General features: G+C 45.2%; 56 protein-coding genes (1 of these 56 running past the window's edge). 36 read left to right on the top strand and 20 right to left on the bottom strand.

What is annotated here, in order from left to right; genetic code table 11:
* A protein-coding gene (locus tag AC5WJX_RS11065; protein WP_494484557.1) for a helix-turn-helix transcriptional regulator crosses the window boundary here: on the top strand, positions 1–73 show its end. Its footprint begins 989 nt before the window's first position; the window shows 73 of its 1062 coding nt (coding positions 990–1062); its start codon lies beyond the left edge, outside the window; it ends in the stop codon at positions 71–73.
* 38 nt (positions 74–111) lie between these two features.
* Positions 112–741, top strand: coding sequence for a metallophosphatase domain-containing protein (locus AC5WJX_RS11060; protein ID WP_494484556.1), 630 nt, complete (start codon positions 112–114; stop codon positions 739–741).
* Between the two features lie 51 nt (positions 742–792).
* On the opposite strand, the gene AC5WJX_RS11055 is transcribed toward AC5WJX_RS11060, so the two are convergent.
* The 4 genes from AC5WJX_RS11055 to AC5WJX_RS11040 form a co-directional block, all read right to left on the bottom strand.
* Positions 793–1200 (bottom strand): hypothetical protein, encoded by a 408-nt coding sequence (locus tag AC5WJX_RS11055; RefSeq protein ID WP_494484555.1) that lies wholly within the window; start codon positions 1198–1200, stop codon positions 793–795.
* 3 nt (positions 1201–1203) lie between these two features.
* Positions 1204–2343 (bottom strand): DEAD/DEAH box helicase, encoded by a 1140-nt coding sequence (locus AC5WJX_RS11050; protein ID WP_494484554.1) that lies wholly within the window; start codon positions 2341–2343, stop codon positions 1204–1206.
* 36 nt (positions 2344–2379) lie between these two features.
* Positions 2380–3678 (bottom strand): branched-chain amino acid transport system II carrier protein, encoded by a 1299-nt coding sequence (gene brnQ, locus AC5WJX_RS11045; protein ID WP_494484553.1) that lies wholly within the window; start codon positions 3676–3678, stop codon positions 2380–2382.
* Between the two features lie 115 nt (positions 3679–3793).
* Complete coding sequence (locus AC5WJX_RS11040; RefSeq protein WP_494484552.1) at positions 3794–6166, bottom strand: ABC transporter permease; 2373 nt, start codon at positions 6164–6166, stop codon at positions 3794–3796.
* A 235-nt stretch (positions 6167–6401) separates the two neighbouring features.
* Between AC5WJX_RS11040 and AC5WJX_RS11035 the strand changes: the two genes are divergently transcribed.
* Positions 6402–6842, top strand: a complete 441-nt coding sequence (locus AC5WJX_RS11035; protein ID WP_494484551.1) for an META domain-containing protein — start codon at positions 6402–6404, stop codon at positions 6840–6842.
* 116 nt (positions 6843–6958) lie between these two features.
* Positions 6959–7702 carry a hypothetical protein gene (locus tag AC5WJX_RS11030; protein ID WP_494484550.1) on the top strand — a complete coding sequence of 248 codons (744 nt, stop codon included), beginning with the start codon at positions 6959–6961 and terminating at the stop codon, positions 7700–7702.
* Between the two features lie 277 nt (positions 7703–7979).
* Here AC5WJX_RS11030 and AC5WJX_RS11025 read toward each other — a convergent pair whose 3' ends face one another.
* Both AC5WJX_RS11025 and AC5WJX_RS11020 read right to left on the bottom strand, forming a co-directional pair.
* The gene (locus tag AC5WJX_RS11025; RefSeq protein WP_494484549.1) at positions 7980–8453 is read right to left on the bottom strand and encodes a DinB family protein; all 474 of its coding nucleotides are present in this window, start codon (positions 8451–8453) and stop codon (positions 7980–7982) included.
* Between the two features lie 64 nt (positions 8454–8517).
* A complete protein-coding gene (locus AC5WJX_RS11020; RefSeq protein ID WP_494484548.1) occupies positions 8518–10872 on the bottom strand; it encodes a mechanosensitive ion channel family protein in 2355 nt (784 codons plus the stop codon).
* Between the two features lie 161 nt (positions 10873–11033).
* Between AC5WJX_RS11020 and AC5WJX_RS11015 the strand changes: the two genes are divergently transcribed.
* The 3 genes from AC5WJX_RS11015 (at position 11034) to AC5WJX_RS11005 (ending at position 15223) form a co-directional block, all read left to right on the top strand.
* Positions 11034–12440, top strand: coding sequence for an MFS transporter (locus AC5WJX_RS11015; protein ID WP_494484547.1), 1407 nt, complete (start codon positions 11034–11036; stop codon positions 12438–12440).
* 254 nt (positions 12441–12694) lie between these two features.
* A complete protein-coding gene (locus tag AC5WJX_RS11010; RefSeq protein WP_494484546.1) occupies positions 12695–13669 on the top strand; it encodes a c-type cytochrome in 975 nt (324 codons plus the stop codon).
* A gap of 117 nt (positions 13670–13786) precedes the next feature.
* Positions 13787–15223 carry an alpha-L-fucosidase gene (locus tag AC5WJX_RS11005; RefSeq protein ID WP_494484545.1) on the top strand — a complete coding sequence of 479 codons (1437 nt, stop codon included), beginning with the start codon at positions 13787–13789 and terminating at the stop codon, positions 15221–15223.
* A gap of 11 nt (positions 15224–15234) precedes the next feature.
* Here the strand turns inward: AC5WJX_RS11005 and AC5WJX_RS11000 are convergent, their stop codons facing one another.
* The gene (locus tag AC5WJX_RS11000) at positions 15235–16932 is read right to left on the bottom strand and encodes a GLPGLI family protein (protein ID WP_494484544.1); all 1698 of its coding nucleotides are present in this window, start codon (positions 16930–16932) and stop codon (positions 15235–15237) included.
* Positions 16933–17018: 86 nt separating this feature from the next.
* On the opposite strand from AC5WJX_RS11000, the gene AC5WJX_RS10995 reads away from it, so the two are divergent.
* Positions 17019–17360, top strand: a complete 342-nt coding sequence (locus tag AC5WJX_RS10995) for a HopJ type III effector protein (RefSeq protein ID WP_494484543.1) — start codon at positions 17019–17021, stop codon at positions 17358–17360.
* A gap of 4 nt (positions 17361–17364) precedes the next feature.
* Here AC5WJX_RS10995 and AC5WJX_RS10990 read toward each other — a convergent pair whose 3' ends face one another.
* Entirely contained in the window at positions 17365–18129 is a 765-nt protein-coding gene (locus AC5WJX_RS10990) for an SDR family NAD(P)-dependent oxidoreductase (protein ID WP_440429066.1), read from the bottom strand.
* A 124-nt stretch (positions 18130–18253) separates the two neighbouring features.
* Here AC5WJX_RS10990 and AC5WJX_RS10985 point away from each other — a divergent pair, with 124 nt between their 5' ends.
* Both AC5WJX_RS10985 and AC5WJX_RS10980 read left to right on the top strand, forming a co-directional pair.
* Positions 18254–18991, top strand: a complete 738-nt coding sequence (locus tag AC5WJX_RS10985) for a hypothetical protein (RefSeq protein WP_494484542.1) — start codon at positions 18254–18256, stop codon at positions 18989–18991.
* A 7-nt stretch (positions 18992–18998) separates the two neighbouring features.
* Positions 18999–19748: a Dph6-related ATP pyrophosphatase gene (locus tag AC5WJX_RS10980; protein WP_494484541.1), complete on the top strand. Its 750-nt coding sequence runs from the start codon at positions 18999–19001 to the stop codon at positions 19746–19748.
* A gap of 44 nt (positions 19749–19792) precedes the next feature.
* On the opposite strand, the gene efp is transcribed toward AC5WJX_RS10980, so the two are convergent.
* Entirely contained in the window at positions 19793–20353 is a 561-nt protein-coding gene (efp, locus tag AC5WJX_RS10975; RefSeq protein ID WP_440429068.1) for an elongation factor P, read from the bottom strand.
* A 220-nt stretch (positions 20354–20573) separates the two neighbouring features.
* Here efp and AC5WJX_RS10970 point away from each other — a divergent pair, with 220 nt between their 5' ends.
* The 6 genes from AC5WJX_RS10970 to AC5WJX_RS10945 are packed head-to-tail and all read left to right on the top strand — an operon-like array spanning position 20574 to position 23906.
* Entirely contained in the window at positions 20574–21026 is a 453-nt protein-coding gene (locus AC5WJX_RS10970; RefSeq protein WP_494484540.1) for an SRPBCC family protein, read from the top strand.
* Positions 21023–21391, top strand: a complete 369-nt coding sequence (locus tag AC5WJX_RS10965) for an iron chaperone (protein ID WP_494484539.1) — start codon at positions 21023–21025, stop codon at positions 21389–21391. The genes AC5WJX_RS10970 and AC5WJX_RS10965 overlap by 4 nt, the downstream gene beginning before the upstream one ends.
* 3 nt (positions 21392–21394) lie before the next feature.
* Entirely contained in the window at positions 21395–22237 is an 843-nt protein-coding gene (locus tag AC5WJX_RS10960) for a VOC family protein (RefSeq protein ID WP_440429071.1), read from the top strand.
* 21 nt (positions 22238–22258) lie between these two features.
* Positions 22259–22975, top strand: coding sequence for a class I SAM-dependent methyltransferase (locus AC5WJX_RS10955; RefSeq protein ID WP_494484538.1), 717 nt, complete (start codon positions 22259–22261; stop codon positions 22973–22975).
* A 59-nt stretch (positions 22976–23034) separates the two neighbouring features.
* A complete protein-coding gene (locus tag AC5WJX_RS10950) occupies positions 23035–23325 on the top strand; it encodes a YciI family protein (protein ID WP_440429073.1) in 291 nt (96 codons plus the stop codon).
* Positions 23326–23336: 11 nt separating this feature from the next.
* A complete protein-coding gene (locus AC5WJX_RS10945) occupies positions 23337–23906 on the top strand; it encodes a cyclodeaminase/cyclohydrolase family protein (protein WP_494484537.1) in 570 nt (189 codons plus the stop codon).
* Here the strand turns inward: AC5WJX_RS10945 and AC5WJX_RS10940 are convergent.
* Positions 23903–25204 (bottom strand): BamA/TamA family outer membrane protein, encoded by a 1302-nt coding sequence (locus AC5WJX_RS10940; RefSeq protein WP_494484536.1) that lies wholly within the window; start codon positions 25202–25204, stop codon positions 23903–23905. The genes AC5WJX_RS10945 and AC5WJX_RS10940 overlap by 4 nt on opposite strands.
* Before the next feature lie 38 nt (positions 25205–25242).
* A complete protein-coding gene (locus AC5WJX_RS10935) occupies positions 25243–27354 on the bottom strand; it encodes a S9 family peptidase (protein ID WP_494484535.1) in 2112 nt (703 codons plus the stop codon).
* Between the two features lie 261 nt (positions 27355–27615).
* On the opposite strand from AC5WJX_RS10935, the gene AC5WJX_RS10930 reads away from it, so the two are divergent.
* From AC5WJX_RS10930 to AC5WJX_RS10920, 3 genes are read left to right on the top strand one after another with little or no spacing between them, the layout of a single operon-like run.
* Complete coding sequence (locus AC5WJX_RS10930; protein WP_494484534.1) at positions 27616–30771, top strand: SusC/RagA family TonB-linked outer membrane protein; 3156 nt, start codon at positions 27616–27618, stop codon at positions 30769–30771.
* 10 nt (positions 30772–30781) lie between these two features.
* Entirely contained in the window at positions 30782–32215 is a 1434-nt protein-coding gene (locus tag AC5WJX_RS10925; protein WP_494484533.1) for a SusD/RagB family nutrient-binding outer membrane lipoprotein, read from the top strand.
* Between the two features lie 41 nt (positions 32216–32256).
* Positions 32257–33117 (top strand): serine hydrolase, encoded by an 861-nt coding sequence (locus AC5WJX_RS10920; RefSeq protein ID WP_494484532.1) that lies wholly within the window; start codon positions 32257–32259, stop codon positions 33115–33117.
* Between the two features lie 3 nt (positions 33118–33120).
* Here AC5WJX_RS10920 and AC5WJX_RS10915 read toward each other — a convergent pair whose 3' ends face one another.
* The 5 genes from AC5WJX_RS10915 to AC5WJX_RS10895 are packed head-to-tail and all read right to left on the bottom strand — an operon-like array spanning position 33121 to position 36541.
* On the bottom strand, positions 33121–34932 hold the full coding sequence (locus tag AC5WJX_RS10915) for a mechanosensitive ion channel family protein (RefSeq protein ID WP_494484531.1): 1812 nt from the start codon (positions 34930–34932) through the stop codon (positions 33121–33123).
* 16 nt (positions 34933–34948) lie between these two features.
* On the bottom strand, positions 34949–35482 hold the full coding sequence (locus AC5WJX_RS10910) for a DUF1003 domain-containing protein (protein WP_494484530.1): 534 nt from the start codon (positions 35480–35482) through the stop codon (positions 34949–34951).
* 47 nt (positions 35483–35529) lie between these two features.
* Positions 35530–35742: a hypothetical protein gene (locus tag AC5WJX_RS10905; RefSeq protein ID WP_494484529.1), complete on the bottom strand. Its 213-nt coding sequence runs from the start codon at positions 35740–35742 to the stop codon at positions 35530–35532.
* Positions 35735–36115, bottom strand: a complete 381-nt coding sequence (locus AC5WJX_RS10900) for a hypothetical protein (RefSeq protein WP_494484528.1) — start codon at positions 36113–36115, stop codon at positions 35735–35737. Before AC5WJX_RS10900 ends, AC5WJX_RS10905 begins: the two co-directional genes overlap by 8 nt.
* A gap of 24 nt (positions 36116–36139) precedes the next feature.
* The gene (locus AC5WJX_RS10895; RefSeq protein ID WP_494484527.1) at positions 36140–36541 is read right to left on the bottom strand and encodes a hypothetical protein; all 402 of its coding nucleotides are present in this window, start codon (positions 36539–36541) and stop codon (positions 36140–36142) included.
* A gap of 128 nt (positions 36542–36669) precedes the next feature.
* Between AC5WJX_RS10895 and AC5WJX_RS10890 the strand changes: the two genes are divergently transcribed.
* The 8 genes from AC5WJX_RS10890 to AC5WJX_RS10855 all read left to right on the top strand — a co-directional run bounded on the left by AC5WJX_RS10890 (position 36670) and on the right by AC5WJX_RS10855 (position 44641).
* Positions 36670–37047: a SpoIIAA family protein gene (locus AC5WJX_RS10890; protein ID WP_494484526.1), complete on the top strand. Its 378-nt coding sequence runs from the start codon at positions 36670–36672 to the stop codon at positions 37045–37047.
* Between the two features lie 105 nt (positions 37048–37152).
* Positions 37153–38787, top strand: a complete 1635-nt coding sequence (locus tag AC5WJX_RS10885) for a catalase (protein ID WP_440429093.1) — start codon at positions 37153–37155, stop codon at positions 38785–38787.
* Between the two features lie 8 nt (positions 38788–38795).
* Complete coding sequence (locus AC5WJX_RS10880; RefSeq protein ID WP_494484525.1) at positions 38796–39281, top strand: ankyrin repeat domain-containing protein; 486 nt, start codon at positions 38796–38798, stop codon at positions 39279–39281.
* Positions 39282–39304: 23 nt separating this feature from the next.
* The gene (locus AC5WJX_RS10875; RefSeq protein WP_494484524.1) at positions 39305–40225 is read left to right on the top strand and encodes a zinc metalloprotease; all 921 of its coding nucleotides are present in this window, start codon (positions 39305–39307) and stop codon (positions 40223–40225) included.
* A 4-nt stretch (positions 40226–40229) separates the two neighbouring features.
* Positions 40230–40541 carry a lipocalin-like domain-containing protein gene (locus AC5WJX_RS10870; RefSeq protein WP_440429099.1) on the top strand — a complete coding sequence of 104 codons (312 nt, stop codon included), beginning with the start codon at positions 40230–40232 and terminating at the stop codon, positions 40539–40541.
* Positions 40542–40559: 18 nt separating this feature from the next.
* Positions 40560–42491 (top strand): endonuclease, encoded by a 1932-nt coding sequence (locus AC5WJX_RS10865; RefSeq protein WP_494484523.1) that lies wholly within the window; start codon positions 40560–40562, stop codon positions 42489–42491.
* 30 nt (positions 42492–42521) lie between these two features.
* Entirely contained in the window at positions 42522–43721 is a 1200-nt protein-coding gene (locus AC5WJX_RS10860; protein WP_494484522.1) for a zinc metalloprotease, read from the top strand.
* Positions 43718–44641 (top strand): hypothetical protein, encoded by a 924-nt coding sequence (locus AC5WJX_RS10855; protein WP_494484521.1) that lies wholly within the window; start codon positions 43718–43720, stop codon positions 44639–44641. The genes AC5WJX_RS10860 and AC5WJX_RS10855 overlap by 4 nt, the downstream gene beginning before the upstream one ends.
* A 31-nt stretch (positions 44642–44672) precedes the next feature.
* Here the strand turns inward: AC5WJX_RS10855 and AC5WJX_RS10850 are convergent, their stop codons facing one another.
* On the bottom strand, positions 44673–45080 hold the full coding sequence (locus tag AC5WJX_RS10850) for a Dabb family protein (protein WP_494484520.1): 408 nt from the start codon (positions 45078–45080) through the stop codon (positions 44673–44675).
* A 78-nt stretch (positions 45081–45158) separates the two neighbouring features.
* Positions 45159–45764 carry a PAS domain-containing protein gene (locus AC5WJX_RS10845; protein WP_494484519.1) on the bottom strand — a complete coding sequence of 202 codons (606 nt, stop codon included), beginning with the start codon at positions 45762–45764 and terminating at the stop codon, positions 45159–45161.
* Between the two features lie 249 nt (positions 45765–46013).
* Between AC5WJX_RS10845 and AC5WJX_RS10840 the strand changes: the two genes are divergently transcribed.
* Positions 46014–47069 (top strand): helix-turn-helix transcriptional regulator, encoded by a 1056-nt coding sequence (locus AC5WJX_RS10840; RefSeq protein WP_494484518.1) that lies wholly within the window; start codon positions 46014–46016, stop codon positions 47067–47069.
* Here AC5WJX_RS10840 and AC5WJX_RS10835 read toward each other — a convergent pair.
* Positions 47066–48976, bottom strand: coding sequence for an AAA domain-containing protein (locus tag AC5WJX_RS10835; protein WP_494484517.1), 1911 nt, complete (start codon positions 48974–48976; stop codon positions 47066–47068). The two genes, AC5WJX_RS10840 and AC5WJX_RS10835, sit on opposite strands and share 4 nt — an antisense overlap.
* A gap of 167 nt (positions 48977–49143) precedes the next feature.
* Here AC5WJX_RS10835 and AC5WJX_RS10830 point away from each other — a divergent pair, with 167 nt between their 5' ends.
* The 6 genes from AC5WJX_RS10830 to AC5WJX_RS10805 all read left to right on the top strand — a co-directional run bounded on the left by AC5WJX_RS10830 (position 49144) and on the right by AC5WJX_RS10805 (position 54189).
* Positions 49144–50250, top strand: a complete 1107-nt coding sequence (locus AC5WJX_RS10830; protein ID WP_494484516.1) for an AI-2E family transporter — start codon at positions 49144–49146, stop codon at positions 50248–50250.
* Between the two features lie 58 nt (positions 50251–50308).
* Positions 50309–50509 carry a hypothetical protein gene (locus tag AC5WJX_RS10825; RefSeq protein WP_494484515.1) on the top strand — a complete coding sequence of 67 codons (201 nt, stop codon included), beginning with the start codon at positions 50309–50311 and terminating at the stop codon, positions 50507–50509.
* Positions 50510–50876: 367 nt separating this feature from the next.
* Positions 50877–51239, top strand: coding sequence for a helix-turn-helix domain-containing protein (locus AC5WJX_RS10820; protein WP_494484514.1), 363 nt, complete (start codon positions 50877–50879; stop codon positions 51237–51239).
* Positions 51240–51345: 106 nt separating this feature from the next.
* Positions 51346–53223 (top strand): PAS domain S-box protein, encoded by a 1878-nt coding sequence (locus AC5WJX_RS10815; protein WP_494484513.1) that lies wholly within the window; start codon positions 51346–51348, stop codon positions 53221–53223.
* 152 nt (positions 53224–53375) lie between these two features.
* Positions 53376–53909 (top strand): DUF4142 domain-containing protein, encoded by a 534-nt coding sequence (locus tag AC5WJX_RS10810; protein ID WP_494484512.1) that lies wholly within the window; start codon positions 53376–53378, stop codon positions 53907–53909.
* A 28-nt stretch (positions 53910–53937) separates the two neighbouring features.
* Entirely contained in the window at positions 53938–54189 is a 252-nt protein-coding gene (locus AC5WJX_RS10805) for a hypothetical protein (protein WP_494484511.1), read from the top strand.
* 13 nt (positions 54190–54202) lie between these two features.
* Here AC5WJX_RS10805 and AC5WJX_RS10800 read toward each other — a convergent pair whose 3' ends face one another.
* Positions 54203–56050, bottom strand: a complete 1848-nt coding sequence (locus AC5WJX_RS10800; protein ID WP_440429127.1) for a glycoside hydrolase family 2 protein — start codon at positions 56048–56050, stop codon at positions 54203–54205.
* Positions 56051–56170: 120 nt separating this feature from the next.
* Between AC5WJX_RS10800 and AC5WJX_RS10795 the strand changes: the two genes are divergently transcribed.
* Complete coding sequence (locus AC5WJX_RS10795; RefSeq protein ID WP_494484510.1) at positions 56171–57214, top strand: NAD(P)-dependent alcohol dehydrogenase; 1044 nt, start codon at positions 56171–56173, stop codon at positions 57212–57214.
* Between the two features lie 192 nt (positions 57215–57406).
* Positions 57407–57671 (top strand): transposase (locus AC5WJX_RS10790; RefSeq protein ID WP_494484509.1); only part of this gene is annotated, 265 nt, incomplete at its 3' end.

The following is a 57671-nucleotide window of genomic DNA, read 5'->3' as shown; positions in this document are numbered from 1 at the left end:
AATTGGGAACAAAGAGGTGCTAAGCAAATTTAAAAGTTGCATCACATCAATAACGAGTTTATACGATTTGTAGAACTTCTAATCGACTTTCATTATATCCCTTTATCGCCTATGAAATTTCTTTGTTTATCAGATACCCACGGTAAGCACCGGCTCTTGAAAAGCCTACCACAAGCTGATGTCATCATTCATGCCGGTGACTTGAGTAAAGATGGAACTGAAAGGTCTTGCATGGATTTTATGAATTGGTATAGCAAACTTGATTATGAGCATAAAATCTTCATTGCTGGTAATCATGACTTTTTCTTTGAAGAAGCTTCAACGCAATACATAAGCAAGGTGCTGCCTGAAAACCTGGTGTATTTAAACGATAGCGGTATAACCATTAACGGTATAAACATCTGGGGATCACCTGTAACCCCAAGATTTTTTGACTGGGCCTTCAATCGCGATAGAGGCAGGGTCATCAATAAACATTGGAAACTTATTCCAGCTACGACAGATATTTTGGTTACCCATGGCCCACCTATGGGAATTCGTGACAGGGTTGGTCTCAATGACCATGTTGGTTGTGCAGATCTTCTAAGGCACGTGAAGCGAATAAAGCCTAAGTTTCACGTTTTTGGCCACATACACGGGTCCTATGGACGATGGAATAGGCCAAATACACAGTACATCAATGCCAGTGTTGTCGATGACAGCTACGATGTTAAGAATGTACCCCTGGGATTTAGCTTGTGATTCAAGTTTGACGCCCTCCAGATTGCACTCGAAAATCTTTCTTTAGAGAGGTTACTTTGCTTCGTTCGTCAAGGCAATGGCACTGTTCAATGCAGCTGAAAGTGCATTTTTAAATTTTATGAAATCATCTTGACGATCTGCTTCTTCACTCAGCTTTAGTGAATTTCTAACCAGTTTCACTTGTGGAAGATCTTTTTCGTAAGCCTCGGTAAAGGTGTCTGGGTTTTTATTTTTAAGTATTCTAATGGTATGAGAATACTGCTCATAAATGTCTGTGATGATTGCCAGACTCTTGTCATCGTAAATTGTTAAAGCATTAACCTTTGTGGATAGCTTTTCCAGCTTTCCTCTTTCTTTTGCGTAACCCATATTCGTCAAAGATACTGTTTCAGCCTCATTTATCCCCTTATTTGATAATTGCTCCGCTCCAAAAGATTGGTCAAGGCGGAATGAGGCCATTGTTTATGAGGTGAGTTTAATTTGCTCCCCATCAATTAGCGCTACCTGCCTGCCCATTTTTTTCTGTATGACGCCAAAATGGTCGAGCTCGTTCGTACTAATCAAGGAAATTGCATCACCCTGTGCCCCTGCACGTCCGGTTCGCCCAATCCGGTGAACATAATCCTTTGGTGAGCGCGGCAATTCATAATTAATGACAAAAGGCAAGGCATCGATGTCAATTCCTCTTGCCATCAAATCGGTTGCCACCAATACACGCAGGTTCCCGGATTTAAATTGTGCAAGTGATTCGGTCCTGGAACCCTGGCTTTTCTTGCTGTGGATTGCTTTTGCGTCGATGTTGTTTTTACGTAACTTATTTACAATGGCATCCACCTGATGTACGGAAGATGCAAATACCAATACCTGTTTCATTTCATGATGCTTGATCAGGTAGCGCAAAAAAGGACCTTTCTTATCGTCTGATATGATATAGGCTACTTGTTTGATCAGGTCAAGTGATTCCTCCTCAGCATCAATTTTAATTGAAATAGGATCTTTTAGCAGTAGCTGCTGAATATTTTGCACCTCCTCGCTCAGCGTGGCAGAAAATAGAACGTTTTGACGTTCTGGAGGGAGCAGACTTATGATCTTATCCATGTCTTCTTTAAACCCTAAATTCAACATCTTATCCGCTTCATCTAAAATCAATGTTTCAACAGCAGAGAGGGAAGTGGCATTTGAACCAAGTAAATCCAGAAGCCTGCCTGGTGTGGCGATCAATACGTTTACGCCTTGAAGCGCCATCATTTGTGGGTTGATGGATACGCCCCCATATACCGCTAGGGTTCTAACGGGTTGCAGAAGATTTTTGCTGAATACCTTAAAAACCTCCTTTACCTGCTCGGCAAGCTCACGGGTAGGTACCAGCACCAGTACATTCGCATGTCGATTCTTAACGAGTAGCCTTTCCTGTAAGTTCATTAGAACTGGCAAAACATAACTTGCCGTTTTTCCCGAGCCTGTTTTGGCTATGCCTAAAACATCCTTTTTACTCAAAATTGCTGGAATCGCTTTTTCCTGGATCGGGGTAGGTTGAGAGAAATGCTGATCAGTCAGGGTTTTTAATAAAACATCCGATAGACCTAAGGAATCAAAAGTCATATTACTTGATTTTTGCGTAAAAGTAGGTAAAATGGTTTAATCAAAAACCTTGCTTCCAGAGCCACCAATTGCCCAGGCACCAAAGAAACAAATCGCAGAAGGAATAACCCAGCCCAACTCGTATTCAAAAAGCGGAATATGGTTCAAAACTTCAATGTTTGCTCCGCTAAGCAGTGAGTAGTGCTTCAGCAGATGAAATACAGCAATTAACGTCGATGCTAACAATGCATAGATATAGGGCTGACGGTTCTTGACAATTGAGCCAAAGAATACGGTGTAAAGTACCAGCGTTATAGCAATTGGATATACGAAACTTAAAATGGGATAAGCAAATGAAATGATGTTATCTACGCCCGTAATGGAAAGTACACAGGAAGCAATACAGCAAACAGTGACTAGTAATTTATAACTCAATTTCCCTTTCGTAAGTGAGGAAAAGAAAGTTCCAAATGCAGCAACTAAAGCGATGGATGTTGTTAAACATGCAAGTGCAATGGAGATGGCAATACCGATCTTTCCATAAGGTCCAAGTATGGTCTGTGAAATGTGCATCAGGAGCTCGGAACGTTTAATTTCCGTTCCTGATATTCCAGAGGTAGCACCTAGATAAATCAGTCCGCCGTAAATGATGAAGAGAAAAATCGATGATAGCGCACCGGCAGTGATCACGACCTGCATTTTGGTTCGGGTAGTCTGATACCCTTTGGTCCGGGCTGCGGTAATGATGATTCCTGCGAAGATCACCGAGGCAAGAACATCGAGTGTTTGATAGCCATCAATAAATCCTAGGGTAAACGATTGTGCTGTGCTGAGTTCTGAAGTACCAAAGCCAGCAATTGGCGAAAGTATGCCAAGCAGGATTAGGCTGATCAGCAAAATCAAGAGCAATGGTGTAAGGATATTACCAATGATGTCGACCACGCGGGATGGTTTTATCGTCAGAAACCAGGTCACGAGGAAAAAGATCAGCGAAGTTTGGATCGGGCTTGTTCCCGGGAACGAAGGTAAAACGCCCACTTCATAAGTCGTCGCTGCGGTTCGCGGAATTGCGATCAGCGGACCAATGCAGAGCATGATTATCGTCCCCAAGATTGGTGAAAGCAGTGGGTGGATTTTAGCACCAAGATCTTCGAATTTGTCCCCGGCATTAACAACAGATAGGATGCCCAAAAAGGGGAGTAGGATCCCGGTTAGCCCGAAAGCTAGAATGGTGATCCATACATGATCGCCGATTTGTATGCCAATAAATGGTGGGAGAAGTAAATTGCCTGCTCCAAAGAACATGGCGAATAAGGCAAAGCCTATGGTAATGATGTCTCTAGTCTTTTTATTCAAATCTCTGATATTAGTTAAAGTTCCGAGCGAAAGAATCTGCAAAGTAGCTATTTCGTGTTATTTAACCGAACGTAGATTGGCAATTCTTTGCAGACTTTAGTGTAAGCCCGGACTTCTATTCGTATTTCAGGGCATCTACAGGATTGGCTTTTGCCACTTTAAAACTCTGCATACTCAGCGTAATAACTGCAATTGCCAGGGAGAGCGCTGCAGCCATCAGGTACGGCCAAACACCAATGCTGACCTTGTAATCGTAGGTTTTTAGCCAGTTCGTCAATAAAACATAGGCAATCGGAATAGCAATTACATTGGCAAGGAGTACGAGTTTTAAGAAGTCCTTATTTAGCAGCAGGAGTATGCTTTTCAGATCTGCACCCAGCACCTTCCGGATACTAATCTCCCGCTTACGTTGCTCCGCCATATACAGTGCTAATCCAAACAGGCCCAGACAGGAAATCAGAATGGCAAAGCTTCCAAAGATCTTAGAAAGTACGCTGAGTAACTGCTCTGCTCTTAGCTTTTGCGCCATGCCCTCATCGATAAAGTTTAACTCCGGCGGATAAGCTGGATTCATTTGTGCGCAAATGGCGCTGATGGCCTTCACCGCAGTATGTAACGGTTTGTCGGGATTTAAACGGAGCAGCAATATCCTGCTGCTTGTTGGGTTATAGTAGAAAATGGTAGCGCCTGGCTTATTTCTTACATTTTGATTATGATGGTTGTTTACAATGCCGATGATCTTCATTTGCTGATCTCCCCAGGTGATGGCCGTACCAACCGGATGCTTCAATGCCATCATCTTTGCCGCCTCCTCATTAAGCAGAACACCACTGGCGGTGTCGGAAGCAAGTTGTCTGGAGAAGTCAGCACCCGCCACCAGTTTTGCCCCAAGGGTGCGGACGAAATCGAAACCGACACTGCGGTAGTCGATGATATAATTATCATTCTGGTTTTTGCCGGGCCAGTTGAAATCGCCGGTGATGGTTCCACCGTTAGCCGTAAAGTCTGCAGCAAACTCCGTTGCAGAAACAATGATGTTCTGTGCCTGCAGCGTGCTTTTGAGGAGCTCAACTTTCTTTGGGTCGGCAAATTCCCCTTCAAGCGCGAGTTGCACCAGGTTGTTCTGATCAAAGCCTAAAGGCTTATTCTTGATAAACTGAATTTGTGCATAAACAATGCTTGCACCCACAATCATAATGACGGACAGGCTAAACTGGAAGACCACCAGCAGCTTTCGGATGGAAACCGAGCCTTTGCCGATTGTTGCGGACCCTTTCAGCACCTTTACCGCCTGGAAAGAAGACAAATAGAAAGCAGGATAACAACCAGCGAGAAAACCCGTGATCAGGATGAGCGTGAACAGTGAACCCAGGAATAAGGGGGATTGATAATCTATCGTGATCACGATCTCCAGCAGTTGGTTGAAATAGGGCAGGCTTAACTCTATTAGTACCAGGGCGAGCAGCGTAGCCAGGAAAGACATCAATATGGATTCCGTTAAAAACTGCATGATCAAGGTTTTCCGGTTTGATCCCAGCGCTTTTCTGACACCGACTTCCCTTGCCCGTTTCTCTGATCTTGCCGTAGAAAGGTTCATGTAATTGATACTGGCAATAACCAGTACGCAGAAGGCTAAAAAAAAGAAAAGTCGTACCTGATCTATTCTGCCGCCTACAAGTTTGCCTTGCTGAAATTCGTCATACAACTGGAACTTGCTGTATGGAAACAGAAAAACCTCCAGCTGCGTTTCAGGATGATGCTTCTTGATGAGCTTCCTTAGCGCAGCATCTGCCGCGCCGAAATTCGCATTTTCCTGTAGTTTGAATACCGTTGAACAGTTGATACTTCCCCAACCATCATTTACTTCATTGGGGTATAGCTCCTGGTAAAAAGCCCAGGTTTGCAGGGCATCGAACTGCATGCTCTGGTTTTTCGGTAAGTCGGCGATTACAGCAGTTACCTGGAGTACTTTTCGATTGTCCCACATCAAACTTTTGCCGATAGGCTCTTCCTCGCCAAACAGTTTTTTGGCTGCACTTTCCGTAAGAATTACTGCATTCGGCTGGCTCAAGGCTGTTGCCGCATCACCCTTCAAAAAGGGATAATCAAATATCTTCAGAAAGCTAGCATCGACACAGTTGTAGGTCAGCTTGATCTTGTTCTGCTTGTAGCTGTACAGCTTGTATTCTTCATCACTGATCCTTGCAGCGAATTGAATCGCCGGGATCTCCTGACTTGCAGCAGGAGCGAGCTTGTTTGGTGTCGCTTCCAGGGTCACCAGATTGGAGCTTAACTTCAGATTTAGTTTTGCAAAGTAGATCCGGTCAATGTCCTTGAACTGTTTATCATAACTCCATTCATAATTGACATACAACAACAGCAGCATGCAGGAAGCAATGCCAATGGCGAGTCCTCCAATATTGATTGCTGTGAAGCCAGGATGTTTGCGAATGTTTCTTAGGGCTATTCTGAAGTTGAGTGCGAGCATATTTTGTTTTTTCCTGGCATGGCGATTAACATGCCAGCTTAAACGGGCTTTGTAAACGCTTGATAATGACGAAAATACACAAAGCTGGAATTTAAGCTGTTCAATAACGGACAACAAATGTTCGACAATGAACAGTGCTGCAGCGATGCTACGAACAGTCTATTACTTCAAAATTCCTATCTTCGTGGTACAAGCATCAGCATAGAGCCGATAAAAGCACTTTATCTTTACCATTATGAAACGTCTACCATTGTCAACCCTCGCATTTTGCACGATAGCCTTCGGTGCATGCAGCATCTTCAAAAAGCCGGCGGCGCAAAGCCAACAAGCCGCTGTGATCACCGACCGTAAATGGAAGCTGGTTGAGCTTGAAGGTAAACCCGTAGCGGATAAGATCAATGGCAAAGAACCATTTCTCCTGCTTCAAACTACAGATAATCGCTATTCAGCTTCTGGTGGTTGCAATGGAATTGGGGGAAATTTCACCCTGGAAGGGCAGGGAAGGATCAGGTTCTCCGCGGGCATGTCGACCAAAATGGCTTGTGAAGACATGTCGATCGAAAATGGGCTAAGTAAAGTCTTTACGGTTGCGGATAATTACAGCATCAGTGGGGATAGCCTATCGTTAAATAAAGCCCGCATGGCACCGCTTGCACGTTTCATCGCGCTTAAATAGGTACGATTTCACATACTTCCACATGATGTCACATTAAACATGGTAACTGCCTCATAGCATTTTGTTTATATATTTGGTTGCGTGCTCAACTCCACTGTAACCAAATCCATAAACATATGAAAACCTTAAGTAAAATCTGGATGAGTGCCTCGATGCTATTCGTCCTAAACCTTTCCTGCACGAAAAATGAACAAGCCGCATCGCCTGAACCTCTTGCCGAGATCAGGAAATACCAGTTGAGTGTGCCTTTGGAAGACGGGAGGAGGTTCATCGAGACAAAGGTTCAGTCCAATACCGTGTTATTGAACACCCGGCAGGCACCAGTTTCCACAGGATATACCCAAATACAAGTGCCTGATGAGGCATACCGCAAGGCTACCACTTTAATGAAGATTAAACATCCGGGGGATTTCAGTATCATCAATTGTATCGCAGATCAATCACTTAAGGTTACTTTCACGGATAGTGTAAGAAGAATGCCTGGCTACCCGAGCGGTTGGACAGCAGTCTGGAACAGCAAGCCTAACGTGGAACACGAAGCGCCAGCAGTGCTATATACCAGACAGCAAAACCGCCTTACCCTGCAGCTATCGAAGTATGTGACCACCTTTGGATTTGAACTTGCACCTAATCTTTATGATGCCTATCCTTTTTCCGTTGGTTACTATGATAGTAGAGAAAATCCTCAGGTAGCTAGTTTAGTGCAGGTTGCTTCAACACCTGCTGGGGCAAAGCTTTTCGCAGTTACTGCTTTGAAACCCTTTAATGTGATTGAAATTGCTTATGCACGTGATGGTGAAAATATAAATAACCCATATGGTTTTGCAATTGCCAACATCAGGTATAAACTGGCAAAATAGTACAATACTGAACAAATATTTACAACTTTTGGCACAATGTCGTTAACACACTTTTGATTGATGTTATTAAAGCTATATTTGTGATGAGAGCGTTAATTAATGATGAGGGCAGCCGAGAGGTCGCCCTTTTCTATTTTATGGTCTTTTAGATTATTTTTATCCTACGAAGTTCAGGCCGGCTGCAATACCGTTTTCCGGAACGCGATGGAGAGCGCTTTTATACCATTTCTACAAAGACCTAGCTGAGCGCATTAATTCTGAAGTCTTCGATTGACCCTTATTTCCATACATCGAGCAGTCGCCTGATGACAACAATTTCTGCAACATGATACGCGGTATGATCTGCGATCTGAAGCGCTTCCCGTAAAAGTGTTTGCCCTTCACCGTGTGGGAACGGGGTGTAGAGATCTCCTTGATGAAGCAATTGTATGAAAGCTTCCTGGTCTTCCAGGATGGACCTTACACTGCGTTCAAAGGCTGCTTTGTCTTTTGGTGCAGCTTCCCTGGGCCAATAGTCCTCTGGCCAGTTCAATGCTTTATAGTCCGGGTTCCTGCAGAAATCTAACATATCAGCCTGTGCAATTCTGATGTGTTCAACCAGCTGCCAGATGCTATAGGGCAAGTTTTCTGGTGTTTGGCCAAGCAGTGCTTCGGGAAGCTCGGCAATAGCATCTTCAAAACCTATATGGGCAGTTCCGCCCCGGAGCAGCTTTTCGAGTTCGGTAATCAAAACTTGATTGTCATTCTTCATCGTAATAGCATTTACCATAGATAACAACCTGTCAGGTATTTAGTTGATGCAATAAACCAGCATATTAGATAATTTCGATTTCCTTTTCTTCCAGCACTTCGAAGATCTGTGCAATCACCAGACTTCTGGTAAGATCGGCTTTCGCAATACTCTTACACCAGAAATAGATCTTGATGTTACTGCTGGATTTGCTTACCGGGCTGATCATGATAACGGGTTCTTTGTTCACAAAAACATTGTCATTTGTGGTAACGATCTCCCGGATCTGGTTAACGACCTCCGTTGAGTTGAAGGGCTTCCTGATGCTGAGTGCAATGTCCACGCGCATTTGGTTATTGCTCAAAGTCCAGTTGATGATGTTATTAGATAAGATGGACCCATTAGGAATGATGATTTCAGCACCTTCATCCGTAAGCAGGGTACTGGCACGGACACCGATCTCCTTTACACGTCCTTTTTTGCTGCTTAGCTCCACAACGTCGCCGATCCGGATAGTTTTATCAAAGATCAGGATGATACCGGAAACAAAATTACTTACGATATTCTGCAAACCCAGACCGATACCCACACCGAGTGCACCCAGGATAACCGTGATTTTGTCTATCGGTAAACCGGATGCTGCTACCGCAATCATAAAGCCGCCGATCAACAGCACCAGTCGCGTCACCAACAGCTTTGATCGTTCGCCTTTGTTGTCTTCAATGCCGTCATCGCCAGTATCGCCGAAGAAATAAGCAATATACTTTTGCAGGAAGTTCGCTGTCCAGATGATACTTAAGAAGAGCAAAATGCCACCAAAGGTAAAGGAGAAATTTCCGATTGTTCGTTGCTCGGTAAGTACCTCCGTTAAAGCGTCATAAAGACTATTGAAGATGTTCAGGTTGGTTGAAAATATAACCAGCCAAAGTACAATGGCCAGAATACCTGTGATTCGTTTTAAGCCCCCGCTGACCGGCTGCCAGTCGAAATACTCGGGGTAGCCTTTACGGATCCTGCTGCTCTTCATCTGGAGTAAGAACGCTTGTACCAGGACTTTCGAAAGAATAGTTAGGGAGATCGAGTTTACTAAGGCATTCACGCCGGTTGAATAGAAGATCTGTGTCAAGGTGAAGCGGCCAAACAGGTTACATATCGTTGCAATGAACGCAAAGCCCGTGTAGATAAAAATGGTTGCCACGATCATCTTGTAACGTCTGGTTTCTTCGCTCATCCTGCGGAGAATGCTGATGCCGAAAATAGTTGAACTAACGCTCAGGAACAGCAGCAACCATCTTTGTGACCAAGCTGGCATGCCCAGCAGGCGCAGCACCACCGGCGCAATCAGCAATACTGCAAAAATGCACCAGCGAATGAACAGCTTCTGCGACAGCTTTTGGCGGAAAAACGCCGTTAGTGCAAGGGCCAGTAAGATCTGTACCATCTCAATATATAGTGCCGGAGCCTTGAGGTCGAAGACCGGTGCCAAGGTAAACAACATGATCATGGTAATCAGAAATGGCCTTTGCTGGAGTAATGTGAAATCTTCAAGTGCCTCCAGGCGGTCATGCTGCTTAACACTGCGAACATTAAAGTATACCCAGATGAAGAAGGTGATGCAGGTAAGCAGCAGGAATGCACGGCTGCTGCGGGTATATACAAAGTAATAGGCCGAGACTTCTTTTTCACCGGAAATGAAGTTTCGAAAGCCCGGGCCTTTAGCTCGTTTTTTTACTGGTTCCCAAAGGTAGCGGCGTTCCTTACTGAAAGCTTTTATGCCGACCGCATCCAGTTGTCGGTCGGTAAGATACATTAGCTCTTTGATGTTGATCAGGTTTGCAGAGGTCCTTGCCTGCAGATCGTTAATGCTGGTGGTTGTGGTTTTAAGGAGGCTGTCCATAACCTGAGCTTTTTGTTTAAGTTCCGCAAATTGGTCTTTGAACATCACGCGCATTTCTGGTAGCGTAAATAGCTTCGTCAACACCGTATCTTCCCGAAGTTTTAGAATTTCCGTCTTTAGTGCTCTCAGTTCCTTTTCATATTCATCCAGATCTGCCAGGCACTCCATGTTGTTGGTTTGAAGTTGTTCGAGCAGTGTTTGGTCCATCTGCAGGTTTTGCAGATTCAGAATTCTTTCACTTTGGGTGAGTCTGCTTTTGAGCAGTGCCAGTGCATCTTCGTCCCGCCTAAGATAATTGTTTATGGGCTTCAGTTTCGTAAAAGAACCTACCGTAGCCGGAACTTTGTTTACGGTTTCGAATACTTTTTGAAGATGCACGAGGTAGTCGCCCTTAGTCAGCGTTGCCGAATCGGAAAGAATTGACATATCCGGGCCCTTGGATGCCGGGGTATTTTGTGCCAGCAGTGGAATGGTTAAGAATATTGCGGTAAGGAACGTGTTGATGAAAAGGAATGTTTGATGGACGTTTTTCTTCGGTCTCATTGCTGTTTGGATACGCTATGTACTGGAGCAGAATGCTTCAGTTGCGCAAAAATACGCATCGCAAACGTGATTTACGCAGTGTATTGGAGAATGGGTATAATCCTTCAAACCAAAGAACCTTTAGGTCGGTTTATATCTTATTTCAGCAATAAACGAACAACATGACGACATTGGCACCTGTGCAAACTCCGGAGATCACGAAAAAACTGCTGCCTATGATTCTAGCGACCGCGATCTTCATGCAGATGCTGGATTCCACCATTTTGAACACTTCTCTGCCAGCAATTGCAAAAGACTTGAAGGAGTCACCCTTGAACATGCAGAATGCAATTATTAGTTACGTACTAACCTTGGCGGTTTTTATGCCGGTCAGCGGTTTTCTCGCGGATAAGTTTGGTACTAAAAAGGTTTTCATCTTTTCGCTGATCCTCTTTAGCCTGGGTTCATTATTTTGTTCGCTTGCCCAGAATTTAACAGAACTGGTTGTTGCCAGGATGATCCAGGGGGTAGGAGGTAGTTTGATGACCCCAGTAGGGAAGCTTGCTTTGATCAGGACTTTCCAAAAACATGAGTTGCTGAAAGCCATGAACTTCGCCATCATTCCTGCTTTAATTGGGCCGGTACTGGGTCCACTAGTCGGTGGTTATATGGTCGATTACCTATCCTGGCACTGGATCTTTCTGATCAATATACCAATTGGGTTACTCGGGATTGCATTAAGTTTGAAATACATGCCGGATTATAAGTCGCCCATTATTGATTTTGACCTTAAAGGTTTTTTGATCTTTGCTGCAGCCTCCCTTTTGCTTTCCGTCGCACTGGAGTTGTTCGGCAATACGGTACATGTTACTCCAGTGCTGGTGGTGCTGTTACTCGGCTTCTTGATGTTGTATTTTTATTATCGCCATGCTTCCAAGGATAACAATCCAATCTTTCCGCTTGATCTCTTCCAGGTTAGAACCTTCAGGGTTGGTATTCTCGGTAACCTTGCTACAAGGCTCGGTATCAGCGCTATTCCACTTCTGTTGCCGATGATGATTCAGATCGCCTATGGCCGGTCGGCAGTTACCTCTGGCTGGATCGTTGCACCTATGGCGATTACAGCGATGTTTGGAAAGTCTGCGGTGATCGGGATATTGGACCGGTTCGGATACCGTGCAACGTTGATGACCAATACTTTCATTATCGGAATTCTGATCTGCAGTATGGCTATCCCGGAGGTAAGTGCCTCCATTTACTGGTATATGCCGATCATCGCTATACTGGGGTTCTTTAACTCCATTCAGTTTACGGCCATGAACACGATCTCCATCGCCGATTTGCGGCAATACCAGACCAGCAGTGGAAACTCGCTCGTATCTGTTAATCAACAGCTGGCAATTGGATTTGGTGTGGCCTTCGGGTTATTAGTGCTCAAGTTTTTCCAAGGGGATGTTAAGTTAATTCATGACGAGATCCATAATGCTTTCAGGTATACCTTTCTGGTTGTGGGTAGTCTGACTATTTTATCTGGTGCAATATTCAGGAGACTGCATTTCAAAGATGGAGATAATATGAAGTCGGAGTAACATCAGGAACTCAGGCATCTCATTTCGGTCTGAGGTTTAAGGATAAAATACCTACGTATAGCGATTTGCAGCAAAGTTCGCCCTTAGTATTTTTATAAAGTGATGCCCTGCGCCAGGATCGCCGCGGGTACATTCCGGTTGTTCAAATTAAGAGCAGCATACGTAACATTTTTCAGGAATTTAAATCAAATTACTGTCAATCAGGATGATATGCTCGTTTTGATTGATGTTGCTTAACCTAAACCCGTTTGAAAATGAAAGTATTGAAGGTGCTTCTTGTGCTCTTTGGAATTGTTGTTATCATGGTTGCTGCTGCAGCTGCCTATCTCAAAATTGCCCTTCCCGATACCGGGAAAGCGCCTGTGATTACGGTATCATCCAGCCCAGAGCGGATTGAAAATGGGCGTTACTTGGCCAATCATGTAACTGTCTGCATGGATTGCCATAGCTCAAGAGATTGGGCCCTTTTCGCAGGTCCAATGAAAAAGGATGGATTTGGTGCCGGAGGAGAGGTGTTTAATGAGGAAATGGGTTTCCCGGGCACTTTTTATGCGCCCAATATCACCCCTTATGCAATGAAGAAATGGACAGATGGGGAAATTCTACATGCCATTACTACCGGGGTAAACAAGGATGGCAAAGCATTATTTCCGCTCATGGCAGCGCATCGTTTTGGAAAGATGGATAGAGAAGATGTCTATGACATTATAGCTTATCTGCGTACCCTGGATCCGGTGCAAAAAGATATTCCAAATTCGCAAGCCGACTTCCCGGTAAACTTTATCATGAACACTATGCCACAAAAAGCAGCTTTCCAGAAAAAACCGCCAGTTCAAGATACCGTCATGTACGGTGCATACCTGGTGAATGCTGCCGGCTGCGTGGATTGCCACAGCCAGACCGATAAAGGTAGTGTGATCAAAGGCACCGAGTTTGGTGGCGGGATGGAGTTCCGAATGCCAACCGGCATTGTACGATCGCCAAACATTACTGCAGATCAAAGTACGGGTATAGGTGCCTGGAGTAAAAGGGCTTTTGTACAGCGGTTTAAGTCTTATGCAGATTCCAATTACCATGCGCCGAAAGTTGTAAAAGGCAGCATGAACACGCCTATGCCCTGGAGTATGTACGCTGGCATGAAAGCACAAGACCTCGAAGCTATATACGCTTATTTGACCAGCATTGAGCCTATGCAGCATCAGGTTGTGAAGTATTCCCCTCAACCATGATGATTTCATAAATTGTCTTTGGAGGGTGCTGGCTCATAACGTTAGTTAGTTTTTTTTGCCTTAGTTCAAGAAATTCCTATTTTACCCGAACCGTAAAACTAAACCACTAGCCTGACCATGAGCGTTAAACAGTTATGCAATCGCGTAATCCTCTCCCTATTGTGCTTCATTCCGCTAAAGACGATTGCTCAATATAAGCATCCATCTGCTGTGACGAAATTAAACTTGCTACAACAGGAATTTGTTGACTTGCGTTTCGGCATGTTCATCCATTACAACATTCCAACCTATGCAGATGCGGACTGGCCTGATCCAGAAGCATCCATGACACTGTTCAATCCTAAAAAATTAGACGCTAACCAGTGGGCGAAAGCGGCTAAATCAGCAAACATGAGTTATGGTTGTCTTACAACAAAGCACCATAGTGGTTTTAGCATCTGGGATACCAAGACCACAGACTATAATGTGATGAACAGTCCTTATGGAAAGGATGTTGTAAAGCAGTTTACCGATGCTTTCCGGGCAAATGGTTTGAAAGTGATGTTGTACTATTCCATACTTGATACGCACCACAAGCTCAGACCCAACCAGATCAGCCCTAAACATATTGAGATGGTTAAGGCACAGATCACCGAACTACTTACAAAATATGGAAAAATTGAGGCGTTAATTATTGATGGCTGGGATGCGCCATGGTCGAGAATCTCTTATGACGATATTCCTTTTGAAGATATCTACCACCTGATTAAGCGCCTCCAACCTGATTGCCTTGTAATGGATTTAAATGGCGCAAAGTATCCAGCTGAAGGATTGTACTACACCGATATTAAAACCTATGAGATGGGTGCCGGGCAGCGGATGGCGAAGGAGAGTAAGCGGATGCCGGCACTAGCTTGTTTACCGATCAATAAAAATTGGTTTTGGAAAACGGACTTCCCCTCTAAACCTGTGCGTGATCCTAAGGAGATTGTAGACAGTTTGATTCGTCCGCTGAATGCGGCAAGCTGTAATTTCATCCTGAATGTCGCGCCAAATCGTGATGGGCTGATTGATGATAATGCAATTGCAGCCTTAAAAGCCGTTGGCAAGTTATGGAGGAACGAGGGGCCTACAGCAAAGCTGCCAGCATTGGACCTGCCAATTATCTCGAGCAACCTTGCAAATCATCAGCCGAGCAACTCCAGTTGGAGTGAGGACATGAACATCATGGACTTTGGCAATGATGATGATTTTGAAACCAGATGGCAATCTTATCGCACCGTGAAAAATCCCTGGTACGAAGTAGACTTCACTAAGGATAAGCAGTTTAATATGATTGTGATCGCTGAACCGGAGGAAAACATTAAGCGCTATACCTTATCCTACTGGAGTGGTACAACCTGGAAGCAGTTTTTCAGCGGTACAAATGTAGATAAGATTAAACTGCATCGTTTCGATCCACTTTGGGGTGGCAAGGTACGCATGGAGATTCTAGAGTCTGCAAAGCCTGCTGAAATTTCCGAGTTCCAGGTGTATCAAGAGCGTGCATTTGAGCAGACCCAGTTTAAAGGTTAAGTCTTGTTCCACTAATCTCCCCCGTTAATTCCGGGTTTTCCGTCGTAGATCAAGCAACCAGACACATTCCAGAAGCTAAAGCTAGTTCCCTCCGGTTTTCCCTGAGGGATCTGCACTTTAATGGTGTGCTGGCCAGCTTTTAAGTCTCCCAGATCAATATAGTTGGGGTTGGTTACAGTGCCTGGACACCAGTTTGAGCGACTTAAATCTGATGAGGATAGCCCATTGGCGAAGTTTCCGGAGACGGGATTGAAGAGGCGGTAGGAACCACAGTCTACACGCCAGGGAACAAATTTGAACGCTACGTTGCCGTCAAGCGAGATGCGGTTCTCCTTCGGCACAAACTCGTCCCCATTACCCCAGCCACCGTGTCCTGTAGTAATGTATCTTAACTTTACGTCTTTAGCATCTTCCGGGAGGGTAAAGCTAACTTCAAGACCTTTTTCCGCGCCGAATAATGTGGCATATTCCTGTCCGCCCATTTCCATCACATTTGTGGTATTGAACACAGACAGCAGCTTTTTTGTAGCGTTATTAGATTCGGCACCTGGATGGATGGTTAATTCAAGACTTACCTTATGGCCACCTTTATCATAGTTCCCGATGTAGGTGCCGATGTACACTTCCTTTCCGGCCATCAAGGGTAGGAATTCAGTAACGTCCTGGCGGTAAATAACACTGTCTTGCCAGCTCTTATTCTTCAAAGTAACGCGGTCATTGAAATGTTTCACGCCAAAAGGTGTGAAGAAGCGCATTAACTCGTACACTGGTGAATAACCTTCGGTTCGTACCATGCCTAAATATTGCTTGTCATTACCGGCATCATATGCAGGTAGTTCCTTCATGCCTTTTTTCATCCCGTCCAAAAAGCTTTGTTTCTGGTCCTCTGCAATCATAAATACCGAACCTGTTCGATCGTAAGCATCCCCGTTTGATTGCTGTACGAGCTGAATGAAAGCCTGCATGCCCTCCTTTGATGCGGGTACTTTTACTTTTTTCAAGATCACTGTTCCGCTTGCAAATCGAAGAACGCTATCTGATTTCACCTGGTCACTGAAGTTGATCAATTCGTTTCTAAAAATTGGCACTTGTGTGAAACGGCTTCTCCAGACCTCATCCTGGTAGGTTAGCGCGTCCACCAGGTTGTCAATTTTCGGTGAAGACACACTTGCTGGCATGGCTTTGATGCGCTCTATTTTTGTTGCAGTGATCTTGGAGTTTCCGTTGCGGTTGTACTCGAGCACTAAACCTAAATGTTGGCCAAGTTCATTTGGTGCGCCTTTTACACCCAGATCAGTGGTGTACCAGAGTTCAATAGCATTGGAATTGATACTTGTAGTTGCTTTTCTACAGTTGTAGCCTAAAATTTTGCGAGTTTCTTCGGTAATTTTCAGAGGATTTTTTTCCAGAATAGCCCAGTCCGCTGTCGCCAGCGTTTTGCTCTTTGAAAAAGTGCTGAGCCGGTAGTATAGCCCGGGTTTTTTTCGATCTATGTAGAACGTTTCACATGGATAAGTTGCTGTCGAATCGAGAACCTTAGCGGATGTGATTGCCGTCTGGTCATTACTTGTGTAAACCAGTAGCGGATCCTGGCCAGGCATAATTTTGTCATTGTAGCTTCGTTCATAGCTGATCTTGTATGCGTGTTGAGCAGATAAACTGAAGGAAATCAAAGTAAAGGCAGCGATGGTTAGAAATCTGATGTTCATTGTCGGACTAGGTATATCAAGGATATTTTTGCTAAAATCGATGTTCTGATTGATTTTTCTAGTTTTGCATGAAAATAAAGATCCTTATGGAAGCAAAAATCGTTGAACTACTTACAAAGCTTAAAACAAACAGCATCTTGTTTAATGATGTCATCAGCTTTATTGAGCAGCATTATGAACATCGTCCCACTGCATTCAGGAATGGTGCGCATTCAAATGAAGCAACGCAAAACCAAGGCAGTGCTAAGGTTTTCAGCTTTGCTAAACTAAATCATCTTGAAAAAGAAGATACCCTGCAGTTGTTTGCTGAACATTACCAATCCGTTTGCAATACGCCTGATGGCTCAGATCATCAGAACATCAGGCAATTTATGCTTCATGGCTGGGATGGAATCCAGTTTGAAGGCGAAGCGCTTCGTCCCAGGTAGCAAGTTAGCTTCTGAGGTATGAGGCACCATTGATATCGGCAATCCCGCCGCTGGTAAATTCCAGTCCTTCACTTGCATAAACGGCGACAAGTCTTGCGACTTCTTCAGGTTTAGCTACACGGCCATACGGGCTTTGCTGTTTGATAGCTTCGCCACTTGCACCTTCAAGCTTTTCTGCAGCCATTTCTGTGGAAACATAACCTGGCGCAATGATGTGTACACTAATGTTGTGGGGAGCGAGCACGAGCGCAAGCGACTGACTCATCGAGTTGATACCAGCCTTGGAAGCGCCATATGCAGGATTCTCGGGCTCACCCCGGAAAGCACCTCGCGATGAAATGTTAATGATCTTGCCCGATTGCTGAGGTACCATAATCTTAGAGGCAAAATAGCACATGTTTGCCGGCCCCATCAGATTGGCGTTTAAGGTATGCGACCAACTGTTTTGCCAATGTTCAAAGTCATCTTGCAGTATTCTATGCGGAAGGTGTACTGCCGCATTATTTACGAGAATATCCAGCCGGTCGTACTTTTCGCTAAAACGCTGGAACATCTGGGAAATGGATGTCGGGTTGCCAAGATCGAGTTGGAAGCATGCATGATTCCCCGGACCTAAGGCCTTCAATGTTTGTTCTGCAGCCTCCAGGTTTCCCGAATAGGTAAACGCAACCTGAGCGCCAGCTTCAGCGAACAGTTTTGCTGTTACTGCGCCGATCCCTCTGGATCCTCCGGTAATCAGTACCGTTTTATTTGTAAAGTCGAATTTCATGTCTAAAAATATTGATTTTGTGTTTAAGGCTATCTTCCAAATAGAGAATCTCTGGAATTTTAGGCGCTTGTTAAACTATATTGCTGGACTGAAATTTGCAACACTCATGATTTTCAAACATCCTATGGTAAACAACACACACTCATCAACAGCTTTAGGCCCGGTTAAGTTTAAAGGTCGTCTCACAAAATCGTTTGTTTTTAATCGCTGCAAGCAACTGAGCCTCATTCTGCTTTCATTTTCCCTTCTTTTCTCTTGTACTGAAAGTCAGAAAACTACTTCAGGAGCATCCGGAGATCAAAGCACGCAGAGCAGCAATGAGCTTGTCGCGGTAGGAACTGGCTCAAGACCAGCCAATGCACCTATTGTTGTTCCTTCTGATTCGCTTATTGTTCCTGGGGAAGGACTGGGAAACATTAAGCTGGATGCGGACGCAGCACCAATTATGAAGAAGTTTGGAAAACCAGACGCTGGCGATGCCGCAATGGGGAAAGCTGTAGCAACCTGGTTCGAGCAGCACGACTCCACAGGACATGCCTTATCAATTTTCACTGCGAAGGACATGGGTAATAGTCCTGTCGCTAAAGTGAAGCAGATCCGGGTGACTGCGCCGGCATATAAGACCGAGCAAGGAATAGGTGCGTTCTCAACACTAACCGAGATTCAGAAGGTCTTTAAGGTCAGGAAAGAGAAAGGCTACCAGATTAAACAAGAACAGATCGCTGTTTATGCAGATCCCTCGGGAATAGCATTCGAGGTCGACAAAGATGGACGTTGCATTGGCATTGTTGTCTATGCAAAAGGAGATTTACATCCGGATACTTACGCCAGATTGGTGCCGGGCAGCATCATCAGCAAATAAAAAGATTTTGAACAAGCTAAAAACCTATTTCAACTGGAGTACAGGCAAGGATTCTGCGCTAGCATTACATTATTTGCTGCAAGATGAAAGGTACGCTGTCGGCCAACTCGTCACAACCATCAACCAACACCATGATCGGGTAACAATGCATGGATTGCGCAGGTCCCTGCTCCTTGATCAAATGTCCGCATTGGGCATTCCGCATCGCACAATCGAATTGCCTGAACAGCCTGATATGGAAACATACAACATATTGATGGCTGATGCCACCAGGGCTTTAAAGTCTGAGGGATTCAGCCATGCCGCTTTTGGAGATATATTTCTGGAAGATCTTAGAGCCTATCGTGAACGGCAGCTTGCACAGTTCCAGGTGGAGGCGGTATTTCCGCTTTGGCAAAAAAACACTTTGCAGCTCTTAAAAGAGTTTATAGATTTGGGCTTCAAGGCTATTGTGGTATGTGTCGATGCCAGCAAATTGGATGCTTCTTTTGCAGGCAGATTACTTGACGAAACCTTCTTAAAAGACCTGCCTGCTCATGTAGATCCCTGTGGTGAAAACGGGGAGTTTCACACCTTTTGTTTTGAAGGACCAATCTTCAAACATGCCGTACCCTTTGAGGTAGGTGAGCGCGTTTACCGGGAGTACCCTGCGCCCGCAGGCAAAGGGCCAGAGGCCAAGAGTGGCTTTTGGTATTGTGATTTGCTGCAGCATCGGGCGGAGCACAAAAAAACGCCCGAGATTGATCGGGCGTTTTAAAATTAAAAAAAATGGGTGTCCAGCGCGTTGGCTGCGGAATTGATTTATTTAACGCGTTCCACGTATTCGCCAGTGCGTGTATCAACTTTGATTTTATCGCCTTGATTAACGAACAAGGGTACTTTCAGTTCAACACCGTTTTCGGTAGTAGCCATCTTTAAAGCGCCCGAAGAGGTATCTCCTTTGACTGCTGGTTCAGAATAAGTTATCTCCAGTTCTACAAAGTTCGGTGCCTGGGCCATAATAGGTTCTTCGTTTTCTAAGGAAACCAATACGTCCATACCTTCTTTGATAAATCTTGCCGATTGACCAAACAGTGCTTTTGGCACATTAAACTGCTCGAAAGTATTGTTGTCCATCACCACGAAATAATCTCCCTCTTCATATAGGTATTGATAATCGTTTGTCTCTACACGGCAAATTTCCACCTGTTCGTCGGTGTTCAAACGTGCTTCCACGATTCTGGAGGTCTTTATATTACGAAACTTACCCAAGTAGAATGCTCCGCCTTTGCCGGGTGTACGGTGAATAAATTCTACAACCGTAACCAGCTCGCCATTGAACCGTAATATATTTCCCACTTTGATTTCAGATGCCTTCGCCATAATGTTTTAAAAATTTGTGCCAAATATAGAGGCTTATTTGAATTAATGCGAGTTGCTTAAGGATTATGTTACACGCCCAGGCCTTTATCCTCCTGATTTCTTGTCCTAAGACAAGTGCAGAACATCTGAATTCACTTAGTTTTGATAGGGCTTCAAGCTGTTACCGGCAGCGGCCAAACGATGAGAAATCCGGCGTTTTCGGTTATTTAAATGAATAAATATGGAAAGGTTAAAATTTAACACTCAAATTGAGGCATCTGTTGACCAGGTGTTCAACACCATGCTTGATAAAGAGGGCTACAAACAGTGGACATCCGTTTTTTGCAGTACATCTGATTTTGAAGGTAGCTGGAAAGCGGGAGAAAAGATCAAGTTTGTGGCCACGAACAAAGAAGGCAAACGGGAAGGTATGCTTGGTCGCGTGAAGGCATACGTTCCAAACGACTTTGTATCTGTAGAATATTATGGTATGCTTGATGGGGAACAGGAGGTTACCGAAGGAGAAGCTGCAGAGGGCTTCCGGGGCATGTATGAGAACTTCTCCTTTGAACCTAGCGGTAGTGGAACCAACGTCACGGTAGACGTTGATGTAGAGGATGCATTTAAAACTTACCTGTCGGAGACTTACCCGAAAGCGCTGGACCGGCTAAAAGAGATCTGCGAGCAATCATGAAAGACTTTGAAAGCATAAGCAGCTACATCGATGCCTGCCCGGAGCCACAGCGGGACCTGCTTCTCGAAATGAGAAGAATTATCAGCAAGGCAGCTCCTGAAGCATCCGAGGCCATCAACTATGGTATGCCTACCTATAAGCTGCACGGCAATTTAGTACATTTCGCAGCTGCTAAGAAGCACATGGGCTTTTATCCAGGCCCTTCGGCGATCTCAGCATTCGCAACCGATCTGGCGGAGTATAAAACGTCGAAAGGGGCAATTCAGCTTCCGCTCCATAAGGCGCTCCCGGTAGCTTTAATCGAAGCGATTGTACAATTTAGAGTCAGGGAACAGCAGAAATTACATCAATTAAAATCAATTTAAGCCATGAATACATCGATTTTTCCATGCATCTGGTATGACGGCAATGCAGAAGAGGCAGCAACGTTTTACTGTAAAGCATTTGAAGGTGCCAGTATGAGTACATGTACACCATTGATTGTGACTTTCCAAATCAAAGGTAGGCAGTTTATGGGCATGAACGGAGGTCCGGGTGTCAAGCCGAATCCTTCAATTTCTTTTTTCAATATCTGTGCGTCTGCGGAGGAGATCCAAAATGCTTGGGACCTGCTGGCAGCGGAGGGATTGATTATGATGCCGCTCGACCAATATCCATGGAATGAGCGGTACGGCTGGGTACAGGATAAGTTCGGCGTCTGCTGGCAATTGATGCTCGCTGATGCGCAAAACAAACCTGATGTTTTTCCCGCATTGATGTTTGCTGGCGAACAAAACGGCAGGGCGCAGCAAGCGATAGATCTTTATACCTCTTTATTCAATAACGCGTCCATCGAAGTGCTCGCAAAATACGAACCCGGAGAAGGTGACATTCCTGGAAATATCAAACATGCGCAGATAATGCTTGATGGCATGAGGCTGGGTGCAATGGAAAGCAGCATGCAGCACAATTTTCAGTTTAACTGGGGTGTGAGTCTGGTCATCAACTGTGACACACAGGAGGAGATTGACTTCTTTTGGCTAAACCTTACTGAAGGAGGAAAGGAAAGCAAATGTGGCTGGTGCCAGGATGCTTTCGGAGTTTGGTGGCAAGTTGTACCAAGTATATTGGGTTCTTTGATGACTGATCCGGATAAAGCTCCTAAAGTTATGGATGCCTTTTTGAAGATGACAAAATTCGATATTGAAGCGATTAAACGTGCCGCGGCTTAAGAATTTTGGCGATATTCAGGTATGGTAATAAGAAAATTAACATACCCGCTGTTGATGGCTTTGTTGGCCTCGAGTTTTTCTGCTTGCGGCCAGCAGAAAAATGATGGTTATTCAAGCAAGGCAGCATCAAAGTATGGTACCGGTAAGGTTTACATGGGGCGGGAAATCGCGGCGGTCATGAGCTTCGATGGCGTCGACTGGCTTGAACGCAGTAGCCGTATGCAGGAAGAGCAGACAGCTTTAGCAATCAAGAATCTCCCTGTCGGCAAGAATAGTGTTGTTGCAGATGTTGGTGCAGGTTCTGGTTTCTACACCTTTAAAATTGCCGAGCGGGTACCGGATGGAAAGGTATATGCCGTAGAGATTCAAGATGATGCCATCGCCTACCTGCAGCAAAAAAGCAAGGATTTGAAGCTGAACAATGTGGCAGTTGTAAAAGGTTCAGCTACGGGACCAAACCTGCCTAAACAGGCAATTGATCTGGTGATTATGGTTGATGTTTACCATGAACTCGAACATCCTAAAGCGTTTCTGGAAGCTATAAAAGCGGCCTTAAAACCCGGCGGTAAGCTGCTGTTGCTGGAATATAAAGCGGAAGACCCTAACGTCAGGATCAAAGCGGAGCATAAGATGTCAGTTGCTCAGGTTCAACGTGAACTTGGCGCAAGTGGGTACCATCTCGTTCAAAGAGGCGATTTTCTTCCGCTGCAACATTTTCTGGTGTTTGAAAAGGACTAAAGTACAAACAATAGCAGCTGTTGCAGGTTGTAGTAATATCGCTTAATTTGCCTGCCGAAATGAAACAATATTTAATTACCGGGTACGACCATACTGATCCCGAAGCCTTGGAACGTCGCATGAGCGTGCGTGAACAACACCTGGAAAACGTCCGTAATCTGAAAAAGAGTGGCAACCACATTCTAGGCGGCGCGATACTTAACGATCAGGGCATGATGATCGGTTCTTCTATGGTGCTCCAGTTCGAAACTGACGAGGCTTTTAACAGCTGGCTGGAAAATGAAATATACATTACCGCAAAAGTCTGGGACAAAGTTGATATCCGTCCATTTCGTGTTGCTGAAGTATAGTGGTGGCAAAGTTGGAAACCAAGCAGCGCCTCCAGGATCTTAGCCTACGGGAGTTCCTGGAGCGAACCAGCCGGGAGAGACCCCAGATCACCGGTGGCTGTGTATTGCTTACCAATGCTAGTTTAAATGCCGCGATGATTCTCATGGCGCTGAAGATCAGTCTTAAAAGAAGCAAAGAGCCCGGGCAGGGGCGACAGCTGCGTCAAAAAATAAAATCCATTTCCAATCTTCAAACCAAACTCATTGAGGCTGCCGCCCGGGACCTGCAGGTGTTCGATGAGTACCGGCTGATACTAAGATCCAAAGCGAAAAACCGGCAGGCGCGCTTAGATCAGGCCTTGCAGAATGCAACAGATTCTTTACTGGACGTATGTAAAACTTTGAAAAAGTGCTCCGTCGACACTGAAGCGGCGAAAGCCTTAACCAATCCTACTGTTTTGAGTGATTTAAATGCCGGGCAGATGATCTTTGAAGCTGTTTTCACAGCGTTGATTGCATTAGCTGAAGGTAACATTGCATCTATGCCGGCAGAAGCACAGTCGAAGTATGAACGTTGGAAAGAGGATCTGAAGGCCTCCTAGAATGCTTCGTTGAGCCCCAGGAACAATCCTCTTTTCCCATAGTTACCGAAAGCATAATCCAAACAAAGATTTGTCCGTGTTGCCTTATTGAACAGCACACGTAATCCTGCACCTCCACCTGGTTGCCATTTATCGAAGAGCTTAACGCCACTTTCATCGTTAGCTGTCTGAATGTTAAAGAATGTCACGCCTGCTAAAAACTTGTTTCTTGTAATTGGAAAACGGTATTCCACCTCGGAATTAAAGTATTTGGTGCCTTTGAAATAGGCTATCGTATAACCGCGTCCACTTCTTGCATTTACATCTTTGCCGGGGCCCGGGAGTTCCAGGTAGGGCAGATCGCCACTAACCAGGTAAGAGCCCCAATTCCAAAATGCCAACACGTGATCCGGATTCCGTTTGGAAAGACTCCAGTATTTCCGGAAGTCCGTTGTAAATTGAACTGCATTTTTTGAACTCCCCATCCAGCTTTGATTTAAGCGGAAACCTGCATCAGCATAGATTCCTTTGTATGCACGGTTTTGATTATCCCTTGTGGTGTATTGAACGTTGAACAGTAAGCCATTGGCGCTGTAGCCGCTCCGCTTGAAGCCATGACGGTCCATGTAGATGTTGTATGGTGTTAGTTCCGTGTCGGAGTTACGGTCTTCAACATTACGGCGGATGTCGAACGAAACTCCAGCCCCGAAGAACAGGTTTTCCCTGAGTTGCTTATAAACCTTCTCGCGGAAATTGTAGAATTCACCGTGGAGCACGTAAGGTTTGCGCTCCGCATTCGTCAGTGCCTCATCTTCAGGGCTCGCGGTTGAGCCCTGGCCAATACCGAGCCCGTAATCGGGTGTAACCGTTTTTGCAGCGACCAGACTACCCTGCAGGTTCCATTTGTTGCCGGGGGTGAACACATTGTGGCTTAAGTAAGCATATATAATACCCTTGGTAGTTATGGAAGCCGAGGTTGCAGCGACAGACATCAGGGTGTTCGGATCTTTTCCAAGTACGCGTCCTGCAACCGCCTTTATCCCAATTTGTGCACCGATACTGGGGTTATAGGCTACATTGGGCATTAAGGTGATTCCTGACTTCTTCTTGTAAGGGTTAATCGTTTTATTTGGCGTAAAAATACTTCTAATAGCATCAGCTACATCATATTGTTTGTAGGTTGAATCTGGAGGCCTGATCACCTTTGATCCATCTTTACCCAGTGAATCTGCTTTAAGACTATCAACGGTGGTTTCAACCTGGCTATATACGATAACAGGCAATAGAAATGTAATTAAACAAAGGAGTGTTTTCTTCAAAATACTGATTTTTAAAAAAGAGAACAAACTTCAAACCATTATGGTTTAAGCTGCTTTATGAAGAAATTGACCATTGCCTGGTTGACCTTCATCAGGTTTCCATATTTCATCCAATGATGCGTGTCATCCGGGATTACCAACGTTTCCAGTTCCACACCTTTTTCAGAAAGCCGTTTGTAGAGATCTATGCTATGGGCAAATGAAACGTTGCGGTCATCATCTCCGTGAATCAACAGCACCGGCGACGTCCAGGTTTCCAGATACGCAATGGGCGAGGAGGCCCAGGCAGTTTTGGAAGCTTCCAAATGGTCAGGCGCTTTCTCGTACCGGTTCGGCCCGAGCGAACCATCGCTGTCTTGTGTTCTTTCACTCAGGCTATGAATACTTACACCTGCAGCGAAAAGCTTGGAGTCTTTGGCCAAGGCCATATTGGTGAGGTAACCACCATAGGAGCCGCCGTAAACTCCTATTCTCCTTGCGTCGATATCTTGTTGTGCTGCCAGCCATCGCCCGGCCGCAACAATGTCCTGATATTCTTCAGCACCGTTTTCTCCATTCTTTCCAACCCGTTGAAAAGCATCACCATAACCAATACCCATCCGGTAATTCACGGATAGCACATCAAAGCCCAGACTTGCCAGGTATTGATTGGTCGCATAGGCATTTGAATAATATTCGGAATAGTTCCATCCCAATAACATCTGCCTCGAGGGTCCGCCGTGTATGTATACGATCGCCGGCTTTTTACCAGCCTTGCGCTTTGCCCTAAAAAGCTGGGCATGTATTTTCTTCCCGTCCGGAGCACTGAAGATCACCTGTTCCGGTGTGACGAGCTGACTGACAGGGAAGGATCCTGGAATAAGTTCTTTTCCCAGGACTTTGGTATTCGTTGAAAAGTTTTTCTTCTGTTCAAGGTTCAATACCGCAGGAAGTGGGGGTTGTTGCCCGATGCTGGTGATAAATGCCAAATGTTTTCCATCCCCTGTGACTGTCGGCGTCCACTCCAGATTAGAACCTTCGCTCAATACTGTCATGCTAGCTCGATCTACCGGCACCAAGGCGATGTGTCTCCGGTCAATATCCTTTGCATCTTTTCCAGTGTTTGCACTGAAGTAAATCTCCGTTTTATCTGCATTCAAATTTACATGCTCAACCATAAAGTTGCCCGGCGTGAGTAGTGTAGGCTCGCCACCATCAGCGCTTAAGCTGTAGAGATGTGACCAGCCGTCGGCTGCCGAAACAAAGATGATACGATCCTTAGCAGCCCAATGCAGGTTACTGCCGCCATGGGTTGCAGGTAAATTACCCGCGAGCGTAGCCGGGGCTTTCCAAAGCTGGGTGGCTCGTTGATCAACAAGGTTGATTTTCCAGATGGACCAGGGCTGGTGCTGAGGTTGAAGCAGTGGCTGAGGCTTACCTCCAATTCCTTCCGTTCGCACAAAGACCAGGCTTTTACCATCAGGCGACCATCTCGGCGATCTGTCGCGATGAAAAGATGGCGCCATCCAGGTGACAGCACTATCGGTGAATTTATAGACACCGATAAATGCATGATCCTGTCGCTGCGCAACAAAGGCAATCGCAGAACCGTCTGGCGCCCATGGCAGATCATTTAGCCGGCCGCGTGGCGTAAATAGTAATTTCGCTGGTGCTGTTCCATCCAGGGGAGCGATCCAGGCAGCGCCCTTCCGCATAAAGACCAGTCGCTTTCCGTCAGGTGCAATTGCAGGCTCATCACCTTCGCCAATCCGGATATGCTTTTTTCCGTCGAAGGATACGGCATGGATCTCCACTTTCGGAGGTTCTGCTTTAGCGTTGACATTCACCGGTTCATCATCGTTCCAGTTGGAACCGTGATCGCCACCTCGTACAAACACGACCCAATGGCCGTCCGGCGTTAACGAGAGACTGCTGATCTCCTGTCCATCATCTTCTAGGTAAGCCGTTAGTTTTCGGGCCTTAAAATTCGGTGCTTCGGCGACATACACATTGCGTTTACCTATTTCGTCCATTGCCCAGGTAATCCTTGAAGTCTTTGCCGAACCGGTTAGTGCGGTTGGAAAAGGATAGTTTCTAACATCTTCGAGTTTGTATTGCTGCGCTTGAGCAGGTGTCGCCAGTATATAGGCAGCTATAAGTATCAGTAACAAAGATCTGGTGTAAACCTTCATGTCAGGTATGTGTAAGGGATGTTTATGGTTGAATTTGTCGTAAATCCTTCTAAAATATCGAAATTCTACTAATCTGTTCTGATTTTTTCATGCAATTAAGCAGAAAAATCCATAATATAGGGTTACCATATCATGTTCTCGCAATATCATGAGTCGCTTTCGCACAATTTGCCTGTCTATTTAATGCTTAAAGTCAAATTATACAATCAACCAACCATCAATCAAACCTAAATTATCATTATGAAAAGAAAGTTTACGCTATGTATTCTACCCATTCTCTTCTTCTGTGCTTCTGCTGTGCTTGCACAAACCAGGGATATAAGTGGTAAAGTTTCCCAGGCCGACAACGGTGCTGCTTTACCCGGAGTAGTGGTCAAAGTCAAAGGCAGTTCAACAGCAGTCTCAACCAACAATGCGGGGGATTACCAGATCAAAGTGCCTTCAGGAAATGTGACACTAACTTTCAGTTATGTGGGTTTCGTGTCTCAAGGCATTGTTGTTGGTAACCGGTCGCGCATCAATGTTTCGCTCGCTACTGCTTCGCAGGAATTAAATGAGGTAGTAGTTACGGCCTTGGGGATTAAGCGCGAGGAGCGCTCACTGGCCTACACTGCTCAAAGCATTAAAGGTCCGGAATTGACCCAAAACAGGCAGAGCAATGTCGTGAACGCCATTCAGGGTAAAGTTGCCGGTGTGACCATCAGCAGTACCGGTGGTGCTCCAGGGCAGGGTGCACGGATTCAGATCCGGGGCGTGAACTCGATAGACCCAAGTCGCGACAACCAGCCATTGTTTGTCATAGACGGCATATTCATGGATAACAGTACATCCACCCAGGGCTCAGGTGCATACGGAATGAGTAACCGTGCAGTGGACATCAATCCAGATGATATTGAATCCATGAACATCCTGCGTGGGGGTGCAGCAACAGCACTTTACGGATTAAGGGGTGCGAACGGAGTAGTTGTAATCACAACCAAATCAGGACGAGCAGGCACCATAAAGATTGATTATCAGGGTACCTTTGGCCTGGAGAACGTAAACACCATGCCTGAGCTGCAGAATAAGTTTACGCAAGGCTGGAGAGGGGAATACAATGCTGAAGACTTCTGGCCATCCTGGGGTCCAACCGTCGCTGAAGGGATTGCAGAAGACCCTAGCCATCCTGCGCAGCTCTTCAATCATATGAGAGATGCTTTTCAAACCGGCAGTCAGTACCGCAATGGTATCACCGTGTCTGGAGGATCCGAAAAGATGACCTTTCTAACCTCGGTCTCTCAACTGCAACATAACGGTATTCTGCCTTCCACCAATTTTAAAAACTATCAAGGACGATTAAACACCACTTTTAAACCGAGTGATAAATTTGATGCAGGTGCTTCCATCAGTGTAAATAATTCCGGGGGGCGTCGCTACAATGCAGGCAGATATATCGAACAACTGATCTACTGGTCACCCCGGCATGATGTAAATGACTATCTGGAAGAGAATGGAACCATGCGTTCTTATGGTTCGACAACCAACCCCAGGTATCAGGCGGAATCACAGCATTTCACAGACGACGTAATGCGCTTCGTCGGGAGTGCCAACGCATCTTATCAACCTTTCAAATGGCTGAATCTAAGTTACCGCGCTGGACTCGATACCTACCGGGATAACAGGCTAATGACCGCTCCCGGCGCGCAGGGGCTTGTTGGTGAACGGCTGGTGGAAGATAATGGTACCCCGGCATTTCCGGGAATGGGCCTGGTTAGTAACTATAGTGACAACTTCAGAAGCATTAACAGCACTTTCATTGCCAGCTTAACCCATACTTTTTCCACGGACTTCTCCGGTACCTTACGTCTTGGTCATGATTTGTACGACAGAAAGATCTACCGGAACAGTACAGAAGGATCTAATCTGACCGTCTTCAATTGGTACAATCTAGGAAATGCGAAATTCCTGACGGGGAATACTTATGAAGAAGATTATCGTTTGATGGGGATTTTCGGTGAGCTTTCCCTAAATTATAAGGATTATCTATACCTAACCCTCACCGGTAGAAATGATATTACCTCATCTTTGGTGCGGCCCAACAACTCCTTTTTTTATCCTTCTGCCAGTTTGAGCTACATTTTCTCTGATCACATTAAACTTCCGGAGGTGATCAGCAATGCGAAATTTAAGTTCTCTTATGCACAAATTGGAAAAGATGCAGGCGCCTATTCCACCAGTAGAGGCTTCGCTAATTACACCGGTTTGCCGACAGGCTATACAGGATTCACCCGCCCGAACCTTTTAGGTGATCCAAATTTAAGACCAGAATTCACCGATACCTATGAAGGTGGTTTTAGCTTTAAATTCTTCGCAGGCAGGTTAGGACTTGATGCAAATTATTATCATTCCCTAAGTAAAGATCAGATCATCAATGTGCCGATTTCTTCAACCACGGGGTATGTTACCGCTGCCGTAAACGCGGGCACGATGCGGAACAAAGGTATCGAGCTAACCTTATCCGGTACACCGGTAAAAAAGGAGAACTTTAGCTGGGAGACAACATTGAACTTTTCAGCAAACCGCAATAAGATCATTTCCTTACGCTCGGATCTTTCAGAGATCAATGCCGCAAACGAACATGGATATCTAAATGCCCGCGTTACCATGAAATTGGTTCCTGGTGAGGCATACGGAACCTTGTACGGCACCGAGTATAAGCGTTACTTCAGTCCTGATGAAATTGCAGCAGGGCTGGACAAATCTACGAACGCCAGCGATCCCTCCAGACCATTGTTGATCAGCGCAACTGGATTTCCAATCATCGGCGCAGCAGCAGACCAGAAAAAGCTGGGTAACATTCAACCCGATTGGATCGGCGGATGGAACAACACATTCCGTTACAAGGACTGGACATTAAACTTCTTGTTTGATGCCCGTATTGGTCAGGATCGATATAACCAGCTGGCCAACTACTATTCTGCTTTCGGAATGGCCAAGTACACCGAGAACCGTACAGAACATCGTGTATTTGAAGGTTTACTTGCAGATGGATCCCCGAACACCAGGGAGGTATGGCTAGGTCAGGGGGTTGATCCAGCGACCGGCATTGACTATGGAGATGGTTTTTACCGCCTTGTTCACAGAGGGGTGTCAGAGACCTTCGTTGAAGACGCATCATGGGTGCGCTTACGGTCGCTCTCTATTGGCTATTCACTGCCTAAAAAATGGCTCAGCAATGGCTTCGTGAAAAATGTAAATATGTCTGTAACCGGAAACAATCTGATCCTGTGGACCAAGTATGATGGTTTCGATCCGGAGAGTTCTACTACAAACAGCGGTTCTAATATTGAGGGATTTGCTGGTATGACTTACCCTGCAGTAAGAAGCTTCCTGTTCTCACTTAATGTTGGCTTTTAAATCTAGAAACATGAAAAGAAATTATAAAATAGCATTTTACTTTCTCCTGGTTGTGATCGTCGGGTCTGGTCAGGGATGTAAGAAGTACTTCGAATTGAACGAAAATCCCAATCAGGTGCAGAATCCACCGTTAAATGCACTACTATCCACCGCAACACAGAAAGCAGGATTAAACAGCCAGCGTTTTGCTGCATTTAACAACTACTATGCACAATACCTGGCGAGTCCAACCTCTGGCAGTAACACAGACACCTACCAGATCACGGATAATTCAAGTGAGTGGGATAATGCCTATTATGCCATGGCTGATTTGAACGACATGATCACGCGTGCTGAAAGTTCGGGAGCTACAGAACACCTGGGCGTCGCACAGTTGCTGATGGCATTCAATCTGGGCCTGGTAAATGATACCTGGGGTAGTGGACCGTACTCCGATGCATTTGGAACCAAGGGTAATCTTACGCCCAGTTATGACTCGGAAGAGGCGCTATATCAAACAGCACTCAGCCTGATCAATGAGAGCATTGCGAATCTTCAGAAGACAACTGCTACCCAGCAACTTGATGCAGCCTCTGATCTGATACATGGCGGCGATCGTGCAGCCTGGTTGAAAACTGCCTATGCGATTCAGGCAAGGTTTCTGAACAAGATCTCTAAAAAAGCGAGTTATAACCCTGCAGCTGTACTTACAGCAGTTGACAATTCCTATCAGTCTAATGCTGATGATGCAGGAATGGCGGTCTTTTCCGGTGTTAACCCCTGGGCACAGTTAGCCATAAATAACGCAGGTGCTTTACTTGGTGGATGGCTGTCCGACAATTTTGTGAATCATATGAACGGCACGAAATACGGCATCCTTGATCCAAGGATCTCGCATATTACCGACAAGACGGTGAACAATGATTATAAGGGAACCCGAAATGGCGCCGGAAACTTAGGTCCGGCACCGAGTACCGTCTTTGATGAAAATTATATCAGTTTAATTTCACCTTTGAGCACCCGGACATCTCCATTGTATCTGGTGACTTTTGCGGAGCTAAAGTTCGTAGAAGCAGAGGCTGCTTTCCGCTCGGGCCCTGCGGGACGTACCAGGGCGTATGCGGCATATCTAGCCGGTATCCGCGCGAGCATGGATAAATTCCAGGTGAGCACAGCTGAACGTGAAGCTTATATCGCTAATCCTGTAGTGGGTGTAGGGGAAGCCAACCTGACCTTAGATTTGATCTTTAAAGAAAAATATGCAGCGACCTATTTGAGCCCTGAGGCCTGGAATGATGCCAGGAGATATGATTACCAATACAAGGATTTCCGCTTGCCAGAAGGTGCGGTTTTAAATAATCCCATCAGACGCGTTGCTTATCCAACAGGAGAAAGATCAAAAAATGGTTCCAACGTTCCTGCTGATGTTTCTCTAGACACGCCATTATGGTGGGATCAACCTTAATCCGGGCGGGGCACCTAGCTCCGCTCTTGATTGTATTTACCATGAGTATCTGCAAAGGACAAGTTCAGGACACCTCCGCACTGGTACAATTACGTGAACAGGTGTTTAATGAAATTAAACCTTATCCATACGGGCAATTTGGAATCGCTTTCAAGGATCTGCAATCGGGGGCGACTTTCTTTTTCAAGGAGAACAGTGTCTTTCATGCGGCCAGTACGATGAAAACCCCTGTTATGGCAGAGGTGTTCGCACAGGCTGAGGCTGGTAAATTCAGGCTTGAAGACGAGGTGCTTGTGTACAATGAGTTTACGAGTATCGCTGATGGAACCAAGTACAGCGTGAATGTAGCTGACGATAGCGAGCAGGAACTGTATCAGCAGGTTGGATCCGGTATACTGATTTCGGAACTTATATATCGTATGATTACCAAGAGCAGTAATCTGGCAACGAATATACTCATCGATAAGGTAGGTGCAAGCGCAGTCAATCAGACCATGCGTAATATGGGTGCTAAGCACATTTCCATTTTACGCGGGGTTGAAGATCAGAAAGCTTTTGACAAGGGCATGAATAATATGGTTACGGCAAAGGACCTGATGCTTTTGTTTGAACAGATTGCGTTGGAAAAACTGGTAAGTCAGCAGGCCAGCAAGCAGATGGTATCCATACTCATGCAGCAACACCTGAAAGGGGCTATTCCAGCGAAGCTCCCATCAGGTGTTCGTGTTGCTAATAAAACAGGATCCATCACGCGTGTGCTGAATGATTCGGGCATCGTTTTCCTGCCGGACGGCAGGAAATACGTGCTTATCTTATTATCAAGCGGACTCGAACCGGAGCCAGCGATGAAGATACTATCAAATATTTCCTTATATTTCTATGAACATATGGTGCCCAGGTAGTGCTTACTTGGGCTCCATACTTGTTCCCTCAGCGGGATACTTAATGGTGTCCTTGAGTTCCATTATTTTCTCAGGGCTGAAGTTTGGAATCTGCAGATCTCCTGCTTCACGCCATGCTCGAACCCTGGCTTCTGCATCTTTGGTTTTCTCTTCGGACACACCAGTGTCTTTTGCGAAATAAATGGTTTGTGAAGGAAATGCAAAGCCAGTTCCTGAAGCCTCTACAACTTCCATAAAGCGCAGGTATAGATCCTCCTGTACTTCAAGAAACTCATCATTGCTAATCGTCTTTATATACGACCAGACCTCTAACTTTAATGAATCTGGCGCAAAACCTGTGAAGCGGATCCTAGGGCCGGAATCTATTTTAGGATGAGCAAACAGGATCGCACGGAGTTCCACAAGTAAGTATCGTAGTTGCTCTGGGGTAGTTTCATACCTCAAACCGAGCGTAGGATTAAACAGGAATTTATCCCGTGGTGCGAAGTTTTCGATCTTAAGGGACGACAGTTCTCCGTTGGGAATGCTGACAACCGTGCGCCCAAGTGTACGTATTTTAGTGGTACGCATTCCGATTTGCTCCACCGTACCTAAGACCCCTCCTGCAAGGCAGAAGTCGCCAACACGTACAGGATGATCGGCGATCAATGTGACGCTGCCAACGAAGTTCTCCACGGTCTTCTGTGTACCCAGGGCGATAGCGATACCACCAATACCCAGTGCGGTAAGCCAGGTCGTGACATCCCAGCCGAAGGTATCCAGGATAATGATACTTCCGAATATCACTAGAGCAACCTTAGCTGCTCTTCGCAGGAAGAGGAGTGCGGATACTCCGGATTGATTGCCATGATGAAGCATTCGTTTCTCCACCAGTCTGGTGATGAAATCAAGTAATTGCCACAGCAACAACAGGAATGCAACCACACCGACGATTAAAGTAAGATCGGTTAGTCGTTGTCGCACGATGATGGATATGCCAGCGGCGCGACTTGCCACAACAAATAACCATACCGCCAGGTAGAGCCTTATTGGGAGGACAAAAGATTGGATAATACCAGCGGTAGCTTCTGTTCTCGCCCTATGCCATACCAGGGGAATGATGTACACCAAGAACCTGATGATTAAACCAGCAAGGATGTATGATAGTACAACAATTAATACCATGGCTAGCCAATGTGCCACTGGTACACCGCCCCATTCTGTTTCCTCTAGAAAACCTGGAGACACCTGCTCTACCATGGTCGGATTTTGTACTACGGCTGTATCTATCGGCACGCGTTGAATGGTTTGGGATGAAAACAGCCAGATGGGGCCGCCTGTAGTGTCTGTAATACTTTCCAATATCAGATCAAAGCTTTCTCCATTAATGGTCGCTGCACCAATGCGGTCCTGATTCGGACCAAGATTATCATCCTGCTGGCCAGTTCCATTGTCGCTGATCCAGGAATAAGGATATATGTTGCCCTTTTCCAGCAGCACCTGGAGCGCTTTTGCAACCTTAACACTGTCTGGACTGTCTTTTAGTTTGGTGTCCAGGTTCAGGTAGTTTGCGGCAATCTTATATTGCTCTCTTGCAGCAGCTTTAATGAAGCCTTCTACCGTTCCTCTGGGATTTCGCCTGCCTAGAGAGTCTGGGGGATAAACAACTGCAGCTTCCTTCGCCGCAGTGTCTGGCTGAAGCAGTTCTGTCTGCGCCTGCGACTCCAGCTGCAGCATCAGCAACATCCAAATAAACAACCCTGTATGCCGCAGAAAAATTGAAAATGATGTTTTAAGTTTTAAACAGCTTGCAGTTTGATTCTTAGTTTCAGTCATTTTTTCTTTTTATATATTATTGTTCGGTTTTCCTTCGATCCATGGTTTCCATTACATTTTCAGGTCGAATATCTTGTGCGAGTTCCTCCAGCTCTGGATGGTACGCGTCTTCAATGTCCATCTTTTTAGCAATTGCCCTTACCATAGTAATTAGATGTGTTACTTCGTGTTCAGAAAGTAAGCCAACCTGCAGGTCCAAATCAGCACGTTTGTCGGCCTGTATGGATGCACGATTTTGACTGATCAGCACAAAGGTGGAAAGGAAGATTGCTTCAACAGAAGCGAACATCGCAAGCACCACGAACGATTCATCAAAAGCGGGTAGGCCTAGCCAACCCAAATTCCAGACGATCCAAATTCCAAAGAGACACAGATGGATGTACACAAAGGCCATGCTGCCTGCAAAGCGCGTTATCATGTCAGCTATCTTATCCTGCGCAGACTTATGCTGTTCCTCCTGCTTTCGTTGCTCTAGCAATGAGGCGATATTTCGCTCCACAATTTCCGCCATGTGAGGCTGCGTGCCACTCTGTTTGTTGTTGTTTTCCATATGCTACCTTTCCTTATTAATGCCCGCAACTGCCAAAATGTTTGAGTTTACAGTATCCGTTCTTTCTTTCCAGAGGCAATGCTCCGGTAAATGGCATCAATGTATCCGGCGATGCCGCTGTAGCCGTAAGCAGGGCTCAGGCCGAACTTGCCGTTCTTTGCTTTTACATCCAAAAAGCTAATGTTTGAACTATAACTTGACTTACCCTTCGCGATCAGCCCCCCTGGAAACTCAAGTTCCCAATCAATAGTGTCATCCACCTCTTTGAACAATACCGGATCGGTTTTGGTTTCTTTGGCAGTAACAAAGACGGGTTCCATGCCGGTCGTATACCGCGCCGCCTGTATTCTGCTCGGGAATGTTGTACCGCTTTGACCAATTGTCGGCTTTTGCAGGCGTTCCTGTAACAATCCCTGCCAGGTAGCAGTTGTTGGTTTGCTGCAGTGCCGGGGCAAGTTGTCCTGTGCTATAACCGCCTAGCCCTACCAGTGCTATGCCCAGTTTCTTTCCTTCCTTTTCGGGAAAACAAGATCCTATTGCATTCAAGGCTGGCGCGAGTGTGAGTGCGCCAACGCCATAGCCTACGCTCTTGATAAATGTCCTGCGACTTGCCTTGTTTCTTTTCGTATTCATGTGTCGGGAATTATGTTTAACAACTTAGTTTTTCTGCGTACCAGATAACCTCCTTTGTTGCTCAGCAGCCTGGATGCTGAGCAATTTTGAACTATAACTAAAAATAAAATGTGCAACAAACAGTACCAGATTAGATAGGCCTGCTGATTTAAACAGGTATCTCCAGGTAAACACTGCCAGAATGCCGCTTAATGCACCAAACACAGTGATCCCGAACCAAACATGCTTAGCGGGGTAGCGTTTTAGCATCGCAGTGAATACCAGGTACCAGGTGATTCCCAGCACATAATGCCCCAGCCAGCCAGCTGGTTTTGACAGGCGAGGGGCTAAGAATGGCAAATAGGAATTTATGATTTTAGCAAGCAGTACCGGCTCACTGTAGTTCTTGTTGTTTAGTCTACCGATCAGGTAGCTAAATGCAGTCATAATACTGGTGCTTGCGACACCCGGTATAACAAATTTTAATAAAGATCTAGAAGAAACAGACTTCATGGCGGTGCACATTTTTTTAAAACACCTGGTTTCGCTAAATGTTGTCTTGAAAAAGGATAAGAATGGTAGAACTATTAGATGGGTTTCCGGCACATGTTGCAGCTTATAGGGCAGAAGGGAAAGTGAATGATCAGGAGTATCAGGAGGTCGTTATGCGTAGGGTGGACGAGGTTGCTGCCAAGTTCGGGAAAGTGAATTTTCTCGTACTGCTTGAAACGGATTTTCAGAATTATAGCATCCCAGCTTTTTTGGATTATCTCAAGATAAGCTTCAAACATTTTAGCAGCTGGGAACGAATGGCAATTGTAACAGACCAGAAGATTGTTGAAAAGGCATATGATATGTTCAGCCCCTTTGTGCATGGCGAAATACGGGGCTTTGAGATCAAGGATTTCGAGGATGCAAAAACATGGGTTTCCGGGCCTCTGAATCATGCCTAATAGATGATTTGGAAAACCGGTAAACTATTTTTGGAAACATCGCCTAAAGTTCAATAACTTCAAACCAACTAGTGCTCAATTTGTTAAACTTTAAAACCTTTTGTTATGATTGAACCGACTAACAACAGCCACAACACTTCACCAAACAACAAAACTCCAGAGCAGAGTGATGCAGGTGGAGGAACCAATATCCTCACGACACGTCAGGGACACCCGATTTACGACAATCAAAATACTCGTACGGTTGGGAATCGTGGTCCGGCTACGCTGGAAAACTATCAGTTTCTGGAAAAAATGTCGCACTTCGACCGTGAGCGGGTACCGGAACGTGTAGTACATGCGAGAGGTGCAGGTGCACACGGTATCTTCGAAGCATATGGAACCCTGGGAGATGAACATATTTCAAAATATACCCGTGCTAAATTCCTTCAGGAAAAAGGAAAGATCACGCCCTTGTTCGTGCGCTTTTCCTCTGTAATACACGGTGGACATTCACCCGAGACATTGCGTGACCCCCGGGGTTTCGCGGTAAAAATGTACACAGAAGATGGAAACTGGGATCTTGTCGGTAACAACCTCAAGATCTTCTTTATTCGTGACGCCATAAAGTTCCCGGATTTTATTCATGCTTTTAAGCCAGATCCGGTAACGAATATTCAGAGCCCGGTACGGCAGTTTGATTTCATCAGTAACTCACCCGAAACCTTACATATGGTGACTTTCCTATTTTCTCCATGGGGAATTCCGGCTACTTACCGCCACATGCAGGGCTCAGGTGTCAATACCTACAAGTGGGTTAATAGCGACGGGGTGGGCGTGCTTGTTAAATACCATTGGGAGCCTCTGCAGGGCATCAAGAATCTGACCTCTGCACAGGCATCTGAAATCCAGGGCAAGAACTTCAACCACGCCACTCAGGACCTATATGAAGCAATTGAACGAGGAGAGTATCCGGAATGGGAACTTAACGTTCAGATCATGGAAGATGGTGAACATCCTGAACTGGATTTCGATCCTCTTGATGATACGAAGCTATGGCCACGCGAACAGTTCCCATGGTACCCGGTTGGTAAGATGACGCTGAATAGAAATCCAGTTAACTATTTCGCTGAGGTGGAACAGTCAGCATTCGGTACAGGCGTACTGGTGGATGGATTGGATTTCTCAGACGATAAGATGTTGCAGGGAAGAACATTCTCCTACTCCGATACGCAGCGTTACCGCGTAGGAACAAACTACCTGCAATTGCCTATTAACTCGCCGCGTAAACATGTAGCAACTAACCAGCGTGATGGTCAGATGGCTTTCTACCAGGATATCGCAAAGGGTACTAACCCGCATGTAAATTATGAGCCATCAAGCATGAACGGTCTGAAAGAGGCCGTACGTCCCGGCAAAGATCATACACCATATTACCAGGCGGCTTTGGTTAGGCAACGTATCGACCGGGAGAACAATTTCAAGCAGGCTGGTGAAACTTACCGGAACTTCGAAGAATGGGAAAGAGAAGAACTGATCTCGAACCTGGTTGGGGGCATCTCGGCATGTGAACAGCACATTCAGGACAAGATGGTAGAGTTGTTCACGCAATGTGACGAAGATTATGGCCGACGTGTTGCAGAAGGCTTGAAAATGAAGGCAGAAATGATGTCCAAGGAAAAAGCGAGTTTCGTTGAGGAAAATGCTTCTGAAGGCATTGACCAGGCTAACACGGATTCTACGGAAGCAAGACCTTACTAAACGGATTCATGGAAAACTTGAATAATGAACTATTTGGCGCAGTAAGAACAGGTGATCTCGCCACACTTAAAGAACTAATATCAAATGGTGCTGATGTAAATGCAGTGGATGCGCGGGGTTTTACCCCGCTCATCGTTGCTTCCTACAACGAACAACTGGAGGCCACGCAGCTCCTGCTGGATGCTGGCGCAGATGTAAATGCCTATGATGCCGGCGGCAATACCGCCCTTATGGGCGTTTGTTTTAAAGGCTATCTGCAGATTGCCAAATTATTGCTGTCCTACGGTGCCGATGTCAACCTTCAGCATGGGAATGGCGGAACCGCTTTAATGTTTGCGACTCTGTTTGGCAGAAACGATCTCGTGCGCCTGGTAATGGAATACGGCGCGGATCTGTCCATTAAGGATAATCGTGGACTAAGCGCGCTGGACTTGGCTGTCCAGCAGGGGAATCCTGATGCGGTGCTGATCATGGAGGAATACATGAATATCTAACATTTAAGAAGCAGGGCACGCACATGGCTGAGCATATTAAATTGCGGCATTGTGGAACCATGGAGGTCTACAATAAGCAGGTTGAAACCTTCCCGGAATACCGGAGAGCACAGGCTGAAATTGAAAACGAGGTCGCCACGCTGTTGGAAAGCAAGCGGTTTTTCAGACTTAGTACGCCCGTCGTTATTGATGTCGTTGTTCATGTCTTGTACCATACGGAAGAGGAAAATATTTCCGATGCGCAGATCTTGAGTCAAATTGAAGTGCTCAATAGAGATTTTCGCTCCCGTAATGAAGACGTAAGCCGCGTTCCGGAGGTATGGCAGCCACTCGTGGCCGATACCAATATTGAGTTTAGGTTGGCGGAACAAGACTCAGCGGGTTTGGAGACTACCGGAATTACGCGGACCAATACAACTGTGCAGGTCTTTGGAACAGACAACGCCATGAAGGCAACAGCCAGCGGGGGTATAGATCCTTGGCCAACAAATCGTTTCCTGAATATCTGGGTTTGTAATCTGGGCGAATCACTGCTTGGTTATGCACAGTTTCCAGGTGGACCGGCAGAAACGGATGGTGTTGTTGTCGATTACCGCGCTTTTGGAACAACCGGTACGGCCAGAGCGCCTTTCAATTTTGGCCGAACAACCACCCACGAAATTGGGCATTACCTGAATTTATCTCACATCTTCGGCGATGGTAGAGGGAACAGCTGTTCAGATACCGACTATGTGAACGACACACCCAACCAACTCGGCCCGAATTATCAAAAACCCACTTTTCCTTCGATTTCCTGTAACAATGGGCCAAACGGGGATATGTTTATGAACTATATGGATTATGTGGATGATGATTCCATGTTCATGTTTACAGAAGGGCAAGCCGCAAGAATGAATGCAACGATATCTGGCCCGAGAGCGGGTTTAATCCAAAGAACATCCTGAGAACATGGCTGTGGTTAGTAAGGATGTGATCAGCAAACATTGGGTACATTCTTTTGAAGAAGATAACCATGAGGAATTTGTGTATCGCCCGCATGGCTTTGACTTTCCACGGTCCAGAGGCAGGCGGGCACTTGATCTTCAGCCCAGTGGTAAGATTCTGGATTTAAGCCCCGGCAGAAATGATCTACCAGGCCAGGTTGAAGGAGACTGGGACATTGAAGATGAAGCCCTGGTAATCCATTATACCGATGGAACAGGAGAACGTTTAAATATTAAAGAGGTAACACCGGGAAAACTTGTCATCAGGAAATCCTGATATGGAGGAAGCGCTAACATGAAAACATTCGAGAAGTTCCTGGCGCAAGTAAAAAGGGCTGAGCAGCGGCTTTTATCTCCCCTCGAAGGCGAGCTTAATCAGGCGCCTGCTGCAGTAATAAATTCCGAGCATAACTTTTCCAGTACCCCAGGTACGTTCGGCCAGCCAAATGCTGGTGTCGTGTTCAGGAAGTCTATATCAGACCGGGGAAGTGCCGCACCAGGCATCGGCAAGTTTGTAAATCCGAAGCAGATAAACGATTATTTACAGCAGCATAACCTGAACATTACCGAACTCATCAACGATCGGCTTTTGCGAGAAAGGGTGATCAGCGGTGATGATACTTTAGATGTCAATTATCTGGAAAAAGGTGTAAAAGCTGGTCGGGCAGTATGCCGGATCAACATTTATTCGGCTGAAGGAGAGGAAGGTTTCGGAACTGGATTCCTGATTGCACCACAGCTATTGATTACCAATCATCACGTGATTCCCGATGCGCAATATGCAAGCGCATCTTATGCCGAATTCAACTATGAAAAAGGCATCCATGATCTGCCACTTTCGTTGAAAGTGTTCAGCTTTGAACCTTCAAAACTTTTCTACACCAACGAAGAACTGGACTATACCATCGTGTGGGTGGCCGAAGCGTCGACAGATGGGTTTGGGAAGCTTCAGGAGTTTGGATATCTCCATCTGAACCCCGGTTTAGGAAAAACTAAAGAAGGCAACTTTGTATCTATCATCCAACATCCTGATGGCAAAATGAAGAAAGTCGCCCTGCGGCAGAATGAAGTCACCGATTTGTCCCTGCCCAAGTTCATTCGCTATGTAACGGATACGAAGAGTGGGTCTTCAGGTGCACCAGTTTTTAACGATAAGTGGGAGGTTGTTGCTTTGCATCATGCAGGTGTACCCCGCTATAATGCAGAAGGTAAAATCCTTAACCGTTCAGGAGCTGTATGGGATAAATCGCAGGGTGAAATTCAGGTTGATTGGCTTGAAAATGAAGGCGTCCGTATCAGCAGTATAGTTTATGATATTACGACGGTTGCTGCGGTACGTTTTCCGCTGCTCTGGAACTACTTTCAACCCATACGCAATGTAGAGGATATCAGAAAGTCCATGGGTATCAGCATCGATACAATAGATACAGGCAACTACTATCCCGAGCAAGAGGATAATGTACAGCGTCAGACGTATTATGCAGGTCTCGAGAATATCGCTGCTGCGACGTTCCAGGAGCTACATGATCTGCTGGCGGATACCCATACCAAACACCACAATTATAATCCTTCGAAGTACGTTTACCCACGTGTTGACCTTCACCCGGACGGACAGATCAGAAGTATTTACTCGAACAAAGCCTTCAGTGTACAGGAACTCATTCTTGCGGATCAGAAGGTTGATATTGATCGGCAACTCAGATTTATAGAAATCTCTAAAACGGAGAAGCTGGTCGGCTCGAACGACTTTGACGCAGCGGTAGAAGCGCTGGAGGCTGCATTGCCATACAATTGTGAGCACGTCGTTTGTCAGTCCTGGTTTAACAAACAAGAACCGATGCGCGGCGATCTTCACCATCTTTTCGCCTGTGAATCCCGTTGTAACAGCTTTCGAAACAACTTTCCATATAGAGACCTGCCTAACTACCCACAAACCGAATCTGAAAAGATACGATCCGACTGCGGAAATGTAGAAAGTGGCTTTTTTGAGCCCGAGCACAATAGGGGCATTGTTGCGCGTGCGGTATTGTATTTTCTTGTTCGATATCCGGGCGCAATAGCAGTCTATGATCACGAATCCATTCAGGTACTTAAAGACTGGTCCAAGGAACAGCCGGTCAGTTTATATGAAAAGCATAGAAATAGAGAAATATTTTTGATGCAGGGAAACCGGAATCCTTTCATTGACTATCCGGAACTCGTGTTTACCCTGGAATTTAGGGCTTAGAATTAGTGTATTCATTTCAATGTTGAAGCTATGGAAAACCGCACAATCCAAATCATGGAAGGATTCCCGAAGGAAATCATCCGGAAAATCATGCTCCGGGAAGAGCGACGTAGAAAAGCGCTCCCAGCCAACCTAAATGGGCAACCGCTACAACTTGTGTTGGAAGACCTGTTGTTGTGGGACCAGCGCAGGCTTATCGTGAGTTTCAAAAATGGCGATGCTGAGTTACACCGCAAAATCGCAGAAACCGCTGCTGAGTGGAGCAAGTATGGGAACATAGAATTCGATTTTGGATTTAATCCTGTTGCGGCAACTTACAGGCTATGGCAACCCGGAGATACTTCATCCATAAGAGTAGGCTTCGAGCATCCTGGTTATTGGTCGTTTGTCGGTACAGACAGTCAGGATCCGGAAATATGCCAGCCTGGTGACATCACCTTGAACCTACAAGGATTTGATCTGAGCTTGCCTGAAAACTGGCGCACAACAGTCCTTCATGAGTTCGGACATGCCTTGGGCTTCCATCATGAACATCAGTCGCCAGCGGCAAACTGCGACTTCGACTGGGCGCGTTTGTACGCGTATCTTTCCGGTCCCCCGAACTTTTGGTCGAAAGAGCAGATCGATTACAACCTCAAACAAATGCCGGCAGGCGGGCTAACTTATTCGCCGCATGATAAACAGTCCATCATGCACTATTCTTTTCCAGACTGGATGTTTTTAAGCGGTGCTGCTTCATCTTGCTACGTGCAGGAACCCACGAGCTTATCAGAGCAGGATAAAATCATGGCAGCCAAAGCATATCCATTTGATGAATCCGCAGCTGAGGAGCAGAATTTGCAGCGGAAGGAGAACATCACACACCTCTTACAAGCCGGGCATGCTTTTAGCGAGGGGGAATACCAATACCTTAACGCACGGGTAAACAGCCTTAGCACAGCGGCTGCCATGCGGCATACCTATATCCGGAGCACCCAGCTTAGCCTTGATCTTCAAGTGAAAAAGGCCATTCTGGTTGCCGCAGGCCAATCTTGGGAGGAACCCAAGAATCTCGGCGATCATCTTGCAATTGGCAACCTCTTGCCGACCGATTACGCTTACCAATTTTTGGCGGATCTGCTGGATGAGCTTGTGAAAACCCATAATGCAGGGGCATCAGTGCGCATTGCCGATGTCTCAGGGGTGGACACCGTTATGGATTGTGTAGACATGGTAGAGGGGAAGTTATGAAAGGCGCGAAGTTTACACTCATTGCTGGTGCATTGTTGTTGACAAATTCCCTGGCAGCACAGGAGCAACCATCCTCAGTTTCCAGATTTTTAGACCGGCTGGAACTCCGTCAGTCTTTCGGATCGGCAGGTACCAGAAATTCACCTGTCCGTTTCCAAATTACGATACCCAGGCATGCGAAAACATCGTACCTGATTGACGGCGGTGTTGGTATTCCAGTCACCAACTTCAAAATTGGGAACAGCCTTACCATGGAAGGTAAAATAATAGGAGAGTATCATCGTAACACCCTGATTGATGAGGAACAACACAACTGGCAAACCGGACTGTCAGGTACATTGCGCACGAACATCAAAAGGAATAATGCCCTGACAACATACCGTCAGTGGTTTTTTACCCCTACATTGAAGTTCTCTAGAAATCTGAGGGATACTGCCAGTGCTTTACTCTTTAATATGGATGCCATTCCCTTCAGGTCTGGAGATAAGGGACTCAACTTAAATACCTATACCGTAAGGGGAAACCGTAAGCTGATTCAACTGTTCGCGCTCAATCCCGGTGTTGAATTTCAAAATAACTTCTCTGCAAGGCAAGATGACAACAGTGGCACGATCCTCCGGCCTCTGGTCAAATTTCAATATGCACTTGCAGGCAACCGACGGAAAGAATCAGCTGTGGAGATGATCTCACCCGACAAAACATGGGAGGCGTCTTTTGATTATACCGCAAGGTATGCAGTGCTGAATTCAACCGCTGTTGAAGAGGACTTTACGCAGTTAATGAAAGCTGGGCTAGATTATTATTTGCTAACCAGGCCCCTGCGAATTTCATTCGGAGTGTCTTTTAACTATGGGTCTGATCCTGCGTTAGGTTTGAAGAAACAGCACTTTTATCTTGCAACGTTTAGCCTGCAAAAGTAAGTGCCGTTTCAGGTATGTTTAGAATGGTAGTTTACGCCTCAACTGCGTCATATACAATAACTTTATCCCAGAGATGGCTGCAGTTTTTGATAAATTCCAGGTGAATTGGATCTGTCTGATAGCTGGCCTGACCTTCAAGGTCTTCGAAGAACATCAGCTCTGATACGCCCCAGCTGTTGTCTACAACATCACGTTTTTCAGTACTTGCAACTACACCCACACGTAGTTCTTTAACGGTTTTAATCTTAGCTAAAGTCTTAACGCCTGCAACAAGTTTTGCACGATCTTCCATGGAGGAAGGGTTCTTCAACCAGAATAATGCATGGTGAACGACAGGGTATTTCTTTTGTGCCGGTGCTACAGGCATTGCGGAAGCCACGGTACCAGCGGCTAGGGCTACGCCACTTAATAAAAATGTTTTTCGGTTTAAGCTGTTCATTGAATTAGGTTTTTTATTTAGAATCATAAAGCTAAAAAAAATCCCAGGTATCCGGTAGGAGTACCGAAAAATCAGTGACTAGATCTTACTGGATACACTTTTTATAACGGCATCTAACTCTTTTGCGCTGCTGCTGATCATCTCGACGAGTGCTTTTAAGCTTTCATCTGTATCCATGGTCTCTAGAATCGTCGCTAATCCAAGAATATTCGCGATAGGTTTTCGGATGACATGGGACTGTATATGTGCGATTTCCTCCAGGGTCAAGGTCGCGTGACTAAGCGATTTCATCGTCTGCTCAAGATTAAAACGGGTTGCAATAAATTCCGAAATATCATTACCAATACAGAAGACTCCTGCAGGATTGTGGTCAGCATCTAAAACGGCCTTGTATTCCCACTGTGTGGTGATAAAACCGCCTTTTCCATCATGTTTTCGAATCGTTGCCGGAAACATTTTATCCGGCTGTTCAAAACATTGCTGCGAGACACGCATGCAAATCTCGGTATCATCCGGATGCATTGTCTTTGAATAGTGCTGCCCAATAAGGTGTCCATGGATGCCGTCGAATGCTTGCAGGTATTTTTTGTTTAAATAAGCATATTTGCTATTCATATCTACCATGACCAGGTAATAGACACCTGAAGTATCGAGAATTTGTTTTATTGGGTCGAAATGATTCATTTATAACAAAAGTCCAATTTAATATTGAAGATACAAATATGTCTAACAGTTAAACTGCTTTTTAAAAATTAAGGCAGCCACAACTTCTTGAGACTGCCTAAGAGAGACATTATAATATATCTTTTGGTGCTAACGAACTTATTTAAAACAAAATCAGGTTAATCGTTTGTTTAATAACTGATCGAAGATAAAATATATTATTTAGGTTTGAGTCGAAAATATTCTACACCTTGTCATAATATGTCAACTATGAAGCAATTGGAACGTTTAAAGCATATTTATGCTTTGCTGAGTCATGCACCACAAACAATCGATTCGCTGCAATCCGCTCTGAAGTCGTTAGGTGCGGAGGTGAGTAACCGACAATTGTATCGTGATCTGGAAGATGTAGGTAATTATTTTTTGCGTGATCAGGAGCGTTTGGAGCTTAAAAACCAGGAATTTAACAAAAAGTTGTATGTGATAAACCGTCATACTGGTGCCGGCACTATTAACAACTTTGATATTGACACGTACTTTCTAAACAAGTTGGTCATTCCTTTGGGAATCTCAACATGTCGGAAGAGCTCACTTGATAAATTTCGAGATATTTTCGCGAACCATCTCAATAGCAGCAAGGTAGAAAACAATTCTAACTGGGACGGTTCTTCAATGCAAAATACGCATTTTAATGAGGTTATGTTTGATGAAGAATTCCAGGAGAAGTTCAATCAAATACTCTGGAGCGTATCGAATCACCGGGCCGTTGAAGTCATTTCCTGTAAGGGTGATTCAGTTTCCATGTATCGCTCGACCAGCTTTCCATTTGTTTTCCATCCCCTAAAAATTCTTTATCACCGCGGAGGCTTTTTTGTAGCAGGCATTTTAGAATCATCGAAACGCTGCCTGGTGCTTGATTTATACCAGATCACTGCGTTTAAATTAAGTAATCAGAGTTTTCCCTTCAAAAAGGAAAACACAATCTTAGACCGGAACCTGAAAGCGCGTTTTGGAGTGGGTCAAAACATTAATGATGAGGTTTATGACGTTATAATCGAATTCGCTTCGCTAACAGGAGAGTTCGTGAAGTCACACATCTGGCATCATTCTCAAACGTTTGAACTACTTCCCAATGGAAATTTACGCATGCATTTGAAGTGCGGGATCAATCGTGAACTTATTGGATGGACGTACATGTGGATGGGACATGCCAAGATTATACAACCGCAGATACTTAAAGATTATCATATGGAACAGATGAATTCCATACGGGAAGTAAATCAATCAGACCAGCTTATCTACAATGACTTCCGCCAACCCGACTAATCTGTGATGAATGTCCAGGCACTATGATAAGCACCTATTTCTTCAGCATACTTCATTAAATCTAAGTAAAAGGGCGATTTAGACAACGTGCTTCCATCTCCGATGATCACAAGTTTTGCCCTAGCTCTTGTCATGGCTACATTCATGCGCCTAATGTCGGACAAGAAACCGATCTGCTGCGCCGTGTTGCTTCTGGTCAGACTGATATAGATGATATCTCTTTCCTGTCCTTGGAAACTGTCAATGGTGTTTATGGCTATGTTTTGGCGATAGGTCTGAAATGCTTCATCTGCTTCAAACAATTCCGTCAATGTTTTAATCTGTTCCTGGTAAGGTGAAATTATGCCGATAGCAGGGAATTCTGATGAGTTGAAATAATCTCTTATTCCAGTAACATAAGTCTTTAGATGTCTTAACAGGAACAATGCTTCTTCTGCATTGGAGATGCTGTTTTCCTCCTGTTTTTCATCAAAACCGCACCCGGAGGTGTCGATAAAGGTGAAAGGCTCATCCGCGGAAAACAAGGTCCTGCCTGCAACGCTTTCATTTGCCCGCAGCCGCTCTTCATAAAAGGTCCTGGAGCTGAACGTCATGATGTCGGTATGCATTCTGTACTGTTCCTCCAGGAGCGTCACCGCATCCGGAAATAGTTGTACAGCCTTTTCCATGAGCGTGATACTTAAACCCTTGCCGGCAGCTTCCCTGGATTTTATGGTTGGAGGTAGTTGGCAATGGTCGCCTGCAAGAATTAGCTTTCTGGTTTTCAGAATTGCTATCCAGCAAGCTGGCTCCAGTGCCTGGCCAGCTTCATCAATAAACACGGAGCTAAATTTCCGATCTCGGATTGTGTAATGGTTGGCGCCGACCAAAGTTGCCGTGATGACTTCAGCACTGCTGATCACCTGATCAGAAATGTATTGTTCATGCTGCTCAACCTCCTTCATAATCTTATGCGCTTCGTTAAACAGGGCCTTGCGCTGCTCTTGCTCAGCCCGACCGAAATTGCGCTTGTATTTATGCGCCATATTTTTGAACTCCGCAGCCTGTTTCTTCAGGGCCTTAATATCCTTTGTTTGAGTATGTGCAGCCATTTTGCTGTCCATGGTTAGCGATTGCAGGCGCTGGGAAACCCTGGCGGGATTGCCGATGCGTAAAACATTTATCCCTTTCTCCGATAACTTTTCGGTAAGTAAGTCTACTGCGGTATTACTCGGTGCAACAACCAGAATTTGTTGTTGATCTTTCTTCAATAAGGCCTGTATCGCATGTACGATCGTCGTGGTCTTTCCAGTCCCCGGGGGCCCGTGAACGATCGCCAGGTCTTCAGCAGTCAGTATCTTTTGAACAGCCTCCTGTTGTTTGCTGTTAAGCAATGGGATGGGGTAGGTGTATGTAGCTGTGTTAAAAACAGGTCTCCGGATTCCAGTAAGTAAGGTGACCAGCCCTTCGTCATTTGCCTTGGGGCTGTTGATCATGTCGCTTGCAGCTTTTATCGCCCGCTCCATCTCGTTGTAACTATTATTATCAAACAGCAGGTCGAGACCAAGTTTGCCATCTTTGCTCCAGTCTGGCAGTTCATCTACCCGAAAGCTGATCTTACAGCGGTTTCCACTAATATTGGTGATCGTCCCTTCTAGTCGGTCTTGACGATCATGATTTGAAAAAAGGGCAATAGCTGCACCAAACCGGAACTGATGGCTGAGCTCATGATTTGTGGTACGTTCAAACTCCACATTCATGTAATCACCGCGGCTAAGTTCGGTGGCCCTGATCGCTACAGGATACCAGCTCAATCCATTTGCCCTTCTTGTTGCCACCGGAACACGCTCGGTAAGCACCTGATATTGCCTGAAGTCCTCGTCCCGCTCAATTTTAAGTGCTGCTTGTAATGCCTCGAAATATTCCATTAGCGGCAAAGGTACATCTTGCTTCCTAATAGCAGCGTTGAGATTATTCTGAACAAACTAGAACCCACTAGTATTAATCAGCATCCCTCGTAAAACAAAAATTCGCAATTTGTCTTTTAATTAAAGCCGTTGCCGGTCTTTAACGTCCAATCATTTAACCTTCATGTATGCAGAACCCAAGACTTTTCAAAGCCCTCGCAATCGTCGCACTGATCCTGTTGATCGTTGTTGCACTCATTTTCGGTAAGCCCTTTCTGGTGCCACTAACCTTTGCCGCGTTGTTATCGATGTTGTTACTGCCAGTTGCACGTTGGCTTGAAGGGAAAGGGGTAAACAAAGCACTTTCCACGCTTGCAGCGATCACACTCTTGTTGGTATTTGTCGCAATAGTGTTCTTCTTTGTCGGATGGCAGATGTCAGATATTGCCAGTAATACCTCCAAGCTGCAGCAGACCGCCACGGAGAAATATGAACAGCTAAAAGATTTTGTTAGCGAAAAGTTAGGTGTCTCTCCTCAAAAACAGGATCAGTTGATCAAGGAGCAACAAAAGTCCTCCACTGGAAAAGTAAGCGGAATGGCCACAAGTTTAATGTCGGGAATAACTGGCTTTCTCACTGACACACTACTCGTTTTTGTTTATATTTATTTGTTTATGTACCTGCGTACCCGGCTAAAAGGGTTTATTATTCGACTCGTTCCGCTGACTGATCGGGGTAATGCCATGACAATATTGAACGATACGCAGCAGGTTACCGTGAAGTATCTCTCCGGATTGTTTTTGATGATTGTATGTCTCTGGGTGATGTACGGTATTGGTTTTAGCCTGCTTGGCGTAAAGAACGCTATCTTTTTTGCGATTCTTTGTGGCTTGCTGGAGATTGTACCTTTTGTAGGGAACCTTACCGGAACTGCACTCACCATTGCAATGTCGCTGGTGCAGGGTGGGGACATGAACATGGTAATCGGTATTTTGCTGGTTTACGGCTTCGTTCAGTTCGTACAAACGTACCTGTTAGAGCCGCTGATCGTAGGCGCGGAGGTTAGTATCAATCCTTTGTTCACCATTGTAGGTCTGGTGGCGGGTGAAATGATTTGGGGCATTCCCGGGATGATCCTGGCTATACCTCTACTGGGAATCACAAAGATTGTTTTCGAGCATATTGAGCCATTAAAGCCCTTTGCCTATCTGATTGGTAGCGATGAGAAAAAGGATGACAAGGGATTTCTAAACAAAATAAAAGGCTGGTTTGGTGGGGGGGCAATAAGATCATGAATTTCTGCAACTAAATATCCGTTTGACTGTTATAGAAAAGTACCAAAACTTTAATGCTATGTCAAACCAGGAAGAACAACAAAGTACGAACGAAAACAAAGAACAAAACAACCCTGCAAATAATCAATCTCAAGCGGTTGGTAATGAATCCACTTCATCCGGCGGAAGTCATAAGGCCGATCCCGAACATAACACCGGCAATGACCGGATGAGGATTGATGAAGAAGGGGCCGAGATCAAGCCCGACGATGAGGTTTGATTACCGGAATGAAAGCGCATTTAATATGCGCTTTTTTTTATGTTCTTTGCTGAGTGTTTTACCCAACATGTGGAAGATAATCGGCGATATGCCTCCTGAACAGCTGCTTGTACCTGTGGTAGTCTAGGTAATTCCGACCAGCGTACCTGCCATGGGTATCAAATTTGACCTATATCTGGTAGGATTGCGTACATGCAGCTTCCAAAGCAGTTTAAGCCACATTTTTTGAGAGAATTGTTGTCCTGAACTGGGAAATGGCTGAGTACAAATTTCCACAAGTGTGAAATTCATTACACAGTTTTGTACAAAGTGGGTGAATGTAAACGCTACTAATTGATCATAAACAAGCCAACTAACTAAAAAAAAAATGCTGATTCATCACGGACAAATTTTAGAGCGGGTAGTAAGGAGAAACGGTCACTCGATCAGTGACGTCGCGCGGCTCACCAATGTGAACAGGCGCTCGGTTTATAATTGGTTTAACCAACCACATCTCAAACCGGAAATTATCTACCGCATTGGCTGTGCCATAGATCACGATTTTTCAGTCGAATTACCACACCTTTTTACAGCGGAGGACTTTAGCAAGGAGAAAAACCGCACGATAGTGGCACCAACGAAAGAAGAGGTTCAGGATGATCCTGCAAACAAGCATTACTGGAAAGATAAATACATCGATCTGTTGGAGCGGTACAATGAACTCCTGGCTAATAAAGTCTCTCTGACATAATATTCGCCCATGTTGTTGCCCCTGGCTATTTATCTCATTATCATTAGTATTGAGATAAATAGCTTCCTATATTTGTCTTTGTAAGCTTTTGGGCTTATGATTCCCTATGACAAATAACCTGGACGCCATTGCGCTAGCTTTACCTTATATACCTGGTGCGGCTGTATTATTAAGCCGAAATTTAATTTATCTGGGTGTGACAACCCGGTATGCCGAGTTAATGCGGCAGCCCCTGGACTTCTTTCCAGGTAAGTCCTTTTACGACGTTCCAATTTTGGGTAACGTTGACTGTACAAGCATTTTTGATATACTCTTACATAACCGGGAGGAGAAAATACCCGATATTAAGTTTAGAACCAAAGCTGCAGAACTTACCTATGTATGCCAGGGAAAGGCCGTAATGGAAGTCGACGAGCAGGTTAGCGGCTTGGTATTATCTTTAGAAAACGAGCCCCGACAGGATCGTGTTTTTAACTTCGACCTTGCGAAAAACACCCATTTGGAAGATCATCTTTATCAAAATGATGAGCGCTTCAGGCAGGCATTCGAACATTCGCTGATTGGTATGGCGCTGGTAAGCACCTCAGGCAAATGGCTGCGTGCAAATGAAAGCCTTTGTCAAATCCTTGGGTATACAGAACATGAGTTGCAGCAGATGACTATACAGGAGCTTACTCATCCGGAAGATCTGGATAAAAGTATTAGTTTGCTAAGTGGTCTTGGCGATGGTTCCCAGGGCAACATCAAATTAGAAAAGCGGTACATTCATAAGGATGGCTCTGTTGTTTGGGTAATGCTGGCCTCTACGATGCTGAAAGACCGTAAAGGTGGGCCATTGTATTATGTCTCACACATGGAGAACATCACGAACAGAAAAGAAATTGAAGATAACCTTATTCTCAGTGAAGCCAAGTACCGGACAATATTCGAAAATGTGCAGGATGTTTTCTATCAGACGAATATGGATGGCTATGTTACGGAGATTTCGCCATCTATAAAGCTTTATTCAGGTTATGGCCGCGAAGAAGTTATTGGCAGGCCAGTTTCAGATTTCTACTATTATGAGGATGACCGTAACCGGATTGTTGAAATGCTGAAGCTGGAAGGTGCGGTGATCGACTTTGAGGTACGGCTGAAAACACGTGATGATCAGCTGAAATATGCGTCTGTGAATGCCCGGATGATTCAAGACCAAGGCGGCCAGACGATCATAGAGGGCAGCATGCGGGATGTCACGACCCGAAAGTTTCAAGAAAATGCATTGAAGGCGCTGAATGCAGAATTGCAGGAATCAAATGAACAGAAAAGCAAATTACTGTCGATCATAGGACATGATTTACGGAATCCTATATCCGGAAGTTTGCAGCTCCTGGATCTTACTTTGATGGATTATGAATCCAGTTCTGCGACGGAGGTACATACCTATTTGTCTAAAATGAAACAGGAGCTAAGTAACGCCAATGCCTTGCTTGAAGATTTGTTGACTTGGGCAAAAGCTCAATTTAATGCTTTTAACTTCAATCCAGTATATACAGATGACCTCGGTAGCATGGTGCGGAATTGCATAGAAAAAATCTTACCCATGGCGATCAACAAGGGTGTCGGCTTGTTCCTGAACATTGAGCAAGGCCTAGGTATTACCGCAGATGTGGGCATGCTGGAGACAATCGTCCGCAATCTGGTGTCGAATGCCATAAAATTTAGCGTTAAAGGGGACGAAATTATCTTAAGCGCCTTTAAAGTAGATGGGCTGATCCAATTTTCTGTTAAAGATCAGGGTTTAGGCATAGCGGCTGATAAGCTCGAACAATTGTTTAACAAGAATGTTAACTACACAACTTATGGTACTTCGGGCGAAAAAGGCACCGGGCTAGGCCTGAGTATTTGTTATGATTTTGTTGCCAAACATGGAGGAGAACTTTGGGTAGAAAGTACTGTTGGCGAAGGGAGTACGTTTCACTTCAGTGTTCCCCAACCACATTAATCTTGCATTTTGAGCTTCCTAACCTTGCCGTTTAGCGGCTGAGACGCACTGCACATTATGGCTTGAGCAACAGGAATAAAACAAATTTTGTAAAATAATTTCGCTCTTTTGTTGTTTATTCATTTACAAACAACTTATTTAAACCAACCAAAATGAAAAAACTCAACCATCTAAAACTATTTTTCGCATTTCTGCTTCTTGCCTTTGCCCTCCAATCTTGTACGTCTGACAACGATGACGCAAATTATCAAATGGAAAACCAGGCGTTTGTAACGCAGGCATTAGCGAATAATAAGTTTGAGGTAGCTGCTGCAACGTTGGCACAATCAAAGTCGCAAAATTCGCAAATCAAACAGTTTGCAGGAAAAATGATCTCTGAACATACCGCTATGGGTGTAGATCTTACTGACCTTGCAAAATCTATGGAGCTTAGCATCCCTACAAACCTGGAGCAGCAAGACCAGGATAACATCAATGCACTTGGACTGTATACTGGTGCTACTTTTGACAAGGAATTTACTAGAATGATGGTAGCTTCCCATGAGAAAGCTGTACAGCTCTTTACGCAGGCGGCCAGCAACACGGGTGTACCAGGCGCAGATCTAAGACAGTTCGCAGGAATAAAGACGCCCGCCTTACAGCAACATCTTAAAGAAGCGCAAGCGCTGCAAACTGCTGCGCAGTAGCAATTGTTTAATGGTCACCTGTTAACTTATGGACTTAAAGGAACCTGTTCTAAAGATTCTGGCTAAGCAATATGAGCCATCAACCCTTATCGAAACGACGTTTAAGCGTTATGATCTGGCATTTAAGACAGATGATGAAGGGAGACCGATATTGTTATTTATTGGTAAGCGTGACGAACATGGCAACGTCAAGGGCGAACGTTATGCCAGAAGGTTAAAAATTGATCCTGACGGCAAAGTTATCAAGGATCATTGGGAACATAAAGGAAAGGCGACCTAGGTCGCCTTTTTTATTATTCTGGATGGACGTCGCCCAAAAGGCCATCTGGTACTTTCAATTCGCCAGTTTCAAAATCAATCAATCCGTTTTTTTCATCTTCGATATTCGTTGCCTGAGTGTAAATATCTCCTGCGATTGGTCGTTTCCGAAGTTCTTTCTTGAAGGCACGGATCGTCTCTGCACGTTCTTCATTGTCTGCCGGACCTCCATAGTCCGCAAAACCGAAGCCACCCCATTCGCTTACAATTAAGGGGACCTGCCTGCGAAAGAAAAACGGATCACCCACCACAAGTGGAAATGCTGCTATTCCCGTCTGCTCGCCCTTAACCAAGCCATCTAAAACTTCCTTCCAGCGTTCGAGGTCTGGGGTGTATAAATGTGCAGTCAGGATGTCACTCTTCAGTCGGCCCTCAAAGGAAATATGCTGCCAGCCATCATTATCTACAACCAAAAACTGAGGATGCGCAATTTGCATATAATGATACATGTCCATGATGTACGATCGTGTTTCGACACTGGTAGCGATGTCCTGGGCACCCCAATCTTCGTTATACAAGCTCCAGATAATCACTGAAGGGTGCGTACCGATCAAGGACAACATCCGCAACAGCTCAGCTTTGTGGTTAGAACGACTGGTTGCATTAGATCGGTGCGGGCTCGGCACCTCTACCCAGAGCAGTATCCCTAACTTGTCTGCAAGATTATAGATCCTGGGGTCAACCCCGGCGATATGTATGCGCACCAGGTTACAACCCAGCCTTTTCATGGCATGCATGTGTTTTTTAATTTGCTCATAGCTAGCGAGCCCCGGCTGGTAAAGTATGCCGTTTAAGTATATCTTTTTATTATTCAGGTAAATGCCGCTTCCCCGGGATTCGATCTTACGTAGTCCGAAGTGTGCTTCAATCTCCGATACATAACCATTTTCATCTACCAGCTGTGCGATAAGACGATATAGATGCGGCTGTTCCGGCGACCAGACTTTTGCATCCGGAACTTCAAGCACCAACCGCTGGTTTTTCTGTCCAGCTTCAAGGGTCAATGTAAACTCATCTGTGGCAATCGGTGTTCTATCTTGTTGTAACCTGTTATAAACATAGAGTCTGATTTTGTACACCCCCGGATCATGTATTCTTGTGGTCAGATTGAAGCGTACCAGATTATCTTCTACATAACTTACGACACCGACGCGGGATCGAAGGCGGTTCTTTTCTACAGTTTCCAGCCAAATGCTGCGTACCCCGCCGGAGTAGGTCTGGTACCAAATGCCACCACGTTTATAAACTGCCGATTCCTGTTTGCCACGGGTAGTATCAGCATCCATAGTAGCCATGATCCGGATGGTAAGTCTATTCTCTTCTTTTAGGATCGTTTCGTCCAACTCATAGGAGAAGGATGTATATTCTCCGATATGTACAAACTCACCTTCAATAGTTTTTAGTTGTATGCCATTGAGCCAGACCCTGGTTTCATAGCCACAGGCCCCAAAAGTTAGTTGCAATTGATTACAGCCACTGACCCCGGTGTCTACAGGTTTTGGCAGGGGGAAAGTTCTTTCGTACCATACGATCACTTGATCGTGCCAATATTTGTCACTGCCAGGATCCACTTTGGAGATATGGGCTTCAACGCTGCCTGGCCAGTTGGCGGTCTGAGTGTAATTATGGGCGACAAACCAATTCTCACTTAAACCACGGTTGTCTTTATCTAAGGCGAACTTCCATTCGCCGTCCAGCAAAATTGATGAATTTGGGCGGATTACCGCCCGCGGGATGGGGTTTAAATAGGTGTCATCATCAAAATATATAGCCTCCCTGCTCTTTGTAAGGCTATAATTAGGATGTTTAGGTCTCTCAGTCATAAGCTATTCATTAAAGTTTCTGGTAATATTTTATATACAACCGAATGCATTTAACTTTGGTTTTTGAATAAAAAGTAAATCATTCCGATACTCCGGATTGTTACCATTAAAAAAACAAATATGAACGTTAAAGCATACGCGGCAAATAGCCCCAAAGAGCCCCTGGCTCCTTACCAGTTAGACCGTCGGGAACCAGGCAGTGATGATGTAGAAATTGAAATTCTGTATTGCGGAGTATGTCACTCCGACATTCACACGGCCAGGGATGAGTGGGGAGGTACGATGTATCCGGTGGTGCCGGGCCATGAAATTGTAGGAAAAGTTAGCCGGGTTGGCGATGGGGTAACTAAATTTAAAGTTGGTGATACCGTTGGCGTAGGCTGTTTTGTTGATTCTTGTGGATATTGCAGAAACTGTGAACAAGACCAGGAGCAATATTGCGAAAACGGCCATTCCCAAACCTACAACTCTTTGCTTCAAGACAAAAAAACCATCACTTACGGTGGCTATTCAACACACATCGTGGTTACACAAAAGTTCGTGTTGAATGTGTCAGATAAGCTCCCACTCGAAAAAGTAGCTCCTTTATTGTGTGCAGGTATTACGACTTACTCGCCTTTGCGGCACTGGAATGTTAAAGCCGGGGATAAACTTGCCGTAGTGGGTTTAGGTGGTCTGGGGCACATGGCTGTAAAAATAGCCTCTTCTATGGGCGCTGAAGTCACTGTGCTTAGTCGCTCGAAAAGCAAAGAAAAAGATGCCCAGGAGCTCGGAGCGCATCATTTTGAGATCACAACCGACAAGGATAATATGCGGCGACTGGCGAATTCTTTCGACTTTATTATAGATACCGTTTCAGCAGAACACGACTACAATGAATATCTGGCATTATTGAACACCAACGGTGTTATGGTGCTGTTAGGCGTGCCACCGACCCCATCAGATGTTAGTGCTTTTCAATTGATCGGCGGCCGCAGAAGCCTCGTTGGTTCGCTGGTAGGTGGTATTAAAGAAACACAGGAGATGCTTGATTACTGTGCCGAACATAATATTACCTCAGATATCGAGATGATTAATATTGACCAGATCAATGAAGCTTATGAGCGCACCCTTGCCGGAGATGTTCATTATCGCTTTGTAATTGACATGAAATCATTGAAGTAACACGCTCGCTTATTGGGCCTAGAATACACCTGATAAAAAGAAAGAGCCTGTATCATAAATCATGATCAGGCTCTTTTTCGTATATCGAGATTTTTATGAATAATATTTAAGCGTTCTATTTTAATTTCAAGTGCCCTTTACTTGCTTTAAAGGTCTGTTTTTCTTATTTTTAAGTATAAAACATACCAGGAAATGGCAGTAAAAAGACCTACTTTCAGGCCCTATCACCAGAATCAGTTGGTGATGCTTCCCCCGAGTTTGGACGACTTAATTTCTGCGGATCACTCTGTTAGGGTTGTCAATGATGTGATCAATCGGATCAATCTGGAGCCGCTTTTAAAAGCCTATCACATTAGGGGCGGATCTAACTATCATCCTTTATTACTTTTGAAGGTGCTGGTTTATGGTTATGTAACCAACATTTATTCAAGCCGCAAGCTTGCTGAGGCCTGCCGTG

It is taken from the genome of Pedobacter sp. NEAU-ZC8 (genome assembly GCF_059278965.1).
This window is presented reverse-complemented; position numbering and strand designations above follow the sequence as displayed.

What these genes read in the sequence shown, in the direction of transcription:
- AC5WJX_RS11060 (WP_494484556.1), top strand. Translation starts at nt 112, where the DNA reads ATGAAATTTCTTTGTTTATCAGATACCCACGGTAAGCACCGGCTCTTG.
- AC5WJX_RS11055 (WP_494484555.1), bottom strand. Translation starts at nt 1,200, where the DNA reads ATGGCCTCATTCCGCCTTGACCAATCTTTTGGAGCGGAGCAATTATCA.
- AC5WJX_RS11050 (WP_494484554.1), bottom strand. Translation starts at nt 2,343, where the DNA reads ATGACTTTTGATTCCTTAGGTCTATCGGATGTTTTATTAAAAACCCTG.
- AC5WJX_RS11040 (WP_494484552.1), bottom strand. Translation starts at nt 6,166, where the DNA reads ATGCTCGCACTCAACTTCAGAATAGCCCTAAGAAACATTCGCAAACAT.
- AC5WJX_RS11035 (WP_494484551.1), top strand. Translation starts at nt 6,402, where the DNA reads ATGAAACGTCTACCATTGTCAACCCTCGCATTTTGCACGATAGCCTTC.
- AC5WJX_RS11030 (WP_494484550.1), top strand. Translation starts at nt 6,959, where the DNA reads ATGAAAACCTTAAGTAAAATCTGGATGAGTGCCTCGATGCTATTCGTC.
- AC5WJX_RS11025 (WP_494484549.1), bottom strand. Translation starts at nt 8,453, where the DNA reads ATGAAGAATGACAATCAAGTTTTGATTACCGAACTCGAAAAGCTGCTC.
- AC5WJX_RS11020 (WP_494484548.1), bottom strand. Translation starts at nt 10,872, where the DNA reads ATGAGACCGAAGAAAAACGTCCATCAAACATTCCTTTTCATCAACACG.
- AC5WJX_RS11015 (WP_494484547.1), top strand. Translation starts at nt 11,034, where the DNA reads ATGACGACATTGGCACCTGTGCAAACTCCGGAGATCACGAAAAAACTG.
- AC5WJX_RS11010 (WP_494484546.1), top strand. Translation starts at nt 12,695, where the DNA reads ATGAAAGTATTGAAGGTGCTTCTTGTGCTCTTTGGAATTGTTGTTATC.
- AC5WJX_RS11005 (WP_494484545.1), top strand. Translation starts at nt 13,787, where the DNA reads ATGAGCGTTAAACAGTTATGCAATCGCGTAATCCTCTCCCTATTGTGC.
- AC5WJX_RS11000 (WP_494484544.1), bottom strand. Translation starts at nt 16,932, where the DNA reads ATGAACATCAGATTTCTAACCATCGCTGCCTTTACTTTGATTTCCTTC.
- AC5WJX_RS10995 (WP_494484543.1), top strand. Translation starts at nt 17,019, where the DNA reads ATGGAAGCAAAAATCGTTGAACTACTTACAAAGCTTAAAACAAACAGC.
- AC5WJX_RS10990 (WP_440429066.1), bottom strand. Translation starts at nt 18,129, where the DNA reads ATGAAATTCGACTTTACAAATAAAACGGTACTGATTACCGGAGGATCC.
- AC5WJX_RS10985 (WP_494484542.1), top strand. Translation starts at nt 18,254, where the DNA reads ATGGTAAACAACACACACTCATCAACAGCTTTAGGCCCGGTTAAGTTT.
- efp (WP_440429068.1), bottom strand. Translation starts at nt 20,353, where the DNA reads ATGGCGAAGGCATCTGAAATCAAAGTGGGAAATATATTACGGTTCAAT.
- AC5WJX_RS10970 (WP_494484540.1), top strand. Translation starts at nt 20,574, where the DNA reads ATGGAAAGGTTAAAATTTAACACTCAAATTGAGGCATCTGTTGACCAG.
- AC5WJX_RS10965 (WP_494484539.1), top strand. Translation starts at nt 21,023, where the DNA reads ATGAAAGACTTTGAAAGCATAAGCAGCTACATCGATGCCTGCCCGGAG.
- AC5WJX_RS10960 (WP_440429071.1), top strand. Translation starts at nt 21,395, where the DNA reads ATGAATACATCGATTTTTCCATGCATCTGGTATGACGGCAATGCAGAA.
- AC5WJX_RS10955 (WP_494484538.1), top strand. Translation starts at nt 22,259, where the DNA reads ATGGTAATAAGAAAATTAACATACCCGCTGTTGATGGCTTTGTTGGCC.
- AC5WJX_RS10950 (WP_440429073.1), top strand. Translation starts at nt 23,035, where the DNA reads ATGAAACAATATTTAATTACCGGGTACGACCATACTGATCCCGAAGCC.
- AC5WJX_RS10930 (WP_494484534.1), top strand. Translation starts at nt 27,616, where the DNA reads ATGAAAAGAAAGTTTACGCTATGTATTCTACCCATTCTCTTCTTCTGT.
- AC5WJX_RS10925 (WP_494484533.1), top strand. Translation starts at nt 30,782, where the DNA reads ATGAAAAGAAATTATAAAATAGCATTTTACTTTCTCCTGGTTGTGATC.
- AC5WJX_RS10920 (WP_494484532.1), top strand. Translation starts at nt 32,257, where the DNA reads ATGAGTATCTGCAAAGGACAAGTTCAGGACACCTCCGCACTGGTACAA.
- AC5WJX_RS10915 (WP_494484531.1), bottom strand. Translation starts at nt 34,932, where the DNA reads ATGACTGAAACTAAGAATCAAACTGCAAGCTGTTTAAAACTTAAAACA.
- AC5WJX_RS10910 (WP_494484530.1), bottom strand. Translation starts at nt 35,482, where the DNA reads ATGGAAAACAACAACAAACAGAGTGGCACGCAGCCTCACATGGCGGAA.
- AC5WJX_RS10900 (WP_494484528.1), bottom strand. Translation starts at nt 36,115, where the DNA reads ATGAATACGAAAAGAAACAAGGCAAGTCGCAGGACATTTATCAAGAGC.
- AC5WJX_RS10895 (WP_494484527.1), bottom strand. Translation starts at nt 36,541, where the DNA reads ATGACTGCATTTAGCTACCTGATCGGTAGACTAAACAACAAGAACTAC.
- AC5WJX_RS10890 (WP_494484526.1), top strand. Translation starts at nt 36,670, where the DNA reads ATGGTAGAACTATTAGATGGGTTTCCGGCACATGTTGCAGCTTATAGG.
- AC5WJX_RS10885 (WP_440429093.1), top strand. Translation starts at nt 37,153, where the DNA reads ATGATTGAACCGACTAACAACAGCCACAACACTTCACCAAACAACAAA.
- AC5WJX_RS10880 (WP_494484525.1), top strand. Translation starts at nt 38,796, where the DNA reads ATGGAAAACTTGAATAATGAACTATTTGGCGCAGTAAGAACAGGTGAT.
- AC5WJX_RS10875 (WP_494484524.1), top strand. Translation starts at nt 39,305, where the DNA reads ATGGCTGAGCATATTAAATTGCGGCATTGTGGAACCATGGAGGTCTAC.
- AC5WJX_RS10870 (WP_440429099.1), top strand. Translation starts at nt 40,230, where the DNA reads ATGGCTGTGGTTAGTAAGGATGTGATCAGCAAACATTGGGTACATTCT.
- AC5WJX_RS10865 (WP_494484523.1), top strand. Translation starts at nt 40,560, where the DNA reads ATGAAAACATTCGAGAAGTTCCTGGCGCAAGTAAAAAGGGCTGAGCAG.
- AC5WJX_RS10860 (WP_494484522.1), top strand. Translation starts at nt 42,522, where the DNA reads ATGGAAAACCGCACAATCCAAATCATGGAAGGATTCCCGAAGGAAATC.
- AC5WJX_RS10855 (WP_494484521.1), top strand. Translation starts at nt 43,718, where the DNA reads ATGAAAGGCGCGAAGTTTACACTCATTGCTGGTGCATTGTTGTTGACA.
- AC5WJX_RS10850 (WP_494484520.1), bottom strand. Translation starts at nt 45,080, where the DNA reads ATGAACAGCTTAAACCGAAAAACATTTTTATTAAGTGGCGTAGCCCTA.
- AC5WJX_RS10845 (WP_494484519.1), bottom strand. Translation starts at nt 45,764, where the DNA reads ATGAATCATTTCGACCCAATAAAACAAATTCTCGATACTTCAGGTGTC.
- AC5WJX_RS10840 (WP_494484518.1), top strand. Translation starts at nt 46,014, where the DNA reads ATGAAGCAATTGGAACGTTTAAAGCATATTTATGCTTTGCTGAGTCAT.
- AC5WJX_RS10835 (WP_494484517.1), bottom strand. Translation starts at nt 48,976, where the DNA reads ATGGAATATTTCGAGGCATTACAAGCAGCACTTAAAATTGAGCGGGAC.
- AC5WJX_RS10830 (WP_494484516.1), top strand. Translation starts at nt 49,144, where the DNA reads ATGCAGAACCCAAGACTTTTCAAAGCCCTCGCAATCGTCGCACTGATC.
- AC5WJX_RS10825 (WP_494484515.1), top strand. Translation starts at nt 50,309, where the DNA reads ATGTCAAACCAGGAAGAACAACAAAGTACGAACGAAAACAAAGAACAA.
- AC5WJX_RS10820 (WP_494484514.1), top strand. Translation starts at nt 50,877, where the DNA reads ATGCTGATTCATCACGGACAAATTTTAGAGCGGGTAGTAAGGAGAAAC.
- AC5WJX_RS10815 (WP_494484513.1), top strand. Translation starts at nt 51,346, where the DNA reads ATGACAAATAACCTGGACGCCATTGCGCTAGCTTTACCTTATATACCT.
- AC5WJX_RS10810 (WP_494484512.1), top strand. Translation starts at nt 53,376, where the DNA reads ATGAAAAAACTCAACCATCTAAAACTATTTTTCGCATTTCTGCTTCTT.
- AC5WJX_RS10805 (WP_494484511.1), top strand. Translation starts at nt 53,938, where the DNA reads ATGGACTTAAAGGAACCTGTTCTAAAGATTCTGGCTAAGCAATATGAG.
- AC5WJX_RS10800 (WP_440429127.1), bottom strand. Translation starts at nt 56,050, where the DNA reads ATGACTGAGAGACCTAAACATCCTAATTATAGCCTTACAAAGAGCAGG.
- AC5WJX_RS10795 (WP_494484510.1), top strand. Translation starts at nt 56,171, where the DNA reads ATGAACGTTAAAGCATACGCGGCAAATAGCCCCAAAGAGCCCCTGGCT.